We start from the raw sequence: 57,671 nt of genomic DNA on the forward strand, positions 1-57,671 counted from the left end.
ATCCGGCGGTGTCCGACGAGGACGCGGCGGACCCGGCGGGCGAGGTACTTCGACCCGCCGACATCGGGATCTCCGACGGCGAGTTGAACCGGCTCGCGACGGCCTGCACCGCCGAGGAGCTGCGGGCCGTGCTGCGCCCTCGGCTGCTGGCCCACCTGTTGCGCGCCGGTTACCCGGTCCTCTACCTGGATCCCTGGGTCTACGTGGTGGGTCCGTTGCTGGACCGGGTCGTTCCGGCGGTGCACGAACGCCCGCTGGTGCTGGCCCCCCGGGTGCTCGAACCACTGCCCAGGGACGGTCTTCGGCCCGCCGCCGAGGAACTGGCCTCGGACGGCACCTTCGACACCGGTCTGGTCGCGGTGGCGCCGGGAGCCGAGGACTTCCTGCACTCCTGGGCGCAGCAGGCCCGATTGGCACCGTACGGCGCGGGATTCCTGGACGGGGCCCCCGCGCTCGTCGATCACCGGGTGCTCCGCGACGCGGGCGTCGGACTGTCCAGTTGGAACGCCGCGCAGCGTGCGCTGTGGCGTGCCGAGGACGGGCTGTTGATGATCGCCGAGGGCATCCCGCTGCGCACCGTGCACTTCGACGGTTTCGACCCGCAACGCCCCTGGCTGTTCTCCACCAGGGTCAGCGACCGGCCTCGCGTGCTGCTCTCGGAGCACCCCGAGCTGGCGGGCCTCTGCGCCGCCTATCTGAAGGAACTCGGCAAATCGACCGCCGCCGCACCGGCTCCGGGCTCACCCGCGAGCAGCGGGTCCCGACTGGACGTCCTGCCCGACGGCGTGGTGCTGCCGCTGGAATTGCGCCGCGACTTCCACGGCGGCTGGATGGCCTCGGAACGGGCCGACGTCGACCCGCCGCCCGCCGCGTTCGCCGTATTCGGCGATGACCAGATCACCCAGGCCAGGAGTTTCCTGACCTGGGCGGGCGAACCGGGGGACCCGGCCCAGCAACGCGCGGGCGGCAATCGATGGGTCGCGGCCGTGTGGCGGGGCGATTCCGCGCTGCATCAGGAGTTCCCCGATCCCTTCGGCGCCGATGCCGAGGGCTTCCGCGCCTGGTGCGCGGGCCCCGGTTTGTCCTCCGGCCGGGTGCATCCCGAGGTGGTGCCCTCGGTGCCGGAGTTCGCCGGGGTGGAACTGCTGGATCAGCTCGGCGTCTCGGTTCTGGGCGATCACCCGGTGGCCGACCTGTTGCGGTCGGCCGTGGAGGCCTCCGGGCTGCCCTCGGCCGCGGAACCGATCTACCCGGTGGTGCTGGACTGCACCGGACACACCCTGTCGATGCCCGATCGCCAGTTGGTCCAGGTGTGTGTGGACGGTGCGGCCGTCTCGACGTCGGCGGCGGAACTGTGGGTGCTGTCCGAGACCACCCGATCCCGGATGCCGCACGCGGGCAGGCCGGTGCGGGTACTGCCGCTGCCGGTCCCCGAGGTCGGCCAGATCGACCTGCCCGCCCGCAAGGCGGCCAGGGCGCGGTTGGGCCTGGACGACGGCATGGTGTTCGCCGCGCTGGTCGACCACGCCGACGAGCGGCGGGACAACGCGCTCGGTCTGGTCGGCACCTTCCTCGCGGCCTTCCCCGACCGTCCCGAGGTCCGACTGGTCCTGCGGGTCTCCGGTGCCAGGGAGCATCAGGAGGGCGCGGAGCGCCTGCGGTTGGCGACGGCCGCCGACCGTCGAGTGGTGCTGCTGGATGCGTCGAAGGTCGACCGCGACGGGCTGATCGACGCGGCCGACTGCATCGTGTCGCTGCACCGGGAGGCCGAATCGGTGACCGGGGGCGACGACGTCGCCCTCTGGCTGCTGCGGGCCGTCGCGCGCGGTGTGCCCGTGTTGGCCAGCGATCACGGTTCGGCGGCCGACCTGCTCGGTGACGACCTCGCGGCGTTGGTGCCGTGTTTCGAGGGGCGCAGCGAACCCGACATGCGCTCGGCCGCCGAGATACTGCGTCGGTTCGCCGACGCGCCCGAATCGGTCGCAGACCTGGGCTCCGCCGCCAGGGAACATGCCTTGGCGGCCCGGAACGCGAACTGGGCGGCCCAACAGGTACGCGGGCTGGTCGAGGTCGCCTACCGGGGTTGGCGGCAGGCTCGCGCCCAGCTGCGGCCCGCCGAGGACGATCCGCTCAAGCCGTTGGTCGCGGCCCGGCACGCCCTGCATCGGGCGCCGGAGGTCGGTTCCCAGGGCGGTCGGATGCCGCTGGCCCCGGCGCTGCAACGGGCGATGCTCAAGGCGTTGAGCCATTACGACGGACATCTCCGCGAGGTGATGCGCTCGCTGATCGACGGCGTCGAGCGCACCGCCGCCGAACTGCTGCGCAGGCAGGAGGAGTCGGCCGGTGGGATCGAGCCGATGGAGTTGGACGCGCTGCGGGCGGAGATCGCGAGGATCGATCGACAGCGCGGGCAGCTCGCCGAGCACCTCGTCGGCACCGATGACGCGGTGGTCCGCGCCCGATCCGACCTCGGCGGCCAGCAACGTCGCCTGCGTGCCGTCGAGGAGGCCGCGACCGCGGAATCGGCCACCCGGGTCCGCCAAGTCGATCTGGTGGCGGAACGACTGGACCGGCTGACGGCGGCGTTGGACAAGACGCTGGACCGGATCGACTCATTGGAATCGCGGGTCGCCGACGCGCTGCGGGAGCGGGACGGGGCCCTGGCCTCGCGGCTGCACGACGTCGAGCGGACGGCTCGGACCGCGGACGCGCTGCGGCGGGTCGTGGTCCGCGAACACGAGCGGCAGGTCGGCGTGCCGGACGGCCCGCCAAGTTCGCTGGTCCTCTCGGATGCCGGTCTGATCCGGCTGCCCGCCGAGGACGGCGTGATGCTGCCCTGGCTGTCGACGCACGGGGTCTGGGAGCCGGAGTTCTCCACCCTGATCGATTCGCTGCTGGAACCGGACGGGGTGTTCCTCGATATCGGGGCCCATGTCGGGTACCAGACCGTTCGGGTGCTGAGCAGGCTCGGTTCGCGCGGCGCGGTGGTGGCCGTCGAGCCCTGTGAGAAGACGGCGGCCCTGTTGCGTCGCAATGTGGCGGTCAACGTGAGTCCCGCCGCCGCCGGGCGTCTCACCGTGGTCGCGGCGGCGGCCTGGGACGAGCCGGGCAGTGTCCCGGCCGAACCCGCCGCCGGTGGCGGATTGCGGATCAATCCACAACCGAACGTGGATCTGTTCTCCGATGCGAACACCGCGGAGGTCCAACAGCCGCCCGGAGGCGGCCCGGAGGCCCCTGCCGAGCAGTCGACGGTCGAGGCGGTGCGACTGGATCGACACCTCGATGGGTTGACCGAGTTGCAGGGGTTGCGAATCTCGGTGGTGCGCGTCGACACCCCTGGCTGCACACAGCGGGCGCTCGGCGGGCTGATCCGATTGCTGCGCCGGGACCGGCCGCACATCGTCTGCACGTTCTCGCCCGCGATGACCCGGCGCGCGGGTACCGAACCCTCCGCCGTGCTCAACGAGTTCCAGTCTTGGGGTTACGAGATCGCCCTGGCGGATACCGGCGAGGTGGTCTCGGTAGCGGATGTCGTGCGGACGGCGCCGGACGGAGGTGCCCGGCTGTGGCTCCGCCCCAGCGTCGAGCGGGAGGCCTAGCACAGCCACGGCCCCGATGACCAGCTGATTTGACTCCGTGCGGCGCGGTCCGTACTTTTCCCCGTGCCGCACGGAGCGCGGATCTTCAATCGGGTCGAACATGAGCCTGGTGGGGGTCGGTGTCAAGGCGGTTTTGCTCGGTGGTAACGTTCTCCGAGCAACACCGAGTTCCACCGGGTCGAGCAATTTGACGTTGCGAAACGAACCGGGTACGATCTTGCGGCATCCCAAACTTGTTTCGCGTGGTCCGTTCGATATCTCGGCGGTCCATTCGATCTTCGCTGCATTCAGGTGCCTACGCTGGACTCACGCAGAGTCGCAGTACGGTGGCCTGATTGTCTGCGTACTTGGTTGGGCGTTGAAAAAAACATACCGTCGACAATCGTCGAATGAATGTCGAAAACGCTCGATTCGTTTCGAATGAGCCGATTTGACACGGTGATCAACGACGGTCTACGGTTTTGACAAATGCATAGCCGAGTTTGTTTCGGCGCTCCTGGTTCAAGTAATTCGCCTAGCGCGAAGAACGCGGACCCCGGATACGCCGCCAAATTCGACTTTGATAACCTAATACCGCAGTCGTCACCGGCTGGAGAAATCCAGATCGAGTCGATTTGACAATGTGATCGGCGGCGGGATACGGTTTTGAAATATAAATACGGTTCGGTCGTGGCCAGTGCCTTTCGGGTGTCGGTTTCGGGTGGGATCGGGTTGTGACTGCGAGGTTGCCCCCCGATTTGACAGCGAAAATCGGAACTTGCTAAGGTATCACCACAGCGAGCCGAGAGAAACACCGAAAACCCCGGATTTGGGGTTACGGAGTGGCTCTGATAAGCTTCACCAGTACGACGAAGCCCACTCCGGTGGGTGGAACACAATAAATATGAATCAACACGAGGCGTTCACCGCTGAAACCACGACAGTGTGGTGTGGGTGGTGGTGCGCGTGTTCTTTGAGAACTCAACAGTGTGTCGAGATAATAGCCAGCAGAGCTTGTTTGGTTGTTTCAAAATCCTCCGTTGTAGAGGATTCCTTTGAGAAGATATAGATCAGTCATGGTCTGATTCTCATCATTCATTGATGGAGAGTTTGATCCTGGCTCAGGACGAACGCTGGCGGCGTGCTTAACACATGCAAGTCGAGCGGTAAGGCCCTTCGGGGTACACGAGCGGCGAACGGGTGAGTAACACGTGGGTAACCTGCCCTGCACTTTGGGATAACCTCGGGAAACCGGGGCTAATACCGGATATGACATGCCATCGCATGGTGGTGTGTGGAAAGTTCCGGCGGTGTGGGATGGGCCCGCGGCCTATCAGCTTGTTGGTGGGGTGATGGCCTACCAAGGCGACGACGGGTAGCCGGCCTGAGAGGGCGACCGGCCACACTGGGACTGAGACACGGCCCAGACTCCTACGGGAGGCAGCAGTGGGGAATATTGCGCAATGGGCGAAAGCCTGACGCAGCGACGCCGCGTGAGGGATGACGGCCTTCGGGTTGTAAACCTCTTTCAGCGCCGAAGAAGCGAAAGTGACGGTAGGCGCAGAAGAAGCACCGGCTAACTACGTGCCAGCAGCCGCGGTAATACGTAGGGTGCGAGCGTTGTCCGGAATTATTGGGCGTAAAGAGCTCGTAGGCGGTTTGTCGCGTCGGCTGTGAAAACCTGGGGCTTAACCCTGGGCGTGCAGTCGATACGGGCAGACTTGAGTTCGGCAGGGGAGACTGGAATTCCTGGTGTAGCGGTGAAATGCGCAGATATCAGGAGGAACACCGGTGGCGAAGGCGGGTCTCTGGGCCGATACTGACGCTGAGGAGCGAAAGCGTGGGGAGCGAACAGGATTAGATACCCTGGTAGTCCACGCCGTAAACGGTGGGCGCTAGGTGTGGGGGATTTCCACGTCCTCCGTGCCGTAGCTAACGCATTAAGCGCCCCGCCTGGGGAGTACGGCCGCAAGGCTAAAACTCAAAGGAATTGACGGGGGCCCGCACAAGCGGCGGAGCATGTGGATTAATTCGATGCAACGCGAAGAACCTTACCTGGGTTTGACATGCACCGGACAGCCTCGGAGACGGGGTTTCCGCAAGGTCGGTGTACAGGTGGTGCATGGCTGTCGTCAGCTCGTGTCGTGAGATGTTGGGTTAAGTCCCGCAACGAGCGCAACCCTTATTCCATGTTGCCAGCACGTAATGGTGGGGACTCATGGGAGACTGCCGGGGTCAACTCGGAGGAAGGTGGGGACGACGTCAAGTCATCATGCCCCTTATGTCCAGGGCTTCACACATGCTACAATGGCCGGTACAAAGGGCTGCTAAACCGTGAGGTGGAGCGAATCCCATAAAGCCGGTCTCAGTTCGGATCGGGGTCTGCAACTCGACCCCGTGAAGTCGGAGTCGCTAGTAATCGCAGATCAGCAACGCTGCGGTGAATACGTTCCCGGGCCTTGTACACACCGCCCGTCACGTCACGAAAGTCGGTAACACCCGAAGCCCATGGCCCAACCCGCAAGGGGGGGAGTGGTCGAAGGTGGGACTGGCGATTGGGACGAAGTCGTAACAAGGTAGCCGTACCGGAAGGTGCGGCTGGATCACCTCCTTTCTAAGGAGCACTTCTCACTCACAGCTTTGGTTGTGGTGGGGTTGTCGTCTGGTCTGCCCGAGTGTGGTGGACGGCGGCTGCTCAGTGGATGTGGACTGCTGGTTACCCCCGATGGGGTGTGGTTGTCGGTGGTGTGAGTACTGCTTGCTTCGGTGGGCGTGGAAAGCATTCTGGTGGTCATGTCTGGTTGGGGTCGACACACTGTTGGGTCCTGAGAGAACACGGGGCCCCCTTGAAGGGGGTTGGGTGTCTCTTGGTTGTGAACAGATGGGTCTGTCCGTGGTGTCTATACCGCTTCCGTTGGTGGGGGTGGGTGGGTACTGGGTGCGGGTGGGTTCGTTGTTCTTTGAGAACTACACAGTGGACGCGAGCATCTTTGTGGTCAAGTTATTAAGGGCATACGGTGGATGTCTAGGCATCAGGAGCCGATGAAGGACGTAGGAGACTGCGATAATCCTCGGGGAGCTGTCAACCGAGCTATGAGCCGAGGGTGTCCGAATGGGGAAACCCGGCACCCGTCATGGGGTGTCACCCGCATCTGAATATATAGGGTGTGTGGAGGGAACGCGGGGAAGTGAAACATCTCAGTACCCGTAGGAAGAGAAAACAACCGTGATTCCGTGAGTAGTGGCGAGCGAAAGCGGAAGAGGCTAAACCGTGCACGTGTGATACCTGGCAGGGGTTGCGTGTGCGGGGTCGTGGGACCGATCGGCCGGCGCTGCTGAGCTGGCAAGGAGTGAGAAAACGTTGTGGTTAGCGGAAGGTGTCTGGAAAGCACCGGCGTAGAGGGTGATACTCCCGTACGCGAAAACCTGGCGTCTCCTGGTCGTGTTCCCAAGTAGCAGCGAGCTCGTGAAATTTGCTGTGAATCTGGCGGGACCACCCGCTAAGCCTAAATACTTCCTGATGACCGATAGCGGACTAGTACCGTGAGGGAAAGATGAAAAGTACCCCGGGAGGGGAGTGAAATAGTACCTGAACCCGTATGCCTACAAGCCGTCAGAGCCTTTCGGGGTGATGGCGTGCCTTTTGAAGAATGAGCCTGCGAGTTAGTGATATGTGGCGAGGTTAACCCGGGTGGGGTAGCCGTAGCGAAAGCGAGTCCTAATAGGGCGGTTGAGTCGCGTGTCCTAGACCCGAAGCGGAGTGATCTACCCATGGCCAGGGTGAAGCGCGGGTAAGACCGTGTGGAGGCCCGAACCCACCAGGGTTGAAAACCTGGGGGATGAGCTGTGGGTAGGGGTGAAAGGCCAGTCAAACTCCGTGATAGCTGGTTCTCCCCGAAATGCATTTAGGTGCAGCGTCACGTGTTTCTCATCTGAGGTAGAGCACTGGATGGCTAATGGGCCCTACAAGGTTACTGACGTCAGCCAAACTCCGAATGCGGGTGAGTGAGAGCGTGGCAGTGAGACTGCGGGGGATAAGCTTCGTAGTCGAGAGGGAAACAGCCCAGAACACCAGCTAAGGCCCCTAAGTGTGCGCTAAGTGGGAAAGGATGTGGGGTCGCCCAGACAACCAGGAGGTTGGCTTAGAAGCAGCCATCCTTTAAAGAGTGCGTAATAGCTCACTGGTCAAGTGGTCCTGCGCCGATAATGTAGCGGGGCTCAAGCGCACCGCCGAAGCTGTGTCATTCACACGTGTGCTCGGCCTGGTTTTCGGATCAGGTCTAGGTGTGTGGATGGGTAGGGGAGCGTCGTGCATCGGGTGAAGCGGCCGTGGAAACGAGTCGTGGATGGTGTGCGAGTGAGAATGCAGGCATGAGTAGCGAAAGCAGAGTGAGAAACTCTGCCGCCGTATGACCAAGGGTTCCTGGGCCAGGTTATTCCGCCCAGGGTAAGTCGGGACCTAAGGCGAGGCCGACAGGCGTAGTCGATGGACAACGGGTTGATATTCCCGTACCCGTGTGGATGCGCCCATGGCGAGGCTGGTGATACTAACCGCCCGGATTATTGTTGCCCTTTCGGGGGTGGTGGTGGTCTGCGCGGGATCTGAGCTGGTAGTAGTCAAGTGATGGGGTGACGCAGGAGGGTAGCTCCGCCAGTGAGTGGTAGTACTGGTGTAAGCGTGTAGCCTGCTCTGATAGGTAAATCCGTTGGAGCGTGATGGGTGAGACGTGATGCGTAGCCGATTGAGGCGAAGTAGAGTGAGCCCATGCTGCCGAGAAAAGCCTCTAGCGAGTATCCAGGCGGCCCGTACCCCAAACCGACACAGGTGGTCAGGTAGAGTATACCGAGGCGATCGGGTGAACTGTGGTTAAGGAACTCGGCAAAATGCCCCCGTAACTTCGGGAGAAGGGGGGCCGTGTGGCGTGAAGCCTTTTTCGGGCTAGCGTTGTGTGGCCGCAGAGACCAGGGAGAAGCGACTGTTTATTAAAAACACAGGTCCGTGCGAAGTCGTAAGACGATGTATACGGACTGACGCCTGCCCGGTGCTGGAACGTTAAGGGGACCGCTTAGCTCCTTTGGGGGCGAAGGTGAGAACTTAAGCGCCAGTAAACGGCGGTGGTAACTATAACCATCCTAAGGTAGCGAAATTCCTTGTCGGGTAAGTTCCGACCTGCACGAATGGCGTAACGACTTCTCCGCTGTCTCAACCACAGGCCCGGCGAAATTGCACTACGAGTAAAGATGCTCGTTACGCGCGGCAGGACGGAAAGACCCCGGGACCTTTACTATAGCTTGGTATTGGTGTTCGGTTCGGCTTGTGTAGGATAGGTGGGAGACTGTGAAGCGATCACGCCAGTGGTTGTGGAGTCATCGTTGAAATACCACTCTGGTCGTACTGGATGTCTAACCTCGGACCCTGATCGGGTTCAGGGACAGTGCCTGGTGGGTAGTTTAACTGGGGCGGTTGCCTCCCAAAGGGTAACGGAGGCGCCCAAAGGTTCCCTCAGCCTGGTTGGCAATCAGGTGTTGAGTGTAAGTGCACAAGGGAGCTTGACTGTGAGACTGACGGGTCGAGCAGGGACGAAAGTCGGGACTAGTGATCCGGCACTGGCTGGTGGAAGCGGTGTCGCTCAACGGATAAAAGGTACCCCGGGGATAACAGGCTGATCTTGCCCAAGAGTCCATATCGACGGCATGGTTTGGCACCTCGATGTCGGCTCGTCGCATCCTGGGGCTGGAGTAGGTCCCAAGGGTTGGGCTGTTCGCCCATTAAAGCGGCACGCGAGCTGGGTTTAGAACGTCGTGAGACAGTTCGGTCCCTATCCGCCGCGCGCGTAGGATACTTGCGGAAGGCTGTCCCTAGTACGAGAGGACCGGGATGGACGAACCTCTGGTGTGCCAGTTGTACCGCCAGGTGCATGGCTGGTTGGCTACGTTCGGGAGGGATAACCGCTGAAAGCATCTAAGCGGGAAGCCTGTTCCTAGATGAGGTGTCCCACCCTTTGTGGGTTAAGGCCCCCAGTAGACCACTGGGTTGATAGGCTCGAGATGGAAGCTCGGTAACGGGTGGAGTTGACGGGTACTAATAGGCCGAGGACTTGCTCACGAAGGTGCTACGCGTCCACTGTGTGGTTCTGAAGGAACAACCCTGACCGGGGTTGTGTCTCTTCGGGGTCTGGAGCATTCAGGTTTTTCCTGTGTGTTTCGGGTTCGGGGGAGGGACAGCGGGTGGTTGGGTTGTTTGTTCGCAGGTGTGTCGGTGGTCATAGCGGTGGGGAAACGCCCGGTCCCATTCCGAACCCGGAAGCTAAGCCCTCCAGCGCCGATGGTACTGCACCCGTGGGGGTGTGGGAGAGTAGGACGCCGCCGACCTTTAACTGAAAATATGGTGGTGTGGGTGTGGTTGGTTGAGCATGTGTGTGCTCCCGCCGCATCTGCACCACCATTTTTTTTGTGTGTCGAGTTAGGTTTTTGTGACGGTGTGTCCACCGGGTAGCTGATACTGGATCAGCACCGGGGTGGGTACACCGTTTTTTTGTTTGCCCAGAACCGAACCTGGACGAGCGGCTTCGATCGAATTCTCGTTCGGTCGACGATCTCGTCCAGCTCTGCCAAGCGACCCTCGACGGGGATGCGGCGGTTGGCCTAGCGGCCACGCTCTAGCATCAGGGGGTGGCGAAGGCACGGATACTCATCCTCCAACCCGCGCAGAGCGATCCCCCTGGCCCGTTGGCCGACTGGTTGATCGCGGCGGGGGTCGACATCCAGCTGGTGCTGGCCGACCGCGAGCCGATCCCGGCTCTCGACGACTTCCATGCGTTGGTCGTGCTCGGTGGGCCGATGGGCGCGGAGGATCTCGGCGCCCATCCGTGGTTGGTCGAGGTGCGGGCGCGGCTGACCGAGTCGATTCGGCGCAGGATCCCGGTGCTGAGCATCTGTCTCGGTGCCCAACTGCTGGCCTCGGTGTCCGGCGGCATGGTGGAACCGGGCGAGGACGGTCCCGAGGTGGGGGCCAGGCTGGTGGCCAAGCGGGACGCGGCCGAGCAGGACGCCCTGCTGGAGGACCTCCCGCTGACGCCGTTGGTCATGCAGGCCCACCGCGACGTGATCACCGAGCTGCCCCCCGGCGCGCAGCGGTTGGCCGCCTCGCCGAAGTACGAGAATCAGGCATTCCGGGTCGGCGATCTCGCCTACGGCTTCCAGTTCCACATCGAGGCGACGGCAGAGGTCGTCCGGGGCTGGTTGGCGAACTCGCCGGATTTGGCCGAGGCCTTCCCCGCCGTGCAGATCGCTCCCGGCAAGATCGAGGACGCGGTCGAGGAGATCACCGAGACCTGGCGGCCGATCGTGGAGCGGTTCGCGACCATGGCGGGCCAGCAGGCCGGTCTGGTGCCCGGTAGTCCGGGGCGGCGCAGATTGCCGCTGCTCTGATTCGATCCGGCGTGGCCGGTGTGGCGGGCCGCGTTACTCATCGGCTCCGCGTGAGGCGTCATCGGACGATGCTGCGGAGCCTCCTGCTAGAAGGAGTTCGATGGCCGACGGCGCCCGATCAAGTTCGTCACCGGGGAGATTCGGTCTCACCGACCCCCGGGCCGCCGAGACCCTGCGCGAGTTGGGCTGGCGGATGGACGCGGACACCTCGTCGGAGGTTTCGCGCGCCTTGCGGACGCTGTCGACCAGTGCCGACCCCGACCTGGCACTGCGTGGGCTGGAACGGCTCAGCGAGGCACTCGGTGCGGACTGGTCCGAGCTGGACAGCGTCCTGCGTTCCGATGCGCGCGCGGCGCAGCGGCTCTTCGGGCTGCTCGGGGCGAGCACCGCCCTGTCGGACCATCTGGTGCTGAATCCGCAGCGGTGGCGAACGCTGGTCGGGGTGCCCGACCGGCCCAAGGACATCGACACGATGACGGCCGAGTTGATGACGGCCGTGGCGGCGACTCCCGACGAGGTCCCCGGCGGCTTTCGAGCCGCGCTGGAGGGCGCGCAGGCCATCGGTGCGCTGCGCAGGGCCTACCGGGACCTGCTGAGTGAGATCGCGGTCGTCGACCTGAGCCCCGGCACGGTGCCGTCGCCTGCGGAGCGTTACGAGGAGGTCGCCGCCGCGCTGTCCGACCTGGCGGTGGCGGCATTGCGAGCCGCCCTGGCGGTCGCGGTGGCCGAGGTGCTGCCGCCGAGCCTGCCGGGTGCGCCGCGCGGCCGGTTCGCGGTGGTGGCCATGGGCAAGTGCGGCGCCGAGGAGCTCAACTACGTCAGCGACGTCGATGTCCTCTTCGTCGCCTCGGTACCCGAACCGGCCGAGGAACACGCCGCGTCACAGTCGTCGAGTACCCCGGCGCAGGCCTCGTCCGAGGAACTGGACGAGGTTGGTTACCTGCGACAGAGCACCTCGCTGGCCGCCGGGTTGATGCGGATCGCGGGTGAGGCGTGCTTCCAGGTGGATGCCGCGTTGCGCCCGGAGGGCCGCGCGGGCGCCCTGGTCCGCACGCTGGACGGCTATCTCGCCTATTACCGACGGTGGGCGCGGACCTGGGAGTTCCAGGCCTTGTTGAAGGCCAGGGCGGTGGCCGGGGACGGCGAGCTCGGCGCGGAGTACGTGGCGGCGGTGAAGCCTTTCGTGTGGTCGGCCGCCGAGCGGGAGGGCTTCGTGACCGACGTTCAGGCGATGCGGCGCAGGGTCGAGGACCACGTGCCGCAGGAGTTGGCCGAGCGAGAGTTGAAGCTGGGCAGAGGCGGCCTGCGTGACGTCGAGTTCGCGGTGCAGCTTCTGCAACTGGTGCACGGCAGGTCCGACGAGCTGCTTCGGTCGGTCGGGACGATCGCCGCGCTCGACGAGTTGGGCGGTGGTGGCTACGTCGGCCGTACGGATGCCGCGGAGCTGAGCGAGTCCTACCGCTTCCTCCGGGTGTTGGAACACCGTCTTCAGTTGCATCGGATGCTGCGGACCCATGTCTTCCCCGCGCCCGACGACACCGCGGGTCTGCGACGGCTGGCCAGGGCCGCCGGTCTGGTGCCGGATGGGCGGCGTGATCCCGGGCGGATCCTGCTCGACGAGTTCCGCAGGCACGGCGGCCGGGTGCGCAGGCTGCACGAGAAGCTGTTCTACCGGCCGTTGTTGGAGGCCGTCGCCGGTGTCCCGGTGGAGGCGCTGCGGCTCACGGCCCGCTCGGCCACCGACCGGCTTGCGGCCCTGGGATTCACCTCGCCACAGGGTGCGTTGCGCCATATCGGCGCGTTGACCTCGGGTGTCTCGCGCCGCGCGCATATCCAGCAGGCCCTGTTGCCGATGCTGCTCGATCTCTTCGCCGACACCCCCGATCCAGATCACGCGCTGCTGGCCTACCGGCAGGTGTCGGAGGCCTTGACCGACACGCCCTGGTACCTGCGGGTCCTGCGTGATCAGGCGCCGGTTGCCGAGCGCCTCGCGCTGTTGCTCGGTTCGTCCCGGATGGTGCCCGACCTACTGGTCCGGGCGCCCGAGGTGTTGCGGATGCTCGGCGACCAGTCGGGCCTGGTGGACCGCGATCCCGAGCAGGTCGCCGTCTCCCTCGGCCGGGCCGTGGCTCGGCACGAGGATCCGACGCAGGCGGTGATCGCCGCGCGGTCCCTACGCAGGCATGAGCTGCTGCGGGTGGCCTGTGCCGATCTGCTCGGCCTGATGGAGCTGCCGGAGGTGTGCCGGGCGCTGTCCCGGGTGTGGGCGGCGGTGCTGGAGGCCGCGCTCGGTGCCGCGACCCGTTCGGTGCTGCGTTCCGTCGAGGGCGGGCGGGCGCCCGCGACCATCGCGTTGATCGGGATGGGCCGTCTCGGCGGCGAGGAACTGGGCTACGGGTCGGATGCCGATGTCCTGATCGTCTGCGAACCCGCCGCCGAGGTCCCCGATGCCGTCGCGACTCGGTATGCGACCTCGGTCGCCGAGCTGTTGTCCAGGTTGCTGAACAAGCCGAGTGTCGACCCGCCGTTGCAGGTGGACACCGAGCTGCGCCCGGAGGGCCGAAGTGGGCCGCTGGTGCGCACACTGGAGTCATACCGGACCTACTACCGTCAGTGGGTCCAGCCGTGGGAGGCGCAGGCCCTGTTGCGGGCCAGGCCGATCGCGGGTGACGCGGAGCTGGGCCGTCGGTTCATCGAGATGATCGATCCGATCCGCTATCCGGCGGGCGGACTCGGCGAGAACGACCAGCGGGAGATCCGCCGCATCAAGGCCAGGGTGGAGACAGAACGGCTGCCCAGGGGCGCGGATGCGACGACCAACACGAAGCTCGGCCGAGGCGGATTGGCCGACGTCGAGTGGACCGTCCAGTTGCTCCAACTCGTGCACGCGCACGAGGTCGCCGGGTTGCGCACCACCGCCACGCTGAGTGCGTTGGATGCCGCCGTCGCCGCAGGCCTGCTGGCCGAGGCGGACGCCGAGTTGCTGCGGGCCGGTTGGCGGATGGCCGCCCGGGCCCGCAACGCCACGACCCTGGTCCGGGGCAAGCCCTCCGATCAGATCCCCGGCTCGGGCCACGAACTGGCCTCGGTGGCCCGGGTGATGGGCCTGGACGCCGCAGGCGAGCCGGGTGAGTTCGTCGACGAGTACCGCCGCATCACCCGGCGGGCCAGGGCCGTGGTGGATCGGATCTTCTACGAGGAATGAGGTCGGGCCTAGGACCTGCGTCGAGTGGCCCGGCGGCGCTTGCGGTTCCTCGCGGGTAGCGGGGGTTGGCGCAACTCGGCGGCAGGCGGCTCGGCCGCCGTTCCATTCGTCGCCGATCCGTTGGTGGGGCTCGCCGGATCCGCACCATTGGCTGCGCCCGGCGTCGCCGCGCGGAGTTCGGCTAACTCGCTGCGCACCGCGCGGAGCTCGGCCATCACCAGGTTGTGCTGGGCGGCTTCGAGGTCCTGGTCCTCCTTCCACCGCTCGGCGGAGAGCTGAACCTCCATGGTGCTGACCAACACGGCCAACAACAGGTTCAGCACGATGTAGGCGGTCACCACGATGTAGCCGACGAAGAAGATCCACGAGGCGGGGTAGACGTCCATGACCGGGTCGGCGATGTCCTGCCAACCCTCCAGGGTCATGACCTCGAAGAGGGTGAACAGCGAGCTGCTGAGGTTGCCGAAGTCCTCCGGTGCGCCCTCGCGGAAGAGCTGCACGCCGACGACGGCGCTGGAGTAGAGCACCAACAGCAGCAACGCGAGGATCGACAGCAACCCGGGGATCGCGCCGAGCAGGGCGCCGACGACCCGGCGCATGCTGGGGACCTGCGAGATCAGCCGCAGGGCCCGCATGATGCGCAAGGCCCGCAGCACGGCGAAGCTCTCGGTGGAGGGCACCAGGGCGAAACCGACCACGATGAGGTCGAACCAGTTCCACGGGTCTCGGAAGAAGTCGAGTCGATAGGCGAAGAGCCGGGCGCTGATCTCGACGACGAAGAAGACGACGGCCGCGACATCGATGCCGTGGATCAGCGTCCCGTAGTCGGACATGAGGCTGGGGGAGGTCTCTAAGCCGAGACAGATCGCGTTGATCACGATCACCCCGACGACGACTCTGGTGAACCAGGCGGAGTCGACGACGGCACGGACGCGGTCTCGGTTAGTCACGAGTTCTCCACCCTTGGTGACGAGTTGGCGCGCCCAGACTAACCAGCATCACCCACAGGGTGGTCGGTTCTCACCGAACGAGTCCACCCGATTCCGCGGCCGTTCGCCGCAGTTCCGATCGGCGGACCGCGCGCGCCCACCTGGCACGAGCGGCCCGCTCGGGATGGCCGGTTCAGGCCGCGGGTTCGGGCTGGCGATCCGAGTCCGCCCGGTCCTCGCGCGTCGGTTGCGGCTCGTCCGGCGATGCCGGGGCTGCGCCTGCTGTTTCGCCGGTTCGGTCCGGTTCGGACAGTTGGGGCAACGCGGCCTGCACCTCGGCCAGCTTGTGGTTGAGCAGACGCAGCTCCTCCATCACGCGTTCGTGCTGCACGGCCTCAAGGCTCTGGTCCTCCTCCCACCGTTCGGCGGATAGCTGGTTCTCCATCGTGGAGACCAGCACCGCGATCAGCAGGTTGAGCACGATGAACGAGGTCACCACGATGAAGCCGATGAAGAAGACCCAGGCGGCCGGGTAGACGACCATCACCTGCTCGGCGATGCTCTGCCAGCCCTCCATGGTCATCACGGCGAAGAGGGTGAACAGCGAGCTGCTGAGGTCGCCGAACAGCTCCGGTGCCGCATTGCGGAACAACTGAACGCCCACCACGGCGCTGGTGTAGAGCACGAGGAGCAGGAGACCGAGGATCGACAACAGGCCGGGGATCGCGCTGAGCAGCGCCGTCACCACCCGGCGCATGCTGGGGACCTGCGAGATCAGCCGGAGTGCCCGCATGATCCGCAACGCGCGTAGAACGGCGAAGGTCTCCGTGGCGGGCACCAGGGCGACGCCGACGACGACCATGTCGAACCAGTTCCACGGGTCGAGGAAGAACTTGAAGCCGTAGGCATAGAACTTGGCGGTCAGCTCCACGACGAAGATGACGATCGCGGCGACGTCCACGCCGTGGATCAGCGTGCCGTGCGTGGCCATCAGCTCCGGCGAGGTCTCCAGACCGAGCCCGATCGTGTTGACGACGATGACAACAATGATGAATCTGTTGAACCAGGGTGCGTCGACGACGTCTCGGACCCGGTCTCGGTTGGTCACGAACTCTCCACAGGATGGTGACGATCAGGTGCCCATTAGCCTATAGAGAGTGAGCAGTTGCCCGATCTTTCTCATTCGGGCGAGTCGGCTGATGACACAGCGTTGACGGTCCCCGCGAAGATCATCCAGATGTACGCAAGGCCCGTCACCTGCGTACACAGTGGACATCCCCGCGCGAGTGATGCCGGCCACAGCGGGTGGTTGAGAAGTCGGGCGGGCATGGGCAGTCCATGCCCGCCCACGGACGGCTGATTCTGCTCAGCCGGTCAGCCCAGCGAGATCGTCAGGGCCCATCCGCGCTGGTCACCGGAAGGCGGCGACGTTGTCGGCCGCCCAGTCCGCGAAGGTTCGGGGGGCGCGGCCGAGAACCTTCTCGACGTCCGGGCTGATGCGCTGCTCGGCCGGGCTCGGCGAACCGAGGATGTCGAGGGTGTCCTCGGCGAGCTCTGCGGGCATGTTCGCCGTCATGCCCTCCTTCGCTTCCTGTCGGGTCTGCTCATGGAACTGCACCGGCGTGCCCAGCGCGGCGGCGATGGCCGCCGTCTGCTGCCTCGGGGTGATCACCGCCGGTCCGGTCAGCTCGTACACGCCGCCGTTGTGTTGGTCCTGAAGCAGGCAGGCCGCCGCGACCTCGCCGATATCCGTCGGGTCGATGATCGGTACCCCGGTGTCGCCGAATGGCGCGGCGACAACGTTCTGAGAGCGAACCGACTCGGCCCACCACAGGGCGTTGGACGCGAAACCGCCCGGCCGGAGGATGGACCAGTCCAGGCCCGACTCCCGCACGACGTCCTCCAGTCCGCGCATCGCGATCCGGGTCGGTCCGTGCGGCCTGGTGACCACGCCCAGTGTGGACAGCAGAACGACGCGGCGGACGCCGCCGGCCGCGGCCTGCCCGATGATGTCGGCCGGGTTCGCGCCGAGGGCGTGCAGGTCACCGGACAGCAGCAGGAACAGCGACTTCGCCCCTGCCAAGGCGGTGTCGAGTTCGGCGGGCTTGGCCAGATCGGCCACGACGTGCTTGCCGCCCTCCGGCGGCGTCGCCGCGTGCCGCGACACCGATGTCACCGGTGCACCCGCCGCCGTCAGCGCCCGAACCAACGGCCTGCCCACATTCCCGGTAGCTCCGGTTACCACGATCATGTTTCATCTCCTCGTTCGATGTCCGCTGTGGCGCCGAGACTAGGAACGGGGCTTACCTTTGGTAAGTACGTACCTATGGGTAAGCTCATGACATGACGGAAGGCCTGCAGTTGGTACCGGCCGAGACAACCCGACGTTATGACGTGTTTCACACCGACTGTCCCGCGCGCAACGTGGTCGACCATGTGACCAGCCGGTGGGGGATCTGGGTGTTGATCGCCTTGCGGAACACCGACCTGCGCTTCCACGAACTACGCAACAGCATTCACGGCATCAGCGAGAAGATGCTGGCCCAGACCTTGCGTACCTTGATTCAGGACGAGCTGATCTGGCGAGAGGTAGAGCCGACGACCCCGCCGCAGGTGACCTACGGGTTGACCGAGTTCGGCAAGGAACTGGGCGTGCCGCTGACGAGCCTGTTCGACCGCATCACGGACCGACTGGGCTCCCGCGCCGCCGAGGACATCGCCTAGTCGGACGAGCGCCGCTGCGGCCGTGCCGAGCCGTTTCCGGGCGGCGGATTAGGCGCCTGCGGCCTCGACACCGAACGGTCGGCGACTCCGAGCGCGCGGCGGGCCGGGCCCCATCCCGAGGGCGCTCAGCCCCTGAACTTGGGCGTGCGGTTGTATCCCACCGCCGGATTGTTCGACCCGATCCGCAGGATGGTCTCCTTCTCCACGGCACGCACCTCGGAGTCCGTGGCGTCCTCGGATTCCCACAGGATCTCCTTGCGCACGACGAGATCGCGTCGTTGCTCCGGGCTCAGCTCCGCCGCCACGAGGGCCGCGTTCACACTGCCCATGTAGGTCACGGTGTCGGTGAGGTCCATGCCCACATACACCTTGCCGTTCGGATACGTGATCTTGTAAACGACCTTCATGCGCCCAGGATGCCAACGATCATCCACCGGACGCAGCGATTCTCGCGGCAAGACAAGCGGGCGAAACGAGGAACGGCGGCCGAGCCCGCTCGACACCGAGAGGTGTCTTCGCAGGTCGGCCGCCGTTCCTCGGCGAACGAATCGTGCGGGTCGGCAGGACCCGCCGAATCACACGTCGTAGTACAGCTCGAACTCGTGGGGGTGCGGACGCAGCCTGATCGGGTCGATCTCGTTCTCGCGCTTGAGCGAGATCCAGGTGTCGATCAGGTCGGGGGTGAAGACACCGCCCTCGAGCAGGTACTCGTGGTCCTGCTCCAGCCGGTCGATGACCGCAGGCAGCGTGCTGGGCACCTGCGGGACGCCCTTGGCCTCCTCGGGCGGCAGCTCGTAGAGGTCCTTGTCCATCGGCGCGGCGGGCTCGATCTTGTTCTTGATGCCGTCCAGACCGGCCATCATCTGCGCCGCGAAGGACAGGTACGGGTTGCCCGACGCGTCGGGACAACGGAACTCGACCCGCTTGGCCTTCGGGTTGCTGCCGGTGATCGGGATCCGGATGCAGGCCGATCTGTTGCGCTGCGAGTACACCAGGTTGACCGGCGCCTCGTAGCCGGGCACCAGGCGGTGGTAGGAGTTCACCGTGGGGTTGGTGAAGGCCAACAGGCTCGGCGCGTGGTGCAGCAGGCCGCCGATGTAGTAGCGCGCGGTGTCGGACAGCCCGCCGTAGCCGGACTCGTCGTAGAACAGCGGCTTGCCGTCGTTCCACAGCGACTGGTGGGTGTGCATACCCGAACCGTTGTCGCCGAACAGCGGCTTGGGCATGAAGGTCGCGGAACGACCGGCCTGCCAGGCGGTGTTCTTGACGATGTACTTGAACAACTGCAGGTCGTCCGCCGAGTGCAGCAGCGTGTTGAACTTGTAGTTGATCTCGGACTGTCCGGCGGTGCCGACCTCGTGGTGGGCGCGCTCGACGGTGAAACCGGCCTCGATGAGGTTCAGGGTGATCCGGTCGCGCAGGTCGCCGAAGTGGTCGGTCGGGGCGACGGGGAAGTAGCCGCCCTTGTAGCGGACCTTGTAGCCCTTGTTGCCGCCGGGCTCGTCCTCACCGCTGTTCCACCAGCCCGCCTCGGAGTCGATCTCGTAGAACGACGAGTTCGGGGTGGTCTCGAAGCGGACGGAGTCGAACAGGTAGAACTCCGCCTCCGCGCCGAAGAACGCCTTGTCGGCGATGCCGGAGGACGCCAGGTACTGCTCCGCCTTGCGTGCGACGTTGCGCGGGTCGCGGCTGTAGGGCTCGCGAGTCAGCGGGTCGTGCACGAAGAAGTTCATGTTCAGCGTCTTCTCGGCGCGGAACTGGTCGATTCGTGCGGTGTACGGGTCGGGGAGCAGCAGCATGTCCGACTCGTGGATCGACTGGAAACCGCGAACCGAGGAACCGTCGAAGGCGAAACCCTCCTCGAACGCGTCCGCGTCGAGCGTGGCTGCCGGGACGGTGAAGTGCTGCATGATCCCCGGGAGATCGCAGAATCGGATATCGACGAACTTGACGTCCTCATCGGCGATGAACCGCAGGACCTCATCGGCATTGCTGAACACCCTCAACGGCTCCTTCACAGCTTGTCCGACCATGGGCGGCGGCGGGTGCGGGGCAAAGTAAGATCCCGCGACCGACCTAATGCCACCGGTTCACGGCGAAGTTAGGTGGCCCGTGTTGCCCACTCATCAACCAGATGTTTCGGCCACGTTAACTGGCGGCGGGGTGCGCTTGCGGGTACGACCCGCCGTGATCGTCTTCACCAGGACGTTTACTCTGGGAGGCGTGAACAGGCTGACCGGTTCCTGGTTGTCCGGACCCTCCGCTGCACTGCCGGAGGGCGAGCGTCGGGAACAGGTGCGCCAGGACTGGCGCGGTCAGCGGCTCGGCCTACCGGAACAGGGTCCCGACGCCGTGGCCACCAAGACCAGCCGGGCGGGCGCACTGCTGATCGACCTGCTGCTCGCCGCCCTGATCGCCGGTTTGTTCACCGCCCCGGAGCTGCCGAGGCACTGGAGCCTGCTCGTCTGGGCGCTGTTGACGATTCTGCCGGTCGCCACCGTGGGATTCACCCCCGGGATGGCCCTGCTGGGCATCCGAGTGGCGCGGATCGGCGAGCATCCGTTCGTCGGCCCGGTCCGTGCCCTGGTGCGCACCGCGTTGATCTTCTTGATCGTACCCGCCGTGATCTGGGACGCCGACGCGCGCGGCCTGCACGACAAGGCCGCGGGCACCGTGGTGGTCCGCACCCGCTGAGGCTGTGTGCGGCCACGCTGTGCGGCCGTTGCGTCACCTCGCTGAATCGGGCATCGCCGCCAGGTGTCAGCAGGTAGGCGTCATTGAATGTCAGTAGTTCCTGGCCTTCGATGCGCGCGTCTCCTTGGGGCTGCACGTCTTCGTGGCCGGTCACGAGTGATCGCCGAGGGCAGCAAGGATCATCACCGCGACACTCCAGTGGGCTCGGGCCCGGACGGGATACGCGACACGTAAGGGGCCGTTAGAAGGGATCTTCGGAGTCCTTGCCTCGTTTCTCCCACTGAGTGAGCGCTTTCCCTGGACTGTCCTTGCTGAGGCCGGCCTTGGCGAGCGCGTCCGGATACGCCTCGCCGATGATGGCCAGGTGGTTCTGTATCAAGGCCAACCGCTGCTCGTCGCTCAGGATCCCCTTCATGTCCAGCAGGCCGAAGACGGCATTCTGGTAGTCCTTCTTCTTCATCTCCTCGCGCTTGCGGCCCCGCTTTCCGGTACGCAGCATCGTTCGGTAGGTTCCCTCGCCGCGGCCCTCGGTGGCCGCCACCTCCCGCGTCACGCCCGGGATGATGTTGAGCCGTTCGAGGATCGCACCCACGGCCTGTTGCAGCAGCATCGCCTGGATGCCGATCGGCTTGTCCACCGCGTCGGTCGCCGCTCTCACCAGCCGGTCCATGGTGGCCTGGACGGCCTCGGCTCTCGCGGCAGCCTTCGCACCGGCCGGCTCGGAGATATGCGTGCCCGCCAGGTCTGCGGTGATGTCGCCGGTGCCGTCGTCCTTCGCGAAGGACTCCAGCTGTTGCGCCACCTTGGCCACATGGTCGACCAGCCCGGGCAGCTCGTTGACCGCAGCGGTGACGTCCTTGTTGACCAGCCGGGCGCGGATGAAGTCCACATGCGCGATCCAGGCGGTCGTGTGGGCGCCCATGGTCCCCGAGAACGGTGACGCGGCGCGCCCCGCCGACAGCATCTCGGTGATCCGCCCGCTCTCGTCGATCAACAACTGCGTCGCGATCCGCGACCTGGTCTCCCCATGTGCTCGTGCGGGTCGTCGCTATCGTGCCGCTGGGCTTCGATGACGCGGGTCACGGCGGCATTGCCGACAACGCGTTGCAGATGCAGGATTGCCCGCAGAGTCAGGGGCATGGCGGGATGCAACGGCATCGACGCTGGGGCAGCGGCCCGCATGGGTGCCTTCCCTGGGTGTGACCGGGACGTGCCGGCCGGTTCCTGGTCCTGCGCGCGCATGAGCCCCCGTTCCTGACAGCCAGGCAGACGTGACGGCTGTGCCTGACGCTGCCAGCCGCGACCCTGCGAGAGAAAGGGCCGCGAGGGCATGATCCGCTCCCCGCCGCATAGCCCAGGAGGGCACCATCGAGGTCCGCTTTCATGCCCAGACGGCGGCGAAGGCTTCTGAATCAGGCTCTGCGGTTCACGCTGAGTGCCGCGTCGACGGGCGCGGCGTGCCGCAGCGGCCGGTAGCCGACCAGGTCTCGCATGTCTTCGATAGGGAAGGCGCGAGTCCCGTATGGGTGACGTGTCCCATCGGCGCCGGCGAGAGGTGAGCAAGAACTTCGGGCGGTACTTCAGTGACGCCGAGAACTGCGGGCCGATCATTCGGCACGATCACTGGGAGTGCGGGCAACCCGGGTCAGCTCAGGCGGCAGAACGTTGGCTGCTGCGCGCCCTTGCTGCCGGAACCCCACTGCCTACAGCCGACCACCTCGAACCGTTTCGCGCCGCCCGTGCCGAGCTCGTCGGGGCGGCACGAATTCAGACGAACGATCAGCGGCGACGCACGGTGCGCTGCATGCTCCGCATCTTCGCGCCCTGCGGCATCGGCCCCTTCGGCAGCGCGGTGCCCTTGTTGGCCAGCGCGGAGAGCCTGGTCTCGATGACGTCCATCTGCGCGACGGTGATGTTGCGGGGCAGCTTCGCCATGTGGGTCTGCAGCTTCGACAGCGGGACCTGCTTCTCCTCGTTGCCGACGATCAGGTCGTAGATCGGCGTGTCGCCCACGACGCGCGCGATCCGCTTCTTCTCCTGACCGAGCAGGCCCTTGACCCGGTGCGGGGCGCCCTCGCCGACCAGGATGATGCCCGGCCTGCCGATCACCCGGTGCACGGCGTCGAGGTGCGTGGTGCCCGCGACGGCGTTGGTCACCCGCCACCGGCCACGCAGGTTCTCCAACGCCCAACCCGCCGCACCCGGCTGGCCATCGGCCTTGCGGTACACGTTGCGCTGCACCCGGCGACCGAAGATGATCACCGCTGCGAGCAGACCGAAGGCGATGCCGACCGGCAGGAAGATCCACTGCAGGCCCCAGATGAAACCGAGACCGAAGATCGCCCCCGCGACCACGAGCAGCGCGCCCACCATCCACGGGATGAGTCCGCGGTCCTCGCGGCGCTGCATCTTGAACGCCTCGAAGATCTGACTGCGGCGCTCACGTGAGGCCTGGCGGCGCTGCTTCTTCGCTTCCTTTGCGGCAGCTTTATCGAGCTTAGGGGCCATACCCCCAAGGATACGGCGGACCTCGCCATCGATGGGCGGCCGGTCCGCCCATCGACGCGACCCGAGCGGCAACGATCGCGGAGCGTGAGATTCGCTCGCGCTACGTTGCCGGCTCGGTGCGGTCGATCGGGCGTTGCTCGGCTACTTCCGGCGTCAGCCGCCTGTGACTCCGGACGCCTGTGGTCAACGGGACAGCAGAGCCGAGGCTTCCTGCGCTGCGGGTGCGTCGTTGGCCAGGTGTTGCAGGTTCTCGGGCAGTTCCTCGCCTCGGTGGGCCTTCGTCCTGGCGAACAACCGGCCCGCCCGGTAGGAGGACCGCACCAGCGGTCCCGCCATCACACCGGCGAAACCGATCTCGTCGGCCGCCTTCTGGTGCGAGACGAACTCCTCGGGCTTCACCCAGCGCTCCACCGGGTGGTGCCGGGGGCTCGGACGCAGGTACTGGGTGATGGTGAGGATCTCGCAGCCTGCCTCGTGCAGCTCGCGCATCGCGTCCACCACCTCCTCCGGCTCCTCGCCCATGCCCAGGATCAGGTTCGACTTGGTGACCAGACCGGCCTCGCGAGCCGCCGTGATGACCTCCAGCGACCGCTCGAAGCGGAAGGCGGGGCGGACCCGCCGGAAGATCCGGGGCACGGTCTCGACGTTGTGGGCCAGCACCTCCGGCCGACTGCCGAAGACCTCGGCGAGCTGGTCGGGGTCGGCGTTGAAGTCGGGGATCAACAGCTCGACGCCGGTTCCCGGGTTGAGCCGGTGGATCTCCCGGACCGTCTCCGCGTAGAGCCAGGCACCGCCGTCGTCCAGGTCGTCTCGCGCGACACCGGTGACCGTGGAGTACCGCAGGCCCATCGCCTGAACGGACTCCGCGACCTTGCGCGGCTCCTCGCGGTCCAGCGCATCGGGCTTACCCGTGTCGATCTGACAGAAGTCGCACCGCCGGGTGCACTGCCCACCGCCGATGAGGAAGGTCGCCTCCCGGTCCTCCCAACATTCGTAGATGTTGGGGCAACCGGCCTCCTCACAGACTGTGTGCAGCCCCTCGCGACGCACCAGCCCCTTCAACTCGCGGTACTCGGGGCCCATCCGTGCGCGGGTCTTGATCCAGGATGGCTTCTTCTCTATCGGCGTCTGGCTGTTGCGAACTTCCAGACGCAGCAGCTTTCGTCCCTCCGGTACGACCGTCACGCGGCCCAGCCTACGCCGCCGTTTCCCGTGGTTGCAGCGACGTAGGCGGCCCGATTTGCCTATCCGACAGGCACTTCGGTTAGGCGCAGCGCACAACCGGTGTCAGGCTGGATCCGGCCGGACACCGGTGAGTTCTGCGGTGATCTCCCAGAGCCTGCGTGCATCGGAGATGCTCTGGGCGGCGGCGGAGGGGGCCACCCGCTTGGGCGCACCACGTACCTCGCCGGGGCCGTCCGGACCGAAGTAGTCCCCGCCACGGGCATCGGGCATCGTCGCCGCGTAGAGCTGCGGGAGCACACCCTGCTCCACCGACTGTCCGGTCGCCCTGGTGAGCATCCCCACCGCCTTCTCGAGGAAGTCGGTCTTACTCTCCCGCATCCGCGCCGAGTTGACGCTGAGGTCGGTGTCGGTCCAGCCAGGGTGGGCACCGATGCTGAGGACGTCGGAGCCATCCGCCCGCAGTCTGCGGTCCAACTCGGACATGAAGAGCAGGTTGGCCAGCTTCGTCTGGCTGTAGGACTGTCTCGCGCTGTACCGGCGCTGGTTGAAGTTGAGGTCGTCGAGGTCGAGGCCGGAGCCCTTGTGCGCGATGCTCGCCAGGGTGACGACACGGGCGCCGGGACGCTTGCGCAGTTGCGGCATCAGCAACCAGGTCAGTGCGGCCGGTCCGAGGTGATTGGTGGCCAGCTGGAGCTCGTGGCCCGCCTCGGTGCGACGCAGCGGAGTCCCCATCACGCCCGCGTTGTTCATCAGGACGTCCAGGCCTGCGGGTGCGAGCTCGGCCACCTTCTCGACCGCCCTGCGGACGGAGTCGAGATCGGAGACGTCCACCTCGACCAGATCGGCCTGGCCGCCTACCGACCTGATCTTGTCCACCACCGCCGTGCCGCGCTCGACCGACCGTGCGCCCACCAGCACGTGAGCGTTTCGCGAGGCCAACGCGAGGGCGCTGGCCCGGCCAAGACCGGAGTTCGCGCCGGTGATCAGTACAACCCGCCCCGCTTGATCGGGGATGTCTGTGATCGTCCACTTCGCCATGGGCTAAATGAATACCTTGCGCGTGTCGGCCCCGAGCATGCGACCCGGTGCGATCCACGCCTCGTTCCGCGCGGCGTGGACGGCGGTCGGAAACCCACCGACGTAGCCTCGGTTTCGTGACAGACAGTCTCGCTTTCCGCGTTTTCACCGAACCGCAGCAGGGTGCCTCCTACGACGATCTGTTGCGGCTCGCCCGCCACGCCGAACACCTCGACTACGACGCCTTCTACCGCTCCGACCACTACCTGGTGATGGGCGACGACAACTCCGGGCTGCCGGGTCCGACCGACGCCTGGATCACACTGGCCGGACTCGCGAGGGAGACCGCCAGGATCCGCCTCGGCACCATGGTCAGCGCCGCGACCTTCTACCTGCCCGGACCGTTGGCCATCGCGGTCGCCCAGGTCGACCAGATGTCGGGCGGTCGGGTGGACTTCGGTCTCGGCACCGGCTGGTACGCCGAGGAGCACACCGCCTACGGCATCCCGTTCCCGCCGTTGGGCGAGCGCTTCGATCGATTCGAGGAACAGCTCGCGATCATCACCGGGCTGTGGGCGACCGAGGAGGGCGCGAAGTTCTCCTACGACGGCAGGCACTATCGGCTCGTCGACTCGCCCGCGCTGCCCAAACCGACTCAGCGCCCCGGCCCGCCCGTCCTGATCGGCGGCAGCGGAGCCAAGCGCACCCCGAGGCTGGCCGCCCAGTACGCCGACGAGTTCAACCTGCCCTTCGCCGACATCGAGCAGCTGGCCGCACAGTTCGACCGCGTCAAGGCCGCCGCCGAGGCACGGGACCGGGACCCGGCATCGCTGCGCTGGTCGACGTCGTTGGTGCTCTGCGCGGGCGAGACCGAGGCGGAGATCACCCGACGGGCCGCCGCGATCAAGCGGGAGCCCGCCGAGCTGCGTAAGAACGGGCTCGGTGGCACGCCCGCCGAGATCGTCGACAAACTCGGCCGTTATCGCGAGCGCACCGGCATCGACCGGATCTACCTCCAGGTACTCGACGTCACCGACCTCGAGCATCTGGACCTCATCGCGGAGCAGGTCCGGCCGCAGCTGGGCTGAGCCGCGCGCGCCTGCCTCCGCATCCGGGGGCGGGCGCGGTGGTTCATCGCGAGGGGGCGTGCCCCGTGGGCGAGATCAGCGGCCGGGAAGCAGCGGTGCGTCCAATGCGAAGGTGACGTCCTCGCGCTGCGGCGCGGCCGCGTTCGCGCGCGCATCGCGTTGGCTGAGCGGCAGGACGCCTTCGATCGCGTCGAGGACCGCCCGCTCGGTCACGTCGAGGATCTCGGCCACCGACACCGTCCTGCCGAGTTCCCAACTCAAGGAGGTCACCCCGGCGTCGCGGATGCCGCAGGGGACGATCCGATCGAAGAACGACAGATCGGCGTCGCAGTTGATCTCGAAACCGTGCATCGTGACCCCGCGCTGAACGCGGATACCGATCGCGGCGATCTTGCGTTCGATCCCGCGATCGTCGGCGGGCACCCACACACCACTGCGGCCAGCCACCCGCCCGGTGTGCACGCCGAACTGATCGCAGACGTTGATCAACGCCTCTTCCAGCCTGCGGACGTAGTCGACGACGTCGACCGGGTCGTTCAGCGCCACCAGCGGATAGCCGACCAGCTGTCCTGGGCCGTGCCAGGTGATCTCGCCACCGCGATCGACGTCGACCACCGGCGTGCCGTCGGTCGGCCGGTCCTCGGGCTTGGTCCGCTTGCCCGCCGTGTACACCGAGGGGTGCTCCAGCAGCAGCAGGGTGTCCGGTCCCCGTTCCTCGGCCCGGGCGGCGGCGATCTCCCGCTGCCGTTCCCAGGCCTGCACGTAGTCGATCCGGCCGATCCGCTCGACGAGGATGGGGGCCGAACTCGCGCGACAGGATGCGCGGCGAACCGATGCGTTCATCTGAGCCACGACAGCGACCCTACGCCCGACAGCCTGCTGTCATCCGCCTGCGGTGGCGAGCAGGCTCGACTCGACCGTCGGGTAGGCGAACTCGAAGCCGTGTCGGGTCAGCTCGCGGGGCACGACGCGCTGACCGGTGAGGATCATCTCCTGCGCCGACTCGCCGAGCACGGTGCGCAGGGCGATGCCGGGTACCGCCCAGGGTGCAGGCCTGCCGATCGCGGTGGACATCGCCTTGGTGAACTCCTCGTTGGTCACCGGGGCGGGCGCCGTGAGGTTGACCGGCCCGCTGATCGATTCGTGCTCGATCAGGAAGCACAGCGCGGCGACGTGGTCCTCCAACGAGATCCACGACATGTATTGCCGACCGCTGCCCAGTCGCCCGCCGAGGAAGGCCCCGAAGAGGGGGCGCAGCCTGCCGAGCAGACCACCCGAGCGGGCCAGCACGATGCCGCTGCGCGCCAGCACCAGCCTGCCGCCCGCCGCCGTCGCGCCGCTGGCCGCGTCCTCCCAGTCGGTGCAGAGGTCGGCGATGAAGCCCTCGCCCGCCGGTGCCGACTCGTCGACCGCCCGGTCGCCGGTGTCGCCGTAGTAGCCGACCGCCGAGCCGTTGATCAATACCGGGATGCCCGCCTCCGCCACCGCATTGGCCAGCACCTCGGAGGGGACCACCCTGCTGTCCCGGATGATCTGCTTGCGGCCGTCGGTCCAGCGTCGGTCCAGGATGCCGACGCCGCACAGGTTCACCACCGCATCGCAGCCGTCGAGTGCGCCGGGCGCGATGACGGCCGACGGCGGGTCCCATTCCCACTCGTCGGGAGCAGCCGCGCGGCGGCGGACCAGCCGGACGACCTCGTGCCCTCTGCGTCGCAACAGCGAGACACACGCGGTGCCGATCAGTCCCGACGAGCCTGCGATCACGATGCGCATGCCAGTGATCGTCGTCGATTCGTCTGCCGAACGCGAGTTCTTCCTAGGCCGAGATGTCCGATCTCCGCCAGGGACGGGCACGGTGGGTGCCTACCGAAATGGGCCGGGCCCCGACCGATTCGGTCGGGGCCCGGCCCACACAGGAGTGCAGGATCAGAGGCCGAGATCGGCCTCGAAGGCGCCTTCCTCGAGCCGCTGCTTCATGGTGGACAGGAAGCGAGCCGCGTCCGCACCGTCGACGAGCCGGTGGTCGTAGGACAGCGCGAGGTAGACCATGGAACGGATGGCGATGGTGTCGCCGCCCGCCTCGTCGCTGACCACGACCGGCCGCTTGACGACGCTGCCGACGCCGAGGATGCCGACCTGCGGCTGGAACACGATCGGCGTGTCGAACAGGGCGCCCCGGCTGCCGGTGTTGGTGAGGCTGAAGGTGCCGCCGCTCAACTCGTCGGGGGTGATCTTGTTGGCCCTGGTCCGCTCGGCGAGGTCGGCGATCTTGCGGGCCAGCCCACCGAGGTTGAGGTCACCGGCGTTGTGGATGACCGGCACCAGCAGGCCGCGGTCGGTGTCCACCGCGACGACCAGGTGCTCGGCGCCGTGGTAGGTGATCTCCTTGGCCTGCTCGTTGAGCGAGGCGTTGAGCTTCGGGTGCTGCTTGAGCGCCTCGACGGTGGCCTTGGCGAAGAACGGCAGGAAGGAGAGCTTGACGCCCTCCCGCTCCTGGAACGCCTTCTTCGCGCGGTCCCGCAGCCGGGCGATCTTGGTGACGTCGACCTCGACCACGGTGGTCAGCTGCGCCGAGACCTGCATCGACTCGACCATCCGCTGGGCGATGACCTGGCGGAGCCTGCTCATCTTCTCGGTCTTGCCACGCAGCGCGACTGCCTCGGCGCTCGGCTCGGCGGTCGGGGCCGCGCTCGGTGCCGCCTGCGGGGCGGCCGCCGGGGCCTTGGCCGCCTCCGCTGCCGCGAGGACGTCCTGCTTGCGGATCCGGCCACCGACGCCGGTGCCGGTCAACGTGCCGAGGTCGACGTTGTGCTCGGCCGCCAGCTTGCGCACCAACGGGGTCACGTACGGCGACGCGTCGCCGCCGGTCTCCGCCTGCTTCTGCGGTGCGGGTGCCGGTGTGGGAGTGGGCGCCGGAGTGGGGGCGGGCGGCGCTGCCGGAGCGGCGGCGGGCGCGGACGGTGCCTCCTGGGCGGCCGGTTCCGGGGCGGCGGGCGTCGGTTCCGGCGCGGCGGGTGCGGGAGCGGCCGGAGCCGACGCACCCTCGGCGCCGATCACGGCGAGCTGCGCGCCGACGTCGACGGTCTCGTCCTCGGCAACGCTGATCTCCAGCAGGGTGCCTGCCACCGGCGACGGGATCTCGGTGTCGACCTTGTCGGTGGAGACCTCCAGCAGCGGCTCGTCGACCGCGACGGAGTCGCCGACCTGCTTGAGCCAACGCGTCACGGTGCCCTCGGTGACGCTCTCGCCGAGCGCGGGCATCGGCACGGGCGTGCCCTGGCTGCCGCCACCACCCTGCGCGGGCTGGGCAGGCGCGGCGGCGGGCTCGGCGGGTGCGGCCGCCGCAGGAGTGGGCTCGGGCTCCGCAGCGGGAGCCGCCTGCTCCGGTTCGGCGGCGGGTGCCGGGGCACCGCCGGAGCCGTCGTCGATGACGGCCAGCTCGGCCCCCACGTCGACGGTCTCGTCCTCGGGGGCGATGATGCGCTGCAGGATGCCCGCCGCAGGGGACGGGATCTCGGTGTCGACCTTGTCGGTGGAGACCTCCAGCAGCGGCTCGTCGACCTCGACGCGGTCGCCTTCCTGCTTGAGCCACCGGGTGACGGTGCCCTCGGTGACACTCTCACCGAGTGCGGGCATCTGGACGGAGAAGGCCATGGTTCGCTGACTCCTCGAACTAGTCGCTCGTTGGGGAAGTTCCTCGCGCCGGCATCAGGCGTGCGCGTGCAGGGGCTTGCCGGCCAGGGCGAGGTGCGCCTCGCCGAGGGCTTCGTTCTGGGTGGGGTGTGCGTGGATCAGGGGGGCCACATCCTCGGCGTGCGCCTCCCAGTTGTAGATCAGTTGTGCTTCGCCGATCAGTTCGCCGACCCGGGCACCGACGAGGTGAACGCCGACGACCGGACCGTCCTGGCCCTTGGCTCCCGCCTTGACCAGCTTCACCGCACCCGAGGTCTTCAGGATCTGGCTCTTGCCGTTACCACCGAGGTCGTAGACGAGGGTCTGCACCTCGCCGTACCGCTGTGCCGCCGCCTCCTCGGTGAGACCGACGGAGGCGACCTCCGGCTCGCAGTAGGTGACGCGTGGGATACCGGTCTCGTCGATCGGCGTCGGGTTGAGCCCGGCGATCTGCTCCGCGACCAGGATGCCCTGTTGGAAGCCACGATGGGCGAGTTGCAGTCCGGGGACGATGTCGCCGACGGCGAACACGTTCGGCAGGTTGGTGCGCAGCATCTCGTCGGTGGTGACGAAGCCGCGGTCCATCGCGATGCCCGCCTCCTCGTAGCCGACCCCCGAGGTGCTCGGTCCTCGACCGACGGCCACCAACAGTAGGTCTGCGTCGAGCTGCTCGCCCGATTCCAGGCTTACCGAGACGCCGCTGTCGGACTGCGTGACGCCGCTGAAGCGGACGCCGGTCTTGAAGGCGATGCCGCGCTTGCGGAAGGCCCGCTCCAGCTGCTTGGAGAGGAATTCGTCCTCGGCGGGGACCAGTCGGGGCAGTGCCTCCACGACGGTCACCTCGGCGCCGAACGAACGCCACACACTGGCGAACTCCACCCCGATGACGCCGCCGCCGAGCACCACGACCCGGTCCGGCACGTAGTCGAGCTGCAGGGCCTGATCGCTGGTGATGACGCGCCCGCCGATCTCCAGACCGGGCAGGCTCTTGGCGTAGGAGCCGGTGGCCAGCACGACGTTGGCGCCGGTGTAGCGCGTGCCGTCCACCTCGACGGCGTTCGGGCCGACGAACGTGCCGGTGCCCTCGACGACGGTGATCTTCTTGGCCTTGATCATGCCCTGCAGGCCCTTGTGGAGCCTGTTCACCACGCCGTCGCGGTAGGCGTTGACGCCGGTCATGTCGATGCCCTCGAGCGAGGTCTTGACTCCGAAGGCATCGCCGTTGCGTGCCGAGTCGGCGACCTCGGCCGCGTGCAGCAGCGCCTTGGTCGGAATGCAGCCCCGGTGTAGACAGGTGCCGCCGAGTTTGTCCTTCTCGATCAGTACGACGGACAGGCCCAGCTCTGCGGCGCGTAGCGCGCACGCATATCCGCCGGAGCCGCCACCGAGGATCACGATGTCGGCGGAGGTGTCAGCCACGGGATCTCCTTGCGAGGCATCGACAGGTGGTCGCGTATGAGCGAGTACAGCGCCGGTCGTCGCTGGTACCCATCGCCATCTTGTCACCACGCTGGGCGTGTCGGCGACGCGGCCTCACGACCTCGGATCCGCTCGCGCGCCGAGGGTATCGGTGTGGTGACCGTCCGTCGGCGCCGTCGAGCCCCTCGGATCTCGCGGTCGATCGGCCGGGACGTCACCGAGGTGACACCTGGGGCTGGCAGGATCGTAGGTGCCTAGAAGGAGGTGTCCGTTGTGGGCCTTTTCAGCAGGTTTCGCAAGAACCGTCAGCGTCCTGGAACGACCCGTGTCGCCAACAAGGAGGACACGAGTCATCTGGAGGAGTGGGCGGCCGCGCGACGCGGCGTCGAAGCCTTCGTCGAACCGAAGACCACGGTGACCGAGACCACGATCGTCTTCGTCGCCCACGACGGCGAGTGGACTCGGCGGCGGATCGCCGGACCCGATGCCGCCAAACAACTCGCGAAGAAACTGGCCATGCCGGTGTACGACGTCGGTCTGGTCGGCTATCCGCAACGGATGCGTGATTTCCAGGCCAGGCAGCGCGCGGCCCGTAAGCAGGAGCAGCGCCGCCGGCTGGAGGACTGAAGGCCTCGATCGGACCGGCCGACGGCCTTCGCACCGGCTGGTGGGGTCGCGGCGACGGCGACGTCCTCGGGCGCTCGGCCGCGCGCACCCACGAATCCGATGCGCCCCAGGCGAAGGCGACGCTGAACGCCCCCACCACGACGGGCGCCCGTCGCCTGCGAGGCCGACGCCGTGTGGATCCACCGAAGGAGCCGGGCACCGTGGCGAGTCGATCCAACCCGCCACGGTGGTCCTCGATGACCGAGCTCTATTCGGCGTTACCCCGAGCTGTTCAGCCCTGCTCGGCGATGTCGGCGAGCACGGCGGCGATGGTGCGCACCGGAACGCCGGTCCCGCCCTTGGGCGTGTAGCCCCAGGCGCCCTTGTCGTTGTAGGACGGGCCCGCGATGTCGATGTGCACCCACGGCAGATCGTCGGCGACGAACTCGCGGAGGAAGATCCCGGCGGCGAGCATGCCGCCCCAGCGGTGTCCCGTGACGTTGGCCAGGTCGGCGAGCTTGGAATCCAGGTCGCCTCGGAGCTCCTCTGGCAACGGCATCGCCCAGCCGCCCTCACCGGTGGCCCGAGCCAGCTCCGCCACCCGGTCGCGGAACTCCTCGGAGCCCATCACGCCCGCGGTCCGCTTGCCCAGCGCGACGACCTGTGCGCCGGTCAGCGTCGAGGTCTCGATGAGGTAGTCGGGCTCGTCCTCGGCCGCACGGGTGATCGCGTCGGCCAGGATCAGCCTGCCCTCGGCGTCGGTGTTGAGGATCTCGACGGTCTTGCCGCCGAACATGGTCAGCACGTCGCCGGGCCGGTAGGCGGTGCCCGATGGCAGGTTCTCCACCAACGGCACCGTCGCGGTGATCTCCAGCGGGTAGCCCAGTTCCGCCGCCAGCACCACGGTGGCCACCACTGCGGCGGCGCCTGCCATGTCGCTGGTCATGTGGTGCATGTCGGCGGCGGGCTTGAGGGAGATGCCGCCGCTGTCGAAGGTCACGCCCTTACCGACCAGCGCCACCTTCTTGGCCGCCTTCGCACCCTTGTAGCGCAGGCGAAGCAGCCGGGGCGGGCGGGAGGAGCCTGCGCCGACGCCGAGGATGCCGCCGTAGCCCTCCTTGGCCAGCTCCTTCTCGTCGAGCACCTCGAGTTCGACGTCGGTGCCCCGGATCAGGTCGGCGGTCCGCTGTGCGAACGACTCCGGGAACAGGTCGTTGGGCGGGGTGTTGACCAGGTCGCGGGCCGAGTTCACGGCCTTGGCGATCGCGGTGGCCGCGGTCAGGCTCGCGGACCCGTCGCCCTCCAGGTCGGCGGCCTTGACGAAGGTGACCGAGTCCAGTGCGCGACCCTCCTCGCTCGACTTGTACTGGTCGAAGCGGTAGGCGCCGAGGCCGGTGCCCTGGGCCGCCGCGCCGAGGTCGAGCGTCGACAGGGTGCTCACGACCTGCGCGACGTCGTCGCCCAGCGCCCTGGTCGCAGCACCGGAGGCGCGGCGAACCTGTTCGGCGGTGACGTTGCCACTCGCATCGGTCTTGCCGAGGCCGACGGCGATGAGCAGCGGGGCGGTGGTCCGTCCCTGGGTGGGGATCTTGACGACCTCGTCGGCGCGGCCGGTCGCACCCACCACGGTGAGCAGGGCGGCGAGGCCACCGGGGAACGCCGCGTCGACCGTGGGGGCACCGGGTGCGGGCAGGACGCCGTCAGTGCCCTGCACGGTGCCGATGATCAGGACGTCCGCGACCAGGCCGACAGGATCACTGTCGGTGACGGCAAGCGTGGGGCTGCTCACGAGAGGCTCCTTCGCAACGTGTTCTCGCCCCGACCCGTCGTCGCCGGGCGGGGCCGTGCTCCTGCAGCGCATGGTAGAACCCCGATGAGCTGGTGGTTCCGCCGCCCGAGCCGGGAAATCCGCCACCTGCGATCTGTTACTGTCCGTGCTCGTCCGGCTGCACGATCGGCTGTCTTTCGCGGGAGCGTGCGATCTGGAACGGTGTAGCGGTGACGCGACTGTTGACGTCTGACCGGCGCACGTCGCCACTGTCCCTCATCGGTTCCGCGCTCGCGGCCCTGGTCGGCTCGCTCGGTGTCGGTGTCTTCCTGGTGCCTGCTCTCGGCGTGGCCACGGCGGGTCGGTGGCTGCCGCTCGCGGTGCTCATCGCCTTGGTCGCCGCGATCTGCACGGTGAGTTCGTCGGTGGTGGTGGCCGCAGCCCGCAACAGGTCGGGGAATTCGCATCGGGGCGGGTACGTCGACCTGCGCGATCAGTTGGGCAGGCAGCCGGCGCGGGTGAGCTGGCTGGCCTTCGTGACCGGTCAGGTGGTCCTGGCCTGCGGAGTCGCCGGGGTACTGGTCGACTATCTCTGGCCCGGTCAGCGGTCCTGGGCCGGTCCGCTGGTGATCCTGGTGGCGGTTACCGTCCTGATCGGACGGCTGCCCCGACCACGGGGAACCCGCCTGCTGCCGTTGTCGGTGCTGGCTGTGTCGGTGATCGTGGTGATCGCGGCCTTCGCGCTCGAACCGCCCGCACCCACCGGTGCGGCCGCCGCGCCACCGGTCGACCTGACCGGCTTCGCGGAGGCCGCCGCCGTCGCCTTCCTCGCCTTCTGCGGCTTCGAACGGTTCACCACCGATCCGACCCGGCACCGCGCGTCGGCAGGCCGACCGGGCGTGCTCGCCCCGATGGTCATCGCCCTGTCGGTGTCGGCCGCACTGCTGCTGGTGATCGCGATGGCCGGGGTGTATCAACTCGGTGTCCAGCGGTTCGGCCTGTCGCCGATCCCGCTCGCGGACCTGCTCGTGGTGGCCGATGCGGGCCCGCTGTCCACCCTGGTCGGGATCGCCGCGCTCGCGGGGCTGCTGCCCGCGGTGCTCGGCGCGTTGGCCTCCGCGCGGGACGCGGTGCGGGTGGCCGTCGACGAGGGTGAACTGCGCAATCCGTTCCGGGCCGCTCGGACAGGCACCGCCGCGCCGAGTCGTGCGGCGGAGCTGCTGGTCGGGATACCGGCGGGCCTGGTGGTCCTGACCATGGAGCCTGCCGCAGCGTTGGCGCTGGGCTGCTGCCTGTTGCTCGCGCACTACGCGTTCCTCAACGTCGCCGCACGGCTGCTCGCCGAGACCGGTGCCTCGGAGCGATTGGGCTGCGCAGGCATGTTCGCGACGGTGATCCTGGCGATGAGCCTGCCGGTCTCCGCGTTGCTGGGCACCGTGGTGGTCCTGGGTGTGGGTAGTTGCTTGCTCGCATTGATCGCGCGCCGGGACAGGTAGCCTGCGCGGTCGTGAGCCAGCGTGCAGAGTCAGCGAAGTCCGAATCCCGTCGTGGTCCGCTGCATCGGGCCCATGAATCGCTGGGTGCGGTGTTCGCGCCCTTCGGCGGCTGGGAGATGCCGCTGCAGTACAGCGGCGGCGGCGTGGTCGCCGAGCACACCGCGGTCCGTGAGTCGGTGGGCGTCTTCGACGTCTCCCATCTCGGCAAGGCGACGGTCGCGGGCCCGGGTGCTGCGGCGTTCGTCAACTCCTGCCTGAGCAACGACCTGAACCGGATCTCGGCGGGCAAGGCGCAGTACACCCTGTGCTGCACCGAGGAGGGCGGGGTCGTCGACGACCTCATCGCCTACCTGGTCGACGAGGATCGGGTGTTCTTGGTGCCGAATGCCGCGAACACCACGGAGGTGGTGCGCAGATTGCGTGCGGCCGCCCCCGCCGGGATCAGCGTGACCGACCAGCATGAGGAGTTCGGCGTGCTGGCGGTGCAGGGCCCGCAGTCCGCTGCGGTGCTCGACGCCATCGGGCTGCCCGCCGAACTCGACTACATGGCCTTCACCGATGCACGGTGGCGCGACACCGAGGTCCGGGTCTGCCGCACCGGTTACACCGGGGAGCACGGTTACGAACTGCTGCCGAGGTGGGACGACGCCCCGGCGCTGTGGGAGGCGCTGCTGGCGGCGGCGGCCGAGTTCGGTGGTCGCGCCGGTGGCCTCGGCGCGCGGGACACCCTGCGCACCGAGATGGGCTATGCCCTGCACGGACACGAGCTCTCCACCGAGATCAGCCCGCTGCAGGGGTCGGCAGGCTGGGCGGTCGGCTGGAAGAAAGAGGCGTTCTGGGGTCGGGACGCGCTGCTCGCCGAGAAGCAGGCGGGCGCGACCCGGAAGCTGCGTGGGCTGCGGGCCCTCGGCCGGGGAGTTCCGCGCGCCGAGATGGTCGTGCGGGATACGGCGGGCACCGAGATCGGCCGGACGACCTCCGGCGGGTTCTCGCCGACGCTCAAGACCGGCATCGCCCTGGCCCTGTTGGACACCTCGGCCGAGGTCAAGCCCGGTGCCGAGGTGGTCGTCGACGTGCGCGGCCGGGCGCTTGCCTGCGAGGTCGTCGCGCCGCCCTTCGTCGAATCCCACGTCCGCTGAGGACAACACCCGCGCTTTCGCGTCCGAGCCGTCGTCTGCCCGAGCAGCCCTTCGACGATCGGTTGATCGTTGAACCGCTAGTAGTCGGTCGTCCAACATTCGGGTAGGCGACGCTCGGAGTACGGAAGAAGTATTAGGCTGCGGCCATGACCTCGGTGTTGCCTTTCTCCAGAACCCTGAACCCGAGCCCCGCCACGCCGGAACGCCTCGCCGAGGTACTCGCCAGCCCCGGCTTCGGGCGGTACTTCACCGACCACATGGTCCGCATCGACTGGAACGAACGCGATGGCTGGCACGACGCCAGACTCACGCCGTACGAGCCGTTCCAGCTGGACCCGGCGGCGATGGTGCTGCACTACGGGCAGGCGATCTTCGAGGGTCTCAAGGCATACCGCCAGGCCGACGGCACCGTGGCCTCCTTCCGGCCGGAGGCCAACGCGGCCCGGTTCCGCGCCTCGGCGCGCCGAATGGCGATGCCGGAGCTGCCCGACGAGCTGTTCCTCGGCGCGATCACCGAGCTGATCGACGTCGACCGTCGCTGGGTCCCGGAGCACGCCGAGGAGTCGCTGTACCTGCGGCCCTACCTGATCTCCACCGAGGTCGGGCTCGGGGTGCGGCCCGCCAACGAGTACGCGTTCCTGCTGATCGCCTCGCCTGCGGGCGCTTATTTCGCGGGCGGGATCAACCCGGTGACGGTGTGGCTGAGCACCGAGTTCACCCGGGCGGCACCCGGAGGCACCGGCGCGGCGAAGTTCGCGGGCAATTACGCGGCATCCCTGCTCGCCCAGGCCCAGGCCGCCGAGAAGGGTTGCGACCAGGTGGTGTGGCTCGACGCGGTCGAGCACCGCTGGGTCGAGGAGATGGGCGGCATGAACCTGTGCTTCGTGCGGGGTTCCGGCGCCGATGCCACCGTGGTCACGCCCGAGCTGACCGGCACGCTGTTGCCGGGCATCACGCGGGATTCCCTGCTGCGGTTGGCCGCCGACCTCGGCTACCGCACCGAGGAGGCGCGGATCTCGGTGCAGGACTGGGAATCCGGCGTCGCCGCAGGCGAGATCACCGAGGTGTTCGCGTGCGGTACCGCAGCGGTGATCACCCCGGTCGGCGCGGCCAAGCACGAGGGCGGCGAGTTCGTCATCGGCGAGGGCAAGACCGGTCCGGTCACCCAGCGCCTGCGGGACGCGCTGATCTCGATCCAGCGCGGCAGCGCCCCCGACCAGCACGGCTGGCAGCACAACTTCGGCTGAGCCGAGCAGTCACCCGGCGGCGACGGCCGCGACCAGGACGATCGTGGTCGCGGCCTCGCTCGCCGCGCCGAGCACGTCCCCGGTGACCCCGCCGAAGCGCCGGGTGGTGTGGGCCGAGAGCAGCACAGTCATCCCCAGCGCCGCCACGGCCCCGGCGAGGCCGAACCAACCGCAGGCGGCCGTCGCGGCGAGGGCGAGCACCGCCCACCATCCGACGACGAGTCCGGGTGCCTGGCTGCCCGCGACCATCGCGCCGAGCCCATCGGGCCGAGCGGCGGGCACCCCGCGTCGACAGCACCAACCGAAGGCCGCGCGGCCCGTGGCCAGCGCGACCGGGACGATCCACCATGAACCCGCGGTCGCCAGCGCGGCGTAGCAGGCGGCCTGGATGCCGAGCACCAGGATCAACGCCACCACCGCGAACGGGCCCGCCCCGCCATCGCGCATCACCGCCAGCGCACGTTGTCGATCGCCGTAGCAACCGAGTCCGTCCGCGGTGTCGGCCAGCCCGTCCAGATGCATCGCCCTGGTGGACAGCGTCAGTGCGCCGACGGTGAGCAGTCCCGCGACGGTCGGGTCGATGCCGAGCAGGGTGGCACCGGCCAGCACACCGATGCCCAGTGCACCCAGCAGTCCGCCGACCAGCGGGGCGAGGGCGATGGCCTGTCCGGCAGCCCTGGCATCGACGGTCCTGGTGGGCACCGGCAGCACGGTGAGCCAGCTCAACGCCAGCCGAATCCCATCGCCCATTCCCACCCCGCTCGCGGCGAATCAGTCCGAGGTCGGACCGGTGACGCCGGCTTCCTCGAAGGTCGCCATCTCGGCCAGCACCCGACAGGACAGCGTCAGCAGCGGCAGCGCGGCCAGCGCGCCGGCCCCCTCGCCGAGCCGCATACCCAAATCCAGCAGCGGCGTCAGATCGAGCTGATCGAGGACCAGCGCGTGCGCCGGTTCGGCGGAACGATGTCCGGCCAGCCACCACTTCCGGGCGTTCGGGGCGAGTTCCTCGGCGATCAACGCGGCGGCCCCGACCGCAAGGCCGTCGAGCAACACCGGGGTACGTCGGGCGGCCGCCTGCGCCAGGAAACCGCTGACCGCAGCGATGTCGGCGCCGCCTGCCACCCGCAACAGGGCCAGCGGATCGCCTGCCACCGGCCGGGCCCGACGGAGTGCGTCCCGGATCACCGCCGCCTTGCGCATCCAGCCCGCGTCGTCGATCCCGGTGCCCCGGCCCACCACCGCCACCGGTTCGGTGTCGGTCAACGCGGCGATCAGCACGGCCGAGACCGTGGTGTTGCCGATGCCCATGTCGCCTGCGATCAGCAGGTCCGCGCCGCCGTCGATCTCCTCGTCGGCGATCGCCCGACCCGCCGCGATGGCCGCCGTCGTCTCGGCCTCGCTCAGCGCGTCCTCGCGGTTGATCGCACCGGAGGAACGGCGCACCTTGTGCGCGGCGATCAACGAGGGCGTGTCCGTGGCGACGGCGATATCGACCACCCGGACGGTGGCATCGGCGTTGGTGGCCGCGACGTTGACCGCAGCGCCGCCGGTGAGGAAGTTCGTCACCATCTGCTCGGTGACCTCGCTGGGATACGCCGACACCCCCTCGGCGGCCACCCCGTGATCCCCGGCGAAGAGCACCACGCGGGGCCGGGCAAACGGTCGTGGCGGACAGGTTCCCTGGCAGGCGGAGATCCAGACACCCAGCTCCTCCAGCCTGCCCAGCGAGCCGGCAGGCTTGGTGAGTTGCGCGTGCCGGGCCACCGCCTGCCGGTGTGCCTGCTCGTCCGGCGGGACGATCTTGGGGAACGTGGTCTCCGGGCGATCGGCGTCTACCGTGCTCACGTTCTGCCTTTCCTCGGGTTCGTCGGCCCGGCGCGCAAGGTGCAGCGGTGCCCGGCATCGAGGTCGTCCGCCGAGGCCCCTGGCTCGTGAACGGCAGCAGGGATGCCTGCCGTCGGCGGGCTACCGAAGTCGCAACGGCAGTCCGGCGACCACCAGGAACACCTCGTCGCAGACTTCGGCCAGCCGAGCATTGAGCGCGCCGAGTTCGTCGCGGAAGAGCCTGCCAGAACGTGTCGAGGGAATGACACCCAGCCCGACCTCGGCGGAGACCAACACCAACGGCGAGCCATACGCGGCGACCGCGGACACCAGTAGATCCAGCTGCTCCCGTGCCGAGGGGCCGACCGTCGCCGAGTCGGCCCACACGTCGTGATCGTCGAACAGTCCGGCCAGCCAGGTGGCCAGATCATCGACCAACACCGGCGTGGCAGGCGTCGAAGCGGCCAGTTCCCGCAGGCGGGCGGGCAGCTCGGCGCCCGTCGAGAGCTCCACGGTGCGCCACTCGGGTGGCCTGCGCGCCGTATGGGCGGCGATGCGGGCCGAGAAGTCGGCATCGGCGGGATCCCGGCGGCCGGTGGCCAGATAGACGGCGGGCCGGTCGGTGGCCAGCAGGCCCTCCGCCTGCGCCGACTTTCCAGACCGTGCGCCACCGAGGATCAGGGTGCGACCGGTGGGGGAGCCCTGCGCTGAGCCGAGCATGGTGTCCTTCGTCTGAAAGAGGTGTCCGGTGATTCACTGGTAAGCCGGGCGATCGTTCTGTCAGGCTTGATACGGCGAGGACCGCCGAGCCGAGGACGACGAGGAGTTCCGATGGCCTATCACTGGCGTTACCAGGACGAGGTGGGGCGCGAGGTGCCCGGTCCGGAGATCAGTTTCGCCGAGCAGACCGCGGCCGAGCGGTGGTTCGAGACCCAGTGGTCGGAGTTGACCGACGCCGGGGTGCAGCAGGTGACCCTGGTGCACAACGGGGCCGACGTCTACGGGCCGATGAGCCTGAGCCCGGAGGCCTGACCACGCCCGACCATGCGGGCCCCGATGTGAATCGGGGCCCGCATCGTGCGATCAGGCCGAGGCGGTCAGCATCGGGTCGCGCTTGATCTCGTCGCCGAGGATCTCGTCGATCTTGTCGAGCACGTCCTGCGTAAGGACGACACCGGCGGCCTTGGCGTTCTCGGCGACCTGCTCCGGGCGGGAGGCGCCGACGATCGCCGAGGCGACGTTCTTGTTCTGCAGCACCCAGGCGACGGCGAGCTGCGCGAGCGACAGACCGAGGTCGGCGGCGACCGGCTTGAGCTGCTGCACCCGCTCCAGGACCTCGTCGCGCATGTAACGCGCCATCATCCGGTTGCCGGTCTCGTCGGTGGCCCGCGAACCGGCGGGCGGCTGCTGTCCCGGCAGGTACTTACCGGTCAGCACGCCCTGCGCGATCGGCGACCAGACGATCTGGCTGAGGCCCTCGCGCTCGCTGGCGGGCACGACCTGCGACTCGATCACCCGGTGCAGCGCCGAGTACTCCGGCTGGTTGGAGATGAACGGCACCCGCAGTTCCCTGGCCAGCTGGGCACCCCGGGTGATCTGCTCGGCCGTCCACTCGGACACGCCGATGTAGAGGACCTTGCCCTGGCGGACCAGGTCGGCGAAGGCTAGGAAGGTCTCCTCCAACGGCACGGTCTTGTCGAACCGGTGCGCCTGGTAGAGGTCGACGTAGTCCGTCTGCAACCGGGTCAGCGAGGCGTTGCACGACTCGATGATGTGCTTGCGGCTGAGACCACGGTCGTTGGGTCCGTCCCCGGTCGGCCCGTGGACCTTGGTGAAGATCTCCAGGCTCTGCCTGCGCTTGCCCGCCAGCGCCCGACCCAGGACGGACTCGGCCTTGGTGCGCGCGTAGACGTCGGCGGTGTCGAAGGTGGTGATGCCCGCGTCGAGGGCGGCCTCGACACAGGCCTTGGCCTGATCCTCTTCCACCTGCGAGCCGTGGGTCAGCCAGTTGCCGTACGAGATCTCACTGATATTCAGGCCACTACGGCCAAGACGACGGAACTCCATTCGCCCGATCCTAGGGGTCGTTCGCCATGTGAACGACTAATGTGACCCGTCCCAAATTGGTCACACCCCTCATCGGACACAGCCCTAACCGGTCAGCCCCGACCGGTCGGCGCTCATCCGTCAGCGTCGGGCTGTGACGCCCCAGATCTTCGGGGCATCGACGTAGGTCGCCCTCGGCCGGGGAACGCGGAGCCTGCGGATCTGGGTGGCCCGGGTGAAGCAGTACCAACCGATGCCGAAACCGCGGTCCTTGGCGTCGGGGAACTTCGCGCGGACCCGCTTGGTGACCATCCGACCGAGCATCACACCCTCGAAGATCATGGTGATCAGCATCATCGAGGTCGCCAGGCTGGCGTACTGCTGAATCATCGGCGAGGGGATCAGGATCGCCACGAACACGATGATCGCCATCGGCATGAACAGGCCCATGATGTTGCGCCGCGAATCCACCAGATCGCGGATGTGGGCCCGCACCGGCCCCCGGTCCCGAGGCAGCAGGTAGCGGTCGTCGCCGGACATCATCCGCTCGCGGCGCTCGGCGCCCGCCTTACGACGGTCGTCCTTGGTGCCCCGCATCCGCTGGATGGCCTCGCGCTGGTTGCGCGGTGCGGCCACCGGTCCACGGCGCTTGCCCTCCGCATCGCGGCGGGAGGGTGTCGGACGCCCCTTGGCGGGTGTGTAGCCCTTTGGTCGCGCCTCCGCCGCCGAGTCCTCTGCGGTCGCGACCGACTCGCTGCCCTCGGTCGACTCGGTGTCACTCGTATTACGGCGAAGGAACCTCACGCCCTCAGAGTAAAGGAGACGAATCCCGCCTTGCGGACACGCCCAGGTCATCCGGTTCCGCAGCAGGCGCCGATGATGAATCCGGCCGCGAGAATCGGCGGACGGCATCGACACGTCCACGACCGTCCGCCCGGCGCGAGCGGTACCCGCCCTCCGACACCCGTCGCGGGCCGCCATCCGGCAGGCTGCATCGGAGTTCGGCCTGTTCGGGCCGGCGCGGGCTTCGGCGAGTAGGCCGTTGGGGGTGGCGTGCCTCACTAGGCTCACGGACATGCGGATCCTGGTGGCACCCGATTGTTTCGGCGGCACGTTGACGGCGCGCGAGGCCTCGGAGGCCATCGCAGCAGGCTGGCGGAGTGGCGCACCCGACGATGAGATCGTCATCCGACCGTTGGCCGACGGCGGCCCCGGTTTCGTCGAGGTGCTCTCGGTCGCGTTGGGCGGCACGGTCCACGAGACCACGGTGACCGGGCCGCTGGGTGAGCCCGTGACGGCGAGCTGGCTGGAGGTCCCCGATGCGGCGGGCGGCACCGCCTACATCGAGTCCGCCCAGGCCAACGGCCTACATCTGATCCCGGAACGCGACCCCTCCTCGGCGCTGCGGGCGTCGAGCAGGGGAGTGGGCGAGTTGATCGCCCAGGCACGTGACGCCGGGCTGCGGCGGGCGGTGGTCGGCCTCGGCGGCTCGGCCAGCACCGACGGCGGCGCGGGTATGTTCGCCGCGCTCGGTGCGGTCGGCGTCGACGTGGTCGGCCGGGCCCTTGTCGACGGCGGCGCGGCCCTGCGGGACTGCGTCGGCCTGCTCGGCGAGGTCGAACTGGGCGGATTGCAGCTGGTGGCGGCCTCGGACGTGGAGAACACCCTGCTCGGTGAGCACGGCGCGGCCAGGGTCTTCGGCCCGCAGAAGGGCGCCGACGCGGTCGCGGTCGAGGCCTTGGACGCCGCGCTGACCAGTTGGGCCGAGGTGCTCGCCTCGGCCACCGGTCGTGACGTGCGAGAACTGCCCTCGGCAGGCGCGGCGGGCGGTCTCGGCGCGGGCCTGCTGGCCCTGGGCGCCGAGGTGGAATCGGGAGCGGAACTGGTCCGGCGGCTGACCGGGCTGGACACCGCCCTGGACACGGTGCAGCTGGCGGTGACCGGGGAGGGCAGCTTCGACTGGCAGTCACTGCGCGGGAAGCTCGTCACGGCCGTGGCCAGAGGCGCCGCCGAGCGCGGCCTGCCCTGCCTGGTGCTGGCCGGGCAGGTATCGGTCGGCAAGCGGGAGGCGGGCGCAGCAGGTGTGGAGCACTCCTACGCGGTGGCCGAGCACGCGGGATCGGTGGCGGCCGCCTTCGCGGATCCGGCGGGCACCCTCACGGCCATGGCGGCCGACGTGGCCCGCCAGTGGGGCGGACGCTGAGCCGACGACCTGGGTCGATGCGCCGATTAGTACTGGTCGGGCGGTCGGATGGCTCAGCATGCCTACCGTCTCGAGCCCCTATATGTCGACCAGTCGGGCCTATCGGTTGCCCGCAGGCGCTACCGTCGAGGGGTGCCTTTCGGCGGCACCTGGCGGACCGAGGGTTGTGTCATCCTGGAGTCGCTCGACGCGGACAGCGAAGCCGTGACGTCGGAATACCGGGGAATATCCCGGCGCCTGTGCGCGTTACGCGGGCAGGTACGGCCAGTAGGACCTTGAGGAGAGCCATGACCGCCCAGGACATTGGGATCGATGCGAAGACCGACGCGCCTGCACATGGCGTCAAGCTCAGCGACTCGGCTGCGACGAAGGCCAAGGCACTGCTCGAGCAGGAAGGCCGCGATGACATGCACCTGCGCATCGCGGTGCAGCCCGGTGGTTGCGCGGGCCTGCGCTACCAGCTCTTCTTCGACGAGCGCTCCCTCGACGGCGACGCGCGTGTCGACTTCAACGGGCTGGGCGTCGTGGTCGACCGGATGAGCGCTCCCTACGTTCAGGACGCCGTCATCGACTTCGTCGACACCATCGAGAAGCAGGGCTTCACCATCGACAACCCCAACGCGGGCGGCTCCTGCGCCTGCGGCGACTCCTTCCACTAGAGGACGTCGCGCCCGCCGAGAGCCGGGCGTTGTTCCTTCGACGGTGCGGGCGGCGGCCGAACAGCCGCACCCGCACCGTCGTCATGTCCGCCCGACCCCGGCCAGATCGCTCCCACCTCGGTTGAGCAGGCCCGGTGGCGCGGCTCCCACCAGCGGTTCTTCCTCCTCGCGGCGACCGAGGTCCCGCCCCTCGATCACATGACAGGGTGAATCTCCCCGGTGACGTCCCTCGGGTCCGAGCTGCCGGGGAGTTTCGACCGTGCGGGCCCGCGAACCTGATCGGGGTGTACGGACGTGCCTGTTGCCGTGACGGGAAGTATCGCTACGGACCACCTGATGCGTTTTCCAGGGCGGTTCGCCGAACAGCTGTTGACCGAGCAGCTCGACCGCGTCTCGCTGAGCTTCCTCGTCGACGAGCTGGAGATCCGACGCGGGGGCATCGGCGCGAACGTCGCCTTCGCCATGGGGGTGCTGGGCGCGAGACCGCTGTTGATCGGCGCCGTGGGGCCCGACTTCGTCGAGTACCGCTCCTGGCTCCAGCGACACGGGGTCGACTGCTCCGGAGTCCACGTCTCCGAGCTGGCGCACACCGCCCGGTTCGTGTGCACCACCGATCAGGACATGTGTCAGATCGCCTCCTTCTACGCGGGGGCGATGGCCGAGGCACGCTCGATCGAACTCGGGCCGATCACCGAGTCCGTCGATGGCGTCGAGCTGGTGTTGATCAGCCCGAACGACCCGGAGGCGATGCTTCGCCACACTCGGGAGTGCAGGCACCTCGGTCTGCCCTTCGCCGCCGACCCATCGCAGCAACTGGCCAGGATGGACGGTGCGCAGACGCGGGAGCTGATCGACGGTGCCCGCTACCTGTTCTCCAACGACTACGAGTGGAGTCTGCTGCTGCAGAAGTCCGGCTGGAGCGAGCGGGAGGTCTTATCCAGGCTGGGGATGCGGATCACCACCCTGGGCGAGAAGGGCGTCGAGATCATCGGGCAGGACATCGAACCGCTGCAGATCGCCGCGGTTCCCGAGACCGCGAAGGTCGAACCGACCGGTCTCGGCGATGGCTTCCGAGCCGGTTTCCTGGCCGCCCGGTCCGAGGGGCTCGGCGTGGAACGCGCCGCCCAACTCGGCTCGCTGATCGCCGTGCACGTGTTGGAGACGATCGGCACCCAGGAATGGCGGCTGGACCCGAGCGAGGCCGTGGCACGTATCGACGGGGCCTACGGACCGGAGGCGGCGGCCGAGCTGGCCGAACTGCTGCACCGCTGATCACGGCCGGTTTTCCCCGTACGCCGACGGCCCACCACGATGTCGAACATCGATGGTGGGCCGTCGGTCCTCAGCGCCGCCGGGTCGGACCCGGCCTGCCGCCGATCAGAGCTTCACGGGGTAGTGCGGCTCCGGGATCCTCGGGTTGATCCGGTTCTCGATGAAGATGCCGTGCCACAGCATGAACACCAGCAGCGCCCAGATCCGGCGGCTGTGGTCCAGCGTGCCCGCCTTGTGCTCCTCGAGTAGGACCAGCGCGGCGTTCTTGTCGATCAGCGAGCCGGTGTCGGAGCGCTGGATGATGTCCCTGGCCCAGCCGTACATCTCGTCCTTGAGCCAGAGCCGGATCGGCACCGGGAAGCCGAGCTTGCGCCGGTTGAGCACATGCGCGGGGACGACGTCGCGCAGCGCCTGCCGCAATGCGAACTTGGTCGTCTCCTTGGTGATCTTCTCCGACAGCGGGACCTGTGCGGCGACCTTGAAGACCTCGGTGTCCAGGAAGGGCACCCGCAGTTCCAGGGAGTTCGCCATCGTCATCTTGTCGGCCTTGACCAGGATGTCGCCGCGCAGCCAGGTGAACATGTCCACGTACTGCATCCGGGTCACCGGGTCCCAGCCCTCGGACTCCCGGTAGGCGCGGGCGGTGATGTCGGTGTGCGAGACAGCGGGGTCGAAGGTCTGCAACACGCGGCGCAGCTGGTCGTCCCGGAAGATCCTGGCGTTGCCGTAGTAGCGGTCCTCCAAGGACAGCGCACCACGGCGAAGCAGGTCCTTGCCGCGCACGCCGTCGGGGATCCGCGAGGAGACCTTGCCCATGATGCGGCGGATACCGCCGGGGACCTTGTCGAACGGGGCCAGCGACAGCGGCTCCCGGTAGATCGTGTAGCCGCCGAACAACTCGTCGGCACCCTCACCGGAGAGCACGACCTTGACGTGCTTGCGGGCCTCACGGGCGATGAACCACAGGGGCACCAACGCGGGGTCGGCTACCGGGTCGTCCAGGTACCAGACGATCAGCGGCAGGTGTTCCATCATCTCCTCGGCGGAGACGGTGCGGACCACGTGCTTGACCCCGAGGGCCGCGGCGGTCTCGGCAGCCACGTCGATCTCCGAGTAGCCCTGCCGCTCGAAGCCGGTGGTGAAGGTGATCAGGTCCGGGTTGTGCTCCTTGGCCAGCGCCGCGATGGCCGTCGAGTCGATGCCACCGGACAGGAACGCGCCGACGGTGACGTCGGCCCGCATGTGCTTGGACACCGAATCGCGCATCACGTCGGTGATGCCCTGATACAGCCGCGACTGCTCGGTGGGGCCGGAGACCGGGCGGGGAGCGAATGTCGGGGCGAAGTACCGCTGCATGACGGGCTGGCCGCCCGGCTCCACGGTGAACGAGGTGCCCGACTCGACCCGGCGGATGCCGTGGTGCAGCGTCGCGGGCTCCGGCACGTACTGCAGCGTCAGGTAGTACTGGAGTCCGCTGCGGTTCAGCGCGGGCTGTTGCCCGAGCGTCCCGGCCAGATCGAGCAGGCTCTTCTTCTCACTGGAGAACGCGACGCCGTGCGGGCCGATCGCGTAGAACAGCGGCTTGATGCCGAAGGGGTCGCGACCACCGAAGATCACCTGCTTCTCGGAGTCCCAGATCAGGAACGCGAACATGCCGCGCAGCCTGCCGATCATCGACGGGCCGAGGTAGTGGTAGGCCGCCACGATCGACTCGGTGTCGCCGTCGGTCACGAAGCGCGCGCCGTGCTGTGCGCCCAGCTCGGCGCGCAGCTCCAGATAGTTGTAGATCTCACCGTTGAAGATGATGGTGTACCGGTCCGGCGCCTCCGGCGGACCCCAGGTCAGCGGTTGATGTGAGTGCTCGACGTCGATGATCGACAATCTGTTGAAGCCGAAGACGGCCTCATCGCGTTGCCATGTCTCGGATTCGTCCGGCCCCCGATGCCGTTGGCACCCCAACGCCCTGCCTACGGAGGCGCGAGCCGCCATGGCGTCGTTCTGGGTCGGGCAGACCAGTCCCAATAGGCCACACACGCTTCTCGCGCACCTTCCGTTCCTGCTCGTTTTTCGGCTCCGGATCAGTATGACCCGGTACGGCCGTCGCGCCCCCGACTCACCCCAAAGCGGCCCACTACGAGTTGCTGGGCTACTCTTCCGCTCGGAATGCGGCGGCACGGCTGAAGTGTCGACCTCGGTGGCGCCGACATGGCGCTGGCGGGGCGGTGAGCCTGATCAAGGAGGCGTCGAGCAGTGGGCCAGAAGGCAACGCGGCTGGCGAAGCTGGGTGGATCGTTCGGCCTGGTAGCCCTGGCAACGACCGGCTGCTCCGCTAACGATGTTCTTCGCTTCGGTTGGCCGGAGGGTGTTACCCCCCAAGCCGACCGGATGCGTGAATTGTGGACCTGGTCGGTGATCGCGGCGCTCGCGGTCGGCGTGCTGGTCTGGGGCCTGATCCTGTGGTCGGTGGTGTTCCACCGCAAGCGCGGTGAGGAGATGCCTCGGCAGACGCAGTACAACGTCCCGTTGGAATTGGTCTACACGGTCATTCCACTGGTGATGGTCACCGTGCTGTTCTACTTCACAGCGACCACCCAGAACTATGTCCTGGCGCAGGAGGAGGATCCCGACGTCACCGTCGAAGTGGTCTCCTTCAAGTGGAACTGGGAGTTCCGCTACCAGGACGAGACCACCCCGGACGGCGATCCGGTGACGACGCTGGGCACCAGCGACGAGATCCCGCTGCTGGTACTCCCGACCGATCGGGTCATCCAGTACGAGCTGCGCTCCGAGGACGTCATCCACTCGTTCTTCGTCCCGGAGTTCCTCTTCAAGCGGGACACCTTCCCGCACCCGGAGAAGAACAACCAGGACAACATCTTCCAGAACGTCATCGACGAGCCCGGCGCCTTCGTCGGTCGGTGTGCCGAGCTGTGCGGTACCTACCACTCGATGATGAACTTCGAGGTGCGTGCGCTGCCCGGTGACCAGTACGACCAGTACATGGATCTGCGGGCGCAGGAGAACTCCACGACCGGTGAGCTCTACACGGCGTCCGAGGCACTGACCGAGATGGACTGCGGCGAGCTGTGCGCGCCGAAGGCGGTCACCACCTATCCGTTCGACACGGACCGCACCTCCCGCGAGGCCAACTCGCGCGAGCAGAACTGACTGCCGTAGGCCTGGTAGAGACACTGAGAGTGAGGACTCGATGAAGATCGAGGCGTGGATCTTCGAAGGCACGGCGCTGTTCGCCTTCATCGTCGCGGTCATCTACGGATTCTGGGCGGGCGAGCCGGTCGGTACGGTCGCACTCGCCCTGACCGGTGGGCTCGCCCTACTGGTGGGCACCTACTTCCGGTTCGTGTCCCGGCGGATGAAGGCTCGTCCCGAGGACGACCCGGAGGCCGAGATCAGCGACGGCGCGGGCGAGCTCGGCTTCTTCAGCCCGGGCAGCTACTGGCCCTTCGGGCTGGCGGCGAGCTGCGCGCTGGCCGGTCTGGCACTGGCGATGTTCCACATCTGGATGCTGATCGCCGCAGGCGCCGTCCTGCTGATCACGATCGGCGGGCTGCTGTTCGAGTACCACCGCGCTCCCGCCGGACACTGATCGACCAGCTCGACCACGCGATCTCACCATGAGCCCGTCCCCACTGGGGACGGGCTCATGGTCGTCTATAGGCAGATGTTCCGATCGAGGACGGCTTGGCTGTCGAACCGGAGCGGGATAGGCGCCCGCAGCCGCGGGTCGGAGCGACCGAGATTCCGTTGACGAGACAACACTCGAAGCGCGGTTACCGGGCCTGGGATCGCCGCTGGCGAGCTGGAACGCATCGAGGCCTGGGACAACACCGGAAGTCGGTTCCCGCCCGCAGGCCTCGATCGTCAGGACGTGAGTTGTTCGCGGATCTCCGTCGAACGGGTCACCCAGCGGCCCAGCAGCTCCGCTGCCGCGCCGGAGTCGATGACCTCGGCGGCGCGATCCAGGCCGGCCCGCAGCGTCTCGGTCAGATCACCGGGGAAACCATCGTGCGCGGCCAGTGCGCCTGCGGCGTTGAGCAGTACGGCATCCCGGACCGGGCCGGGCTTGCCCGCCACCAGCTCCTGCACGACCGCCATGTTCTGGTTGACGTCGCCGCCCCGCAGATCCTCGGCGGTCGCGGGCGCCAGTCCCAACGCTGCGGGGTCGATGACGACCTGCCGGACCGTCCCGTCGTGCACCACCCAGGCGGTGGAGGTCGTCGTGGTGGTCAGCTCGTCGAGTCCGTCGTCGCCGCGAACCACCAGCACCGACTGTCCACGGTCGGCGAAGACCTCGGCCAGCACCGGAGCCATCCGCTGGTCGGCACAACCGATCAGGCCCGCGTGCGGGCGGCCGGGATTGGTCAACGGACCGAGCAGGTTGTAGGCGGTGCGGATGCCGATCTCCCGACGAGGACCCGCCGTGACCCGCCACGCCGGGTGGAAGACCGGCGCGAAGCAGAACCCGATGCCCAGGTCCTCGATGCAGGTCCGCACGCCCTCCGGCGGCAGATCGATGACGACGCCGAGCGCCTCCAGCACGTCGGCGGTGCCGCAGCTCGACGAGGAGGCGCGGTTGCCGTGCTTGATCACCGGCACGCCTGCTGCTGCGACGACGATGGTCGTCATCGTGGAGATGTTCACGGTGTTGGCACGGTCGCCACCGGTGCCGACGATGTCGATCGCATCGATGTCGAGGTCGATCCGATGGGCGCGAGCCAGCATCACCTCGGCCATGCCACGGATCTCGTCGGGCGTCTCGCCCTTGGACCGCAGTCCCACGGCGAAACCGGCGATCTGGGCTGCGGTCGCCTGCCCGGTCATCACCTGGTCCATCGCCCAGGTGGCGGCCTCGATGCTGAGATCCTGCCCGGTGACCAGCTGCGTCAGCAGCGAAGCCCAGGTGTACGGAGTCTGTCCAGCGTGCTCGGGCATGCCGGGAATCCTTTTCAGCCGTTCGAGACGGAAATCCTGCTCATCGACCGCAGCACCTCTGCCACGGTCTCTGCGGCGGCCAGCGGGTCGAGCGGGTGCACCAGCACCGCGTCGGCCTGCGACCAGGTGGCGAGCCATCGGTCGTCCTTGCGGCGAACCGCGACGACGATCGGTGGGCAGTCGTCGATCTCGTTCTTGAGCTGGCGGGAGATGCCCATCCCACCGGTCGGCTGTGCCTCGCCGTCCAGGATCAGCAGGTCTGCCTGACCCTCGTCGACGATCGACAGCACCGAGGCGATGCCGTCGGCCTCGAGGTAGCGCACCCGGCCGACATCGGCGGCGGGCCTGCGTCCGACCGCGGTCATGATCGACTCACGGACCTCAGGGCGGTGGCTGAACACCAGGATGGTCGTGATGCTCGTGCTCATCTGCGCAGAACCCTTCGGCGACGTCGGTCGTTCGAGTCTTCAGATGCTAGCCGCCCGCCCTGGTCGATCTGAAGGGCATCCCATCCCAGGGCGTCACCGCCCAGCCGCTGGGCGAGGCCCGCCATCCGCGATCGGGCCTGCGCACAGTGCAGCGCATCCAGTCGTTGGACCCGCACCGCCTCGAAGGAGACCAGGTCCGGGGCCTCGGCCCGTCCGGAGCCGCGAGGTCGTCCGGTGGTGGCGGGTGTCACGCCGGGCGTCGGCCGCTGCGAGGTGGTGATCTCGGCCGCATCCGGGATGGCCTCGCTCGCGGAACCCGCCGGATCGGCTGCATCGGATGCGGGCTCGTCGGATTCCGCGTCGGTCGGCCCCGCCGGGGCATCCGTCGGCGCCGGATCCCGATCCGCCACCGCGTGCAGGGTCCAGTCCTCCTGCGCGAGGATGCGCGCGGCCTCCGCCGTGGCCTCGGCGGGCAGCAGCAGATGGTGGCGCAGTACGCAGGGCAGCTCGGGCGCCCACGCCGTCGACCTGGCCAGCGCCGAGGAATCGGCCTCGGCGGGATCGAAGGCCGTGACCACCACGACGAGCCGGGGATCGGTCGGATCCAGCTCCGGTTCCCGATCTCCACGACCTCGGCCAAGCAGTCGTCGCCACCACGGTGCTCGCTGATCGGACAGCGTCCTCACCACTCTCTTCTCGCCATGCCCGCGCGCGCGTTGGCACTGATCGCCGCGCCGGAGGAGGACCCGGCACGACATCCGGAGTTCTCGCAAGTAATAATGCGTCGCGTGACAACGGCATCGCCTCCCATCGCCCAGCGGGTGCATTCGCTGAACCGACCCAACATGGTCAGCGTCGGCACGATCGTGTGGTTGTCCAGCGAGCTCATGTTCTTCGCTGGACTCTTCGCGATGTTCTTCACGGTGAAGGCGCAGCACGACGGTCCAACGTGGCCGCCGGAACCCTCCGAGCTCAACCTCGGGTATGCGCTGCCCTTCACGATCATCCTCGTGGCGTCCTCGTGGACCTGCCAGCTCGGTGTGTTCGCTGCGGAACGAGGCGATGTCTTCGGCCTGCGGCGCTGGTACACCCTCACCCTGGTTCTCGGCACGATCTTCGTCGCCGGTCAGGCGGGTGAGTACTACACGCTGATCACGGCGCACGACACCACCATCTCGTCCTCGCCATTCGGCACCGTCTTCTACATGACGACCGGGTTCCACGGGTTGCACGTCATCGGCGGTCTCATCGCGTTCGTGTTCCTGCTCATGCGCACCAAGATGAGCAAGTTCACGCCCGCCCAGGCGACCTCGGCGATCGTCGTGTCCTATTACTGGCACTTCGTCGACATCGTGTGGATCGGGCTCTTCGCCGTCATCTACCTGGTCCCTTGACGCCGATCGACTAGAAGCCGGAACTCGACAGCAAGGGTTGTGCAGCACACATGACCACCACTGAAAAGCCGCGGAGCACCTTCCGCTCCAAGCTCCGCAGGCGGATCTCGGGCGTGCTGGCGCTGGGTGTGGCACTGGCGGCAGCAGGCGCGCTCTACACCGCCTTCATGCCCAAGCCGCACGTTGCGCAGGCCGCAGAACAGGCCGAACTGGCTCAGCAGGGCGAGGATCTCTACAACACCGCCTGCATCAGCTGCCATGGTTCGAACCTCGAGGGTGTCCAGGACCGAGGACCGAGCCTGATCGGCGTCGGCGAGGCGTCCGTGCACTTCCAGGTCTCGACGGGCCGGATGCCGATGGTTCGCCAGGAAGCCCAGGCGCTGCGCAAGCCCTCGATGTACAGCTCCGAGGAGATCGAGGCGCTGGGGGCCTACATCCAGGCCAACGGCGGCGGGCCGGAGACTCCCGAGGCACGCGGCGCCGACCTGCGGGGTGACAACCCCGCGCGCGGCGGTGAGCTGTTCCGGCTCAACTGCGCGTCCTGCCACAACTTCACCGGTCGGGGCGGCGCGCTGTCCTCCGGCAAGTTCGCGCCGAACCTCGACGGGGTCAGCGAGGAAGAGATCTACACCGCGATGCAGACCGGCCCGCAGAACATGCCGGTGTTCTCCGATCGGCAGCTGACGCCGACGGAGAAGGAGGACATCATCGCCTACGTCAAGTCCGTCACCGACGGCAACAACAACCCGGGCGGACTGGCGCTCGGCGGGTTCGGTCCCGCCGTCGAGGGTGTCGTCGTCTTCGTGGTCGGGATTGCGGCGCTCATCGGCGTCTCCCTCTGGATCGGAGCCAAGCAATGAGCGACCCGGGCAAGGGCGTCCCCAGCGACGCCGAGCTCGCGGAGATGAGCCGGGACGAACTCGTTCGTCTCGGTACCGAGCTGGACGACGTCGAGCTCGTCAAGTACCGGGACCGGTTCCCCGTCGAGGGCACGCGGGCCGAGAAGCGAGCCGAGCGCCAGGTGGCGATGTGGTTCGTGCTGGCGGGTCTGTCGGGCCTGGCCTTCCTCGGCCTCTACCTGTTCTGGCCGAACGAGTACCGCAGCCCCTTCGCGGACGACCACTTCATCTACGCGCTGTACACGCCGCTGATCGGAGCCAGCCTCGGACTGTCGGTGCTGTCGATCGGTATCGGCGTCATCGCCTACGCCAAGAAGTTCGTCCCCGAGGAGGAGGCCGTCCAGCAGCGACACGAGGGCGGCTCCGCAGCGGTGGACAACAAGACGACCGCCGCTCTGCTGGCCGACGCGGGCAACCGCAGCGGCATCGCTCGTCGGTCCATGATCAAGCGCTCGGCCGGCTTCGGCGCCGGTGTCTTCGGTCTGGGTGTCGGCGTCTTCGCCCTGGGTGGCCTGGTCAAGAACCCATGGGCCGAGGGTGAGACGCCGAACTCGCTGTGGCACACCGGTTGGATGCACCAGGGCGACGAGAAGGTCTACCTGCGCAGGGACACCGGCGACCCCGGCGAGGTCTCGCTGGTCCGCCCGGAGGACATCAAGGCCGGTGGCTTCGAGACCGTCTTCCCGTTCCGCGAGTCCGAGCGCGGTGACCACGACGCGCTGTACTACGCGCTGCGTCGGTCCGACAACCCCGTGATGCTCATCCGGCTTCGCCCGGGTTCGGAGCCGGTCAAGCGCAAGGGGCAGGAGGACTTCAACTACGGCGACTACTACGCCTACTCGAAGATCTGCACCCACCTCGGCTGCCCGACCTCGCTGTTCGAGCAGCAGACGGGGCGCCTGCTCTGCCCGTGCCATCAGTCGCAGTTCGACGTGGTGAACACCTACGCCAAGCCTGTCTTCGGTCCGGCTACGCGGTCGTTGCCGCAGCTGCCGATCGACATCGACGAAGAGGGCTACCTGGTGGCGCGAAGCGACTTCATCGAGGCCGTGGGCCCTGGCTTCTGGGAGCGTAAGTCATGAGCTCGATCACCACGCCGACGAAGCCGAAGAGCTTCGGGGTGCGTGCGGCGGGAGCGGCCGCGACCTGGACCGATGACCGATTCCACATGTCCAGGGGAATCCGCAAGCAGCTCAACAAGGTCTTCCCGACGCACTGGTCCTTCATGCTCGGTGAGATCGCGCTGTACTCCTTCATCGTATTGCTGCTCACCGGCACCTACCTGGCGCTGTTCTTCGACCCGTCGATGGCGCACGTCGAGTACCAGGGCTCGCTGGAGAACATGCGGGGCATCGAGATGTCCCGGGCCTACGCGTCCGCGTTGGACATCTCCTTCGAGGTGCGCGGCGGTCTGTTCGCCCGCCAGGTGCACCACTGGGCGGCACTGCTGTTCATGGCGGCGATCGTCGTCCACATGCTGCGGGTGTTCTTCACCGGTGCGTTCCGCAAGCCCCGTGAGATCAACTGGGTCATCGGCATCCTGCTGTTCATCATGGGCTTCTTCGAGGGCCTGACCGGCTACTCGCTGCCGGACGACCTGCTCTCGGGTACCGGCCTGCGGATCGTCTCCGGCATCACGATGTCGATCCCGGTGATCGGTACCTGGGCGAACTGGGCGATCTTCGGCGGGGAGTACCCCGGTACCGAGATCATCCCGAGGTTCTACACGCTGCACATCCTGTTGCTGCCCGCGTTGATCCTGGGTCTGATCGCGGTGCACCTCGGTCTGGTCTGGTACCAGAAGCACACCCAGTTCCCCGGCGTGGGCCGCAAGGAGAACAACGTCGTCGGCGTCCGGATCATGCCGGTCTTCGCCCTGAAGGCGGGTGGCTTCTTCGCCGTCGTCGCCGGTGTGCTGGCGATCATGGGCGGCATCTTCCAGATCAACGCGATCTGGAACATCGGCCCGTACAACGCCTCGCAGATCAGCGCGGGCTCGCAGCCCGACTGGTATGTGATCTGGCTGGACGGCATGACCCGGATCTGGCCGTCCTGGGAGCTGTATCTGGGTAACTACCTGGTACCGGCCACGTTCTTCCCAGCGGTACTGGGCATGGGGTTGATCTTCACGATCGCGGGTGCCTATCCGTGGATCGAGAAGAAGTTCACCAAGGACGACGCGTACCACAACCTGTTGCAGCGTCCGAGGGACGTCCCGGTGCGGACCAGCCTCGGTGCCATGGCGTTGACGTTCTTCATGATCCTGATGATCACCGGAGCCAACGACATCATCGCGGAGCAGTTCAACATCTCGCTGAACGCGATGACCTGGTTCGGCAGGTTGGGTGTGCTGTTGCTGCCCCCGATCGCCTACTTCATCACCTACCGGATCTGTATCGGCCTGCAACGCGCCGACCGCGAGGTGCTGGAGCACGGCGTGGAGACCGGCGTGATCAAGCGGCTGCCGCACGGCGAGTTCATCGAGGTCCACCAGCCGCTCGGCGGCGTGGACGAGCACGGCCACGCGATCCCGCTGGAGTACCAGGGTGCTGCGGTGCCGAAGCGGATGAACGAGCTCGGCTCGGCGGGCCGTCCGGTGCGGGGCTCGCTGCTCACGCCCGACCCGGCCGACGAGACGGCGGCGATCGTCAAGGCGGAGCACGAGAATCGGAACCTGCTCGACTCGGACGAGGACTCCACCTCGCAGCCCGAGCCGAAGCCGGTCGAGGGCTCGGACGACGCCAAGGGCGACAAGAAGGACTGAACGAACACGCAGGCGGGGCCCGGAACCAGTTGGTTCCGGGCCCCGCCTCGTTGTGTCCTGGTCCGACTCGCCCGGCTCCGGTTCACGTTCGGGCGCAGGCGACGGGCCTACTGCGCCTCGTCGCCGCCGATGGAGAACGCCTCTTCGGTGTCGCGGCGGGAGTACGAGCGGAACGCGATGTGGGTGTCGGTGGTCAGCACTCCGTCGACCTTGGCGATCCGGCCGGGGATCAGGTCGGCGAGGTCGGCGTGATCGGCGACGCGGACGAGGACGACGAGGTCGACCTCGCCTGCACAGGAGTACACCTCGTTGACGCCCTCGATGTCGGCGATCTCCTGGGCTGCCTCCGGAATGCGGTCGGCGACTGCGTTGACGAGCACGAACGCGGTGATCACGAGGGAACCTCCCGATGGCCTGCGGAAACTCTCGCGATGGTATCGAGGCTCGGCCGAGCGGGACCCACCCGGCCACCGGGCCCGCCTGCAGGCTGACCGAGCTCGCCACCGTCGTCGGGCGCCTCAGTCCGCCGCCGCGTAGCCCGCCCGGCCCGCGTCGGCCTTGGCGACCCAGCGTTGCCAGCTGCCCGCGCCGCCCGCGGGTTCGGCCCAGAGCACGTCGGAGTCGACCAGTCGGGTGCCGCCGGTGGTGAGCCAGCGACGGATCACGGTGATCTCGTCCGCGGTCGCCCCGCGCAGCGGCCCCGGTTCGCAGAGCACGGTCTCCGCGCTCGCCCGGAGCATCTCCACCACCGGCATCGGCGGCACCCCGCGTCGGGCGGTGCCCGCCGAGGCCAACCGGCCGTGCCGGATCACCGCCAGGTGCCAGCCGCCCGCACCGTCCGGTCGGGCCGCGACGAGTTCGCCGACGGCCGCCAGCGCCGCGAGCCGCTGGCCTCGGTCCAACGCCCGAACGAGGGTGGCCAGCCGGTCGCGCCTGCGGGCCGCATCCTCGAACCTCTGCCGCTCGGACAACTCGGCGAGCTGATCCCCGAGGCGGTCCAACACCGTGGTGCGGGTACCCGCGAACAGGTCGGCCACGTCGATCACCGCGGGCGCGTACTCCGCGACGCTCTGCCTGCCTGCACACGGCGCCGCGCACCGGCCGATCTCGGCGAGCGTGCACGGCCTGCCCTTGGGGTCCCGGGCGGGAATGCGTTCCACGCAACGACGTACCTCGCTGCCGTCGTGCAGGCTCTCCACCGCTTCCTCGGCGGCCCGTTTGGATCGGAAGGGGCCCATCGCCTCGTCTCGGGGTTTGCGTACCACCGACAGGCGGGGGAAGGCCTCGTCGGTCAGCACGATCCACCAGGCGCGATGTGGCGTGGTGGACCGGCGGTTGTACCGGGGGCGGTGGGCGGCCAGCAAGCGCAGTTCGCGAACCTCGGCCTCCAGGGAGTGCGCGCACTCCACGACGTCGACCCGTTCGGCGATCGCGACCATCTCCCGGACCCGGGCGCGACTCTCGCTCGCGGTGAAGTACTGCCGCACCCGGCGGCGCAGATCGACGGCGGTGCCCACGTAGAG

The 57,671-nt window shown here is 67.8% G+C and carries 45 protein-coding genes, 3 rRNA genes and 1 pseudogene (2 of these 49 only partly in view); 24 read left to right on the top strand and 25 right to left on the bottom strand.

Going from position 1 to position 57,671, the window contains the following annotated elements; genetic code table 11:
• From BKA25_RS28285 to BKA25_RS05285, 6 genes are all read left to right on the top strand, one after another.
• Nucleotides 1-3,599: the 3' portion of an FkbM family methyltransferase gene (locus BKA25_RS28285; protein WP_157421234.1), read on the top strand. 322 nt of this gene lie to the left of the window's left edge; only the last 3,599 of its 3,921 coding nucleotides appear in the window; the start codon falls outside the window, past its left edge; its stop codon occupies nt 3,597-3,599.
• Between the two features lie 1,077 nt (nt 3,600-4,676).
• Nucleotides 4,677-6,192: ribosomal RNA gene (locus BKA25_RS05265) — 16S ribosomal RNA — on the top strand.
• A 380-nt stretch (nt 6,193-6,572) separates the two neighbouring features.
• Nucleotides 6,573-9,684, top strand: a 23S ribosomal RNA gene (locus BKA25_RS05270).
• Nucleotides 9,685-9,833: 149 nt separating this feature from the next.
• A 5S ribosomal RNA gene (rrf, locus tag BKA25_RS05275) occupies nt 9,834-9,950 on the top strand.
• Together the 16S, 23S and 5S rRNA genes form the textbook arrangement of a ribosomal RNA operon.
• Nucleotides 9,951-10,250: 300 nt before the next feature.
• Nucleotides 10,251-11,009: a type 1 glutamine amidotransferase gene (locus BKA25_RS05280; RefSeq protein WP_069851682.1), complete on the top strand. Its 759-nt coding sequence runs from the start codon at nt 10,251-10,253 to the stop codon at nt 11,007-11,009.
• A gap of 100 nt (nt 11,010-11,109) precedes the next feature.
• Complete coding sequence (locus BKA25_RS05285; protein WP_069851680.1) at nt 11,110-14,214, top strand: bifunctional [glutamine synthetase] adenylyltransferase/[glutamine synthetase]-adenylyl-L-tyrosine phosphorylase; 3,105 nt, start codon at nt 11,110-11,112, stop codon at nt 14,212-14,214.
• An 8-nt stretch (nt 14,215-14,222) separates the two neighbouring features.
• Here BKA25_RS05285 and BKA25_RS05290 read toward each other — a convergent pair whose 3' ends face one another.
• The 3 genes from BKA25_RS05290 to BKA25_RS05300 all read right to left on the bottom strand — a co-directional run bounded on the left by BKA25_RS05290 (nt 14,223) and on the right by BKA25_RS05300 (nt 17,394).
• Entirely contained in the window at nt 14,223-15,164 is a 942-nt protein-coding gene (locus BKA25_RS05290; RefSeq protein ID WP_069851678.1) for an ion transporter, read from the bottom strand.
• Nucleotides 15,165-15,336: 172 nt separating this feature from the next.
• Complete coding sequence (locus BKA25_RS05295) at nt 15,337-16,251, bottom strand: ion transporter (RefSeq protein WP_069851676.1); 915 nt, start codon at nt 16,249-16,251, stop codon at nt 15,337-15,339.
• A gap of 303 nt (nt 16,252-16,554) precedes the next feature.
• The gene (locus BKA25_RS05300; protein WP_069851675.1) at nt 16,555-17,394 is read right to left on the bottom strand and encodes an SDR family oxidoreductase; all 840 of its coding nucleotides are present in this window, start codon (nt 17,392-17,394) and stop codon (nt 16,555-16,557) included.
• Between the two features lie 92 nt (nt 17,395-17,486).
• Between BKA25_RS05300 and BKA25_RS05305 the strand changes: the two genes are divergently transcribed.
• Complete coding sequence (locus BKA25_RS05305; RefSeq protein WP_069851673.1) at nt 17,487-17,867, top strand: winged helix-turn-helix transcriptional regulator; 381 nt, start codon at nt 17,487-17,489, stop codon at nt 17,865-17,867.
• Nucleotides 17,868-17,992: 125 nt separating this feature from the next.
• Here the strand turns inward: BKA25_RS05305 and BKA25_RS05310 are convergent, their stop codons facing one another.
• Together BKA25_RS05310 and glnA are read right to left on the bottom strand one after the other, a co-directional pair.
• Nucleotides 17,993-18,274: a GIY-YIG nuclease family protein gene (locus BKA25_RS05310; RefSeq protein ID WP_069851671.1), complete on the bottom strand. Its 282-nt coding sequence runs from the start codon at nt 18,272-18,274 to the stop codon at nt 17,993-17,995.
• 168 nt (nt 18,275-18,442) lie between these two features.
• Nucleotides 18,443-19,867: a type I glutamate--ammonia ligase gene (gene glnA / locus BKA25_RS05315; RefSeq protein ID WP_069854000.1), complete on the bottom strand. Its 1,425-nt coding sequence runs from the start codon at nt 19,865-19,867 to the stop codon at nt 18,443-18,445.
• A 223-nt stretch (nt 19,868-20,090) separates the two neighbouring features.
• Here glnA and BKA25_RS05320 point away from each other — a divergent pair, with 223 nt between their 5' ends.
• On the top strand, nt 20,091-20,561 hold the full coding sequence (locus tag BKA25_RS05320) for an RDD family protein (protein WP_069851670.1): 471 nt from the start codon (nt 20,091-20,093) through the stop codon (nt 20,559-20,561).
• A 241-nt stretch (nt 20,562-20,802) separates the two neighbouring features.
• On the opposite strand, the gene BKA25_RS05325 is transcribed toward BKA25_RS05320, so the two are convergent.
• A complete protein-coding gene (locus BKA25_RS05325; RefSeq protein WP_184285077.1) occupies nt 20,803-21,555 on the bottom strand; it encodes a hypothetical protein in 753 nt (250 codons plus the stop codon).
• 41 nt (nt 21,556-21,596) lie between these two features.
• Between BKA25_RS05325 and BKA25_RS05330 the strand changes: the two genes are divergently transcribed.
• Nucleotides 21,597-21,764 (top strand): hypothetical protein, encoded by a 168-nt coding sequence (locus BKA25_RS05330; RefSeq protein WP_157421232.1) that lies wholly within the window; start codon nt 21,597-21,599, stop codon nt 21,762-21,764.
• A 576-nt stretch (nt 21,765-22,340) separates the two neighbouring features.
• Here the strand turns inward: BKA25_RS05330 and BKA25_RS05335 are convergent.
• The 3 genes from BKA25_RS05335 to BKA25_RS05345 all read right to left on the bottom strand — a co-directional run bounded on the left by BKA25_RS05335 (nt 22,341) and on the right by BKA25_RS05345 (nt 25,292).
• The gene (locus BKA25_RS05335) at nt 22,341-23,069 is read right to left on the bottom strand and encodes a DUF4191 domain-containing protein (protein ID WP_069851666.1); all 729 of its coding nucleotides are present in this window, start codon (nt 23,067-23,069) and stop codon (nt 22,341-22,343) included.
• A gap of 183 nt (nt 23,070-23,252) precedes the next feature.
• Entirely contained in the window at nt 23,253-24,254 is a 1,002-nt protein-coding gene (gene lipA / locus BKA25_RS05340; RefSeq protein ID WP_069851664.1) for a lipoyl synthase, read from the bottom strand.
• Nucleotides 24,255-24,356: 102 nt separating this feature from the next.
• Nucleotides 24,357-25,292: an oxidoreductase gene (locus BKA25_RS05345; protein ID WP_069851663.1), complete on the bottom strand. Its 936-nt coding sequence runs from the start codon at nt 25,290-25,292 to the stop codon at nt 24,357-24,359.
• Nucleotides 25,293-25,408: 116 nt separating this feature from the next.
• On the opposite strand from BKA25_RS05345, the gene BKA25_RS05350 reads away from it, so the two are divergent.
• A complete protein-coding gene (locus BKA25_RS05350; RefSeq protein ID WP_069851661.1) occupies nt 25,409-26,359 on the top strand; it encodes an LLM class F420-dependent oxidoreductase in 951 nt (316 codons plus the stop codon).
• A 75-nt stretch (nt 26,360-26,434) separates the two neighbouring features.
• On the opposite strand, the gene lipB is transcribed toward BKA25_RS05350, so the two are convergent.
• From lipB to lpdA, 4 genes are all read right to left on the bottom strand, one after another.
• Nucleotides 26,435-27,202: a lipoyl(octanoyl) transferase LipB gene (gene lipB, locus BKA25_RS05355; RefSeq protein ID WP_069851659.1), complete on the bottom strand. Its 768-nt coding sequence runs from the start codon at nt 27,200-27,202 to the stop codon at nt 26,435-26,437.
• Nucleotides 27,203-27,241: 39 nt separating this feature from the next.
• A complete protein-coding gene (locus BKA25_RS05360) occupies nt 27,242-28,132 on the bottom strand; it encodes a TIGR01777 family oxidoreductase (protein ID WP_069851657.1) in 891 nt (296 codons plus the stop codon).
• 153 nt (nt 28,133-28,285) lie between these two features.
• Nucleotides 28,286-30,013 (bottom strand): 2-oxoglutarate dehydrogenase, E2 component, dihydrolipoamide succinyltransferase, encoded by a 1,728-nt coding sequence (sucB, locus tag BKA25_RS05365; protein ID WP_069851656.1) that lies wholly within the window; start codon nt 30,011-30,013, stop codon nt 28,286-28,288.
• Between the two features lie 54 nt (nt 30,014-30,067).
• Nucleotides 30,068-31,450 carry a dihydrolipoyl dehydrogenase gene (lpdA, locus tag BKA25_RS05370; protein WP_069851654.1) on the bottom strand — a complete coding sequence of 461 codons (1,383 nt, stop codon included), beginning with the start codon at nt 31,448-31,450 and terminating at the stop codon, nt 30,068-30,070.
• A 273-nt stretch (nt 31,451-31,723) separates the two neighbouring features.
• Here lpdA and BKA25_RS05375 point away from each other — a divergent pair, with 273 nt between their 5' ends.
• On the top strand, nt 31,724-32,077 hold the full coding sequence (locus tag BKA25_RS05375) for an oxidoreductase (RefSeq protein WP_069851652.1): 354 nt from the start codon (nt 31,724-31,726) through the stop codon (nt 32,075-32,077).
• Nucleotides 32,078-32,348: 271 nt separating this feature from the next.
• Here the strand turns inward: BKA25_RS05375 and BKA25_RS05380 are convergent, their stop codons facing one another.
• Nucleotides 32,349-33,845 (bottom strand): leucyl aminopeptidase, encoded by a 1,497-nt coding sequence (locus BKA25_RS05380; protein WP_069851650.1) that lies wholly within the window; start codon nt 33,843-33,845, stop codon nt 32,349-32,351.
• Nucleotides 33,846-34,054: 209 nt separating this feature from the next.
• Between BKA25_RS05380 and BKA25_RS05385 the strand changes: the two genes are divergently transcribed.
• The 3 genes from BKA25_RS05385 to BKA25_RS05395 all read left to right on the top strand — a co-directional run bounded on the left by BKA25_RS05385 (nt 34,055) and on the right by BKA25_RS05395 (nt 37,706).
• Nucleotides 34,055-35,320, top strand: coding sequence for an APC family permease (locus BKA25_RS05385; protein WP_069851648.1), 1,266 nt, complete (start codon nt 34,055-34,057; stop codon nt 35,318-35,320).
• A gap of 11 nt (nt 35,321-35,331) precedes the next feature.
• Nucleotides 35,332-36,459, top strand: a complete 1,128-nt coding sequence (gene gcvT / locus BKA25_RS05390; RefSeq protein ID WP_069851646.1) for a glycine cleavage system aminomethyltransferase GcvT — start codon at nt 35,332-35,334, stop codon at nt 36,457-36,459.
• Nucleotides 36,460-36,605: 146 nt separating this feature from the next.
• Nucleotides 36,606-37,706: a branched-chain amino acid aminotransferase gene (locus BKA25_RS05395; protein WP_069851645.1), complete on the top strand. Its 1,101-nt coding sequence runs from the start codon at nt 36,606-36,608 to the stop codon at nt 37,704-37,706.
• Between the two features lie 9 nt (nt 37,707-37,715).
• Here the strand turns inward: BKA25_RS05395 and BKA25_RS05400 are convergent, their stop codons facing one another.
• The 3 genes from BKA25_RS05400 to BKA25_RS05410 all read right to left on the bottom strand — a co-directional run bounded on the left by BKA25_RS05400 (nt 37,716) and on the right by BKA25_RS05410 (nt 40,250).
• Entirely contained in the window at nt 37,716-38,456 is a 741-nt protein-coding gene (locus BKA25_RS05400) for an adenosylcobinamide-GDP ribazoletransferase (protein ID WP_069851643.1), read from the bottom strand.
• Nucleotides 38,457-38,477: 21 nt separating this feature from the next.
• Entirely contained in the window at nt 38,478-39,551 is a 1,074-nt protein-coding gene (gene cobT, locus BKA25_RS05405) for a nicotinate-nucleotide--dimethylbenzimidazole phosphoribosyltransferase (RefSeq protein WP_069851641.1), read from the bottom strand.
• 120 nt (nt 39,552-39,671) lie between these two features.
• Nucleotides 39,672-40,250 carry a bifunctional adenosylcobinamide kinase/adenosylcobinamide-phosphate guanylyltransferase gene (locus BKA25_RS05410; RefSeq protein ID WP_069851639.1) on the bottom strand — a complete coding sequence of 193 codons (579 nt, stop codon included), beginning with the start codon at nt 40,248-40,250 and terminating at the stop codon, nt 39,672-39,674.
• Nucleotides 40,251-40,361: 111 nt separating this feature from the next.
• Here BKA25_RS05410 and BKA25_RS05415 point away from each other — a divergent pair, with 111 nt between their 5' ends.
• Nucleotides 40,362-40,562, top strand: coding sequence for a hypothetical protein (locus BKA25_RS05415; RefSeq protein ID WP_069851637.1), 201 nt, complete (start codon nt 40,362-40,364; stop codon nt 40,560-40,562).
• Nucleotides 40,563-40,613: 51 nt separating this feature from the next.
• Here BKA25_RS05415 and BKA25_RS05420 read toward each other — a convergent pair whose 3' ends face one another.
• Nucleotides 40,614-41,597, bottom strand: a complete 984-nt coding sequence (locus BKA25_RS05420; RefSeq protein WP_069851635.1) for an aldo/keto reductase family protein — start codon at nt 41,595-41,597, stop codon at nt 40,614-40,616.
• Between the two features lie 120 nt (nt 41,598-41,717).
• Nucleotides 41,718-42,380 (bottom strand): DUF3043 domain-containing protein, encoded by a 663-nt coding sequence (locus BKA25_RS05425; RefSeq protein WP_069851633.1) that lies wholly within the window; start codon nt 42,378-42,380, stop codon nt 41,718-41,720.
• Between the two features lie 271 nt (nt 42,381-42,651).
• Here BKA25_RS05425 and BKA25_RS05430 point away from each other — a divergent pair, with 271 nt between their 5' ends.
• From BKA25_RS05430 to BKA25_RS05440, 3 genes are all read left to right on the top strand, one after another.
• Entirely contained in the window at nt 42,652-43,779 is a 1,128-nt protein-coding gene (locus tag BKA25_RS05430) for a glycerate kinase family protein (protein WP_069851632.1), read from the top strand.
• A gap of 287 nt (nt 43,780-44,066) precedes the next feature.
• Complete coding sequence (locus BKA25_RS05435) at nt 44,067-44,438, top strand: HesB/IscA family protein (protein WP_069851630.1); 372 nt, start codon at nt 44,067-44,069, stop codon at nt 44,436-44,438.
• A 336-nt stretch (nt 44,439-44,774) separates the two neighbouring features.
• Entirely contained in the window at nt 44,775-45,710 is a 936-nt protein-coding gene (locus BKA25_RS05440; protein ID WP_069851628.1) for a carbohydrate kinase family protein, read from the top strand.
• 105 nt (nt 45,711-45,815) lie between these two features.
• On the opposite strand, the gene asnB is transcribed toward BKA25_RS05440, so the two are convergent.
• A complete protein-coding gene (gene asnB / locus BKA25_RS05445) occupies nt 45,816-47,744 on the bottom strand; it encodes an asparagine synthase (glutamine-hydrolyzing) (protein WP_069851626.1) in 1,929 nt (642 codons plus the stop codon).
• 216 nt (nt 47,745-47,960) lie between these two features.
• Between asnB and ctaC the strand changes: the two genes are divergently transcribed.
• Both ctaC and BKA25_RS05455 read left to right on the top strand, forming a co-directional pair.
• Nucleotides 47,961-48,878: an aa3-type cytochrome oxidase subunit II gene (gene ctaC, locus BKA25_RS05450; protein ID WP_069851625.1), complete on the top strand. Its 918-nt coding sequence runs from the start codon at nt 47,961-47,963 to the stop codon at nt 48,876-48,878.
• Between the two features lie 40 nt (nt 48,879-48,918).
• Complete coding sequence (locus BKA25_RS05455) at nt 48,919-49,317, top strand: cytochrome c oxidase subunit 4 (RefSeq protein WP_069851623.1); 399 nt, start codon at nt 48,919-48,921, stop codon at nt 49,315-49,317.
• Between the two features lie 275 nt (nt 49,318-49,592).
• Here the strand turns inward: BKA25_RS05455 and trpD are convergent, their stop codons facing one another.
• From trpD to BKA25_RS27145, 3 genes and pseudogenes are all read right to left on the bottom strand, one after another.
• The gene (gene trpD, locus BKA25_RS05460; RefSeq protein WP_069851621.1) at nt 49,593-50,663 is read right to left on the bottom strand and encodes an anthranilate phosphoribosyltransferase; all 1,071 of its coding nucleotides are present in this window, start codon (nt 50,661-50,663) and stop codon (nt 49,593-49,595) included.
• A gap of 14 nt (nt 50,664-50,677) precedes the next feature.
• A complete protein-coding gene (locus BKA25_RS05465; RefSeq protein ID WP_069851619.1) occupies nt 50,678-51,091 on the bottom strand; it encodes a hypothetical protein in 414 nt (137 codons plus the stop codon).
• Nucleotides 51,088-51,288, bottom strand: a pseudogene (locus BKA25_RS27145) (hypothetical protein); the annotation flags it as partial. The gene BKA25_RS05465 and the pseudogene BKA25_RS27145, both read right to left, overlap by 4 nt.
• A 582-nt stretch (nt 51,289-51,870) precedes the next feature.
• Between BKA25_RS27145 and ctaE the strand changes: the two are divergent.
• Genes ctaE through qcrB form a run of 4 tightly spaced genes read left to right on the top strand, consistent with a single transcriptional unit; the run spans nt 51,871 to nt 56,148 of the window.
• On the top strand, nt 51,871-52,485 hold the full coding sequence (gene ctaE / locus BKA25_RS05475; RefSeq protein ID WP_069853999.1) for an aa3-type cytochrome oxidase subunit III: 615 nt from the start codon (nt 51,871-51,873) through the stop codon (nt 52,483-52,485).
• Nucleotides 52,486-52,535: 50 nt separating this feature from the next.
• Nucleotides 52,536-53,345 carry a cytochrome bc1 complex diheme cytochrome c subunit gene (gene qcrC, locus BKA25_RS05480; protein WP_069851615.1) on the top strand — a complete coding sequence of 270 codons (810 nt, stop codon included), beginning with the start codon at nt 52,536-52,538 and terminating at the stop codon, nt 53,343-53,345.
• Complete coding sequence (gene qcrA, locus BKA25_RS05485; RefSeq protein WP_069851613.1) at nt 53,342-54,466, top strand: cytochrome bc1 complex Rieske iron-sulfur subunit; 1,125 nt, start codon at nt 53,342-53,344, stop codon at nt 54,464-54,466. The genes qcrC and qcrA overlap by 4 nt, the downstream gene beginning before the upstream one ends.
• Nucleotides 54,463-56,148: a cytochrome bc1 complex cytochrome b subunit gene (gene qcrB / locus BKA25_RS05490; RefSeq protein WP_069851611.1), complete on the top strand. Its 1,686-nt coding sequence runs from the start codon at nt 54,463-54,465 to the stop codon at nt 56,146-56,148. The genes qcrA and qcrB overlap by 4 nt, the downstream gene beginning before the upstream one ends.
• Before the next feature lie 107 nt (nt 56,149-56,255).
• Here the strand turns inward: qcrB and BKA25_RS05495 are convergent, their stop codons facing one another.
• On the bottom strand, nt 56,256-56,543 hold the full coding sequence (locus BKA25_RS05495) for an Lrp/AsnC family transcriptional regulator (RefSeq protein WP_069851609.1): 288 nt from the start codon (nt 56,541-56,543) through the stop codon (nt 56,256-56,258).
• A 123-nt stretch (nt 56,544-56,666) separates the two neighbouring features.
• Nucleotides 56,667-57,671: the 3' portion of a DEDD exonuclease domain-containing protein gene (locus BKA25_RS05500; RefSeq protein WP_069851608.1), read on the bottom strand. 717 nt of this gene lie beyond the right edge of the window; only the last 1,005 of its 1,722 coding nucleotides appear in the window; its start codon lies beyond the right edge, outside the window; its stop codon occupies nt 56,667-56,669.

The sequence above is a fragment of the Actinoalloteichus hymeniacidonis genome (assembly GCF_014203365.1).
Lineage (GTDB): Bacteria > Actinomycetota > Actinomycetes > Mycobacteriales > Pseudonocardiaceae > Actinoalloteichus_A > Actinoalloteichus_A hymeniacidonis.

Bases quoted from the DNA above. Each gene is read 5' to 3' on its own strand.
- BKA25_RS05420 (WP_069851635.1), bottom strand. From the start codon at position 41,597: ATGGAGTTCCGTCGTCTTGGCCGTAGTGGCCTGAATATCAGTGAGATC.
- qcrB (WP_069851611.1), top strand. From the start codon at position 54,463: ATGAGCTCGATCACCACGCCGACGAAGCCGAAGAGCTTCGGGGTGCGT.
- lipB (WP_069851659.1), bottom strand. From the start codon at position 27,202: ATGAACGCATCGGTTCGCCGCGCATCCTGTCGCGCGAGTTCGGCCCCC.
- BKA25_RS05430 (WP_069851632.1), top strand. From the start codon at position 42,652: ATGCGGATCCTGGTGGCACCCGATTGTTTCGGCGGCACGTTGACGGCG.
- BKA25_RS05400 (WP_069851643.1), bottom strand. From the start codon at position 38,456: ATGGGCGATGGGATTCGGCTGGCGTTGAGCTGGCTCACCGTGCTGCCG.
- BKA25_RS05440 (WP_069851628.1), top strand. From the start codon at position 44,775: ATGCGTTTTCCAGGGCGGTTCGCCGAACAGCTGTTGACCGAGCAGCTC.
- BKA25_RS05285 (WP_069851680.1), top strand. From the start codon at position 11,110: ATGGCCGACGGCGCCCGATCAAGTTCGTCACCGGGGAGATTCGGTCTC.
- BKA25_RS05345 (WP_069851663.1), bottom strand. From the start codon at position 25,292: ATGGCGAAGTGGACGATCACAGACATCCCCGATCAAGCGGGGCGGGTT.
- BKA25_RS05360 (WP_069851657.1), bottom strand. From the start codon at position 28,132: ATGCGCATCGTGATCGCAGGCTCGTCGGGACTGATCGGCACCGCGTGT.
- BKA25_RS05305 (WP_069851673.1), top strand. From the start codon at position 17,487: ATGACGGAAGGCCTGCAGTTGGTACCGGCCGAGACAACCCGACGTTAT.
- sucB (WP_069851656.1), bottom strand. From the start codon at position 30,013: ATGGCCTTCTCCGTCCAGATGCCCGCACTCGGTGAGAGTGTCACCGAG.
- BKA25_RS05435 (WP_069851630.1), top strand. From the start codon at position 44,067: ATGACCGCCCAGGACATTGGGATCGATGCGAAGACCGACGCGCCTGCA.
- BKA25_RS05310 (WP_069851671.1), bottom strand. From the start codon at position 18,274: ATGAAGGTCGTTTACAAGATCACGTATCCGAACGGCAAGGTGTATGTG.
- BKA25_RS05415 (WP_069851637.1), top strand. From the start codon at position 40,362: ATGGCCTATCACTGGCGTTACCAGGACGAGGTGGGGCGCGAGGTGCCC.
- qcrA (WP_069851613.1), top strand. From the start codon at position 53,342: ATGAGCGACCCGGGCAAGGGCGTCCCCAGCGACGCCGAGCTCGCGGAG.
- qcrC (WP_069851615.1), top strand. From the start codon at position 52,536: ATGACCACCACTGAAAAGCCGCGGAGCACCTTCCGCTCCAAGCTCCGC.
- BKA25_RS05410 (WP_069851639.1), bottom strand. From the start codon at position 40,250: ATGCTCGGCTCAGCGCAGGGCTCCCCCACCGGTCGCACCCTGATCCTC.
- BKA25_RS05395 (WP_069851645.1), top strand. From the start codon at position 36,606: ATGACCTCGGTGTTGCCTTTCTCCAGAACCCTGAACCCGAGCCCCGCC.
- ctaE (WP_069853999.1), top strand. From the start codon at position 51,871: ATGCGTCGCGTGACAACGGCATCGCCTCCCATCGCCCAGCGGGTGCAT.
- trpD (WP_069851621.1), bottom strand. From the start codon at position 50,663: ATGCCCGAGCACGCTGGACAGACTCCGTACACCTGGGCTTCGCTGCTG.
- BKA25_RS05455 (WP_069851623.1), top strand. From the start codon at position 48,919: ATGAAGATCGAGGCGTGGATCTTCGAAGGCACGGCGCTGTTCGCCTTC.
- BKA25_RS05335 (WP_069851666.1), bottom strand. From the start codon at position 23,069: ATGGCCCCTAAGCTCGATAAAGCTGCCGCAAAGGAAGCGAAGAAGCAG.
- BKA25_RS05465 (WP_069851619.1), bottom strand. From the start codon at position 51,091: ATGAGCACGAGCATCACGACCATCCTGGTGTTCAGCCACCGCCCTGAG.
- BKA25_RS05300 (WP_069851675.1), bottom strand. From the start codon at position 17,394: ATGATCGTGGTAACCGGAGCTACCGGGAATGTGGGCAGGCCGTTGGTT.